Below are 46,602 nucleotides of genomic sequence, written 5' to 3'. Positions count from 1 at the left end.
CATTCCCAAACGCTTCATTTCTTGTGCTCCGGTACACATTATTAAGGTCTTTCCTGCACCTACTTCGTGGTCGCAGATAGCACCGTTGTTGAGCTTTATCATCCAAACGGCATCTTTTTGGCTCGAATACAAGTCTTCAATGTCTAATCCCTTACGGTCTAATCCCGGAAACTCCTGATGTGAACCGTCATAGTCCGGTCGGACAAAGCAGTTAAAGGTGTCGTTGTATTGGTCGGTCAGTCTTGTTTTGAACTCATCGTTCTGGGCGTGAAGCCAATCGGTAAAAGCAGTGCGGATTTCGTCAATCTTGGTATTCGCCATTTGTATGGCTTCCATATCCCGCATCTTGACATCTTTGCCATCTATGTGTACCGTTTTAGAAATATCGGGTGTGGTATTAACAAGGGCGTGTTTGAGCAGGGCAATCCCGTCATACGTCCGGCTTTGGGCTTTGACCGCATATTTATCCCAAATGTGTACGTTTTTCTGTTTGCACGTAACGGAAAAATCATCGGCACTATCGGCATAATGGATATTTACATCTGCCTCAAACAAGTACGAAGCAAATCGGGCGTAAATACCTGTGGGTATCCACCGTTCACCGAGATTAAAATCGAGTTCTTCAAATTCAATCCGTCTTTGTCTTGCTTCCTCTAATACAGTAAGGCTTTCTTTGGCTTCCGTATCATCGGGGTTACTTTCGAGATAGGTTTTGACCTCTTTGGCTTTCTCTACTACGTTACCCGCAACCCAACGTTCGGATATTTCATATTCCATTTCTAATGGATTGTAGTAGATACGACAGTGTAAAGCTTCTTTCAGCGTATCGGCAGGCATACCGCTGATTTCGGACATATAGCCCAAATCCACGCTTCCGTATTTGTTCAGCGAAGCCGATAAGGCTTCTTCGGGATTGTCCGTTGCTATGGTTGCAGTCGAAAAAGTTACAGGGCGGTTGAATATATCTGCCTTATGGATTACACCGCCAACGACCCGCTCCAAATAGGGCATTTCTTTACCTGCACTATCCGTTTTGATAAGTTCGATATTTTTAGCATCGTTGAGGTTTCCGTACCTTTTGACAAAAGCATCGTAAAGTTGGTTAAGGGTTTCCCGTTCTTCTTTGTGTTCAGTTTGTTGTTCCGCTTCTTTGATATAAAGTTGTTGGTAAATATCACGTACCGATATGTACGCTTCGGCTCTAGCTTTCTGTAAAGAGGGCAATTGCAAAGGGTGGAAAATAGCCGTACCGTTTGCGGCATCTACTTCTTGCAGATGACCGACCCAACCGTTATCCACGACAAGACAGTCGTTTCGGTAGAACGGTTGCAGTTCGCCACTGTACTGAGCCGATTCGGGAATGGTGTTGATTGTGATATTGGGAATAGCTGGCGTTTCTACATGGGCATTCCCATTTACCTGTGAAAACAAATCGCCAATGGCTTCCTGTTTTTTGCCATTTATTTGAGTTGTTCCGTTAGGTTTTGGCGGTGTATAAGGTTGTTGCATAGCACCGCCGAACAGATTTGTTGTACCTCTTCTTTTCTTTGCCGTTTGCCTTTTGGCTGGTATAATTCTTTTGGGTGGAGCGACTACCATTACAGGCTCGCCTACATTTTCAAACAGGTCAAAAATGCTCAACTGTTTCAGTTCCCGCGGACTTTCCAGATTAATTACCGGAGTTGGTACAGGTTGTGGCTTTTGCTGAATAATAACAGGCTCAACAATCGGAAGTGTTACTTTTAACTCATTTGTAATTTGGAGAACAGACTCATCGTGCATACCACCGTTGTACAAAGCCAAATTCAGGTTCTTTCCAAAATCTTCTGAAAGCATTTGCTTCAAACCTTTGGCAATTCCGGCAACACCGTCTTTGTGGGTATAGATAATTGCAGGTTTTCCATAAGGGTCGGTATCAATTTTTCGGTCGGTATGGATGACCCTTGAACCATTACGAAAAAATGCATTACTTGGAGTTCCGTATTTAGTCTGTTTGCTTTGGCAAAACAATTCTTCCGTTTCGGTCAGACCTTGTTTTGCCGTATTCTTTTGCAGGATTATCAAATCGCTCCCGACCTCCGTACCTGCATATTCCGTAAAGAGATTATTAGGCAACCGGACAACCGACACCAAATTGTTGTTCTCCATTAACGTCCTTCGTATCGGCTCATTCTTTGGGCTGTTCAGAACCCCTTGCGAAGTAATGAAGACCTGTAAACCACCCTCACGGAGCATATCATTTCCTTTCAGAAAGAAGTAATTATGAATGCTTCGGGCAGCTTGAACTTTTGCTGGATCTTTACTTCGTGAAAAAGATAAGTCAAATACGGAAGTATCGCCAAACGGAATATTGCTTGCAACAACATCATAGCTGTTTTGTTCCTTTTCGGGGATTTCCTCAAAACCGCTTATGCGGATAGTGCTTTCAGGGTATAGGTGTTTTAAAACCTTGCCCGTTAGCAAATCCTTTTCGTAGGCGGTAACCTTGAGTTGTTGGCTTTCAGAAAAAGATTGAATAAACGAGCCGATACCTGCGGAGGGTTCGAGGAATTTATCAATATTCAGACCGCTTTCACGCAAGGTTTCGGAAATTACATCTATTACCTGTGGTGGAGTATAAAAAGCCGTCAGTACCGAGCTTTTCATACTATCCACGTACCTACGGTATTGCTTATGATCTTCGGAGTTTTCTTTGAGCAGTTGGTGAAGTTCCTGTGTAATCGGGAATAAATCGTGGTCGTTTTTTCGCCAATGGTTGATGTCAATATCTTCTGCTATAGGGTTCAGAACGAATTTAAGACCGCCAAATCCGCTGTAACGCATCAATGACAGTCTTTCGCTTACGGAGGCTTGCCGTTTCTCCTTTTCCAATGTAAAAGCAATCCGCAGCGCATCAATATTCTGTTGGAGGTGTTGCTTTTTACTGAAGCCCATTTTCCTCTATCCATATTGCGATTATTCCGGTTATTTCGGTATAGAGCAGGTCAAACTCATAACCGTATGCGAAATCATCGGTTAGTGTATATCTTGAAAAAACAGGCTCACAAACAGGGAGCAATTTAAGGGCGAACGGTCGCAGTTCCTCGTCTGCCATCAGGGTATCAAACTCATTGCATACCACTTGGAAAACCGTATCAAATTTGGAGAAGTGCAAGCCCTCGAACAATATGTAATTGGCGATCTCGTTGCATTGTTCAATCGGGTTTCCCGAACGGAAAGCACCCTCATAGGCATTGGAAGCCCACGATGAACGTTGGTCAATAAATTTTTGGTTGTGTGCCTTTTCGGGGAAGCTACTGTTTAGTAGTTCTTGCAGTCGTAATCTGAAATACGACAAGTCTTTTTGCTGTGTACTCATACTATATTTTGTTTAGAATTTTACTGAAAGCCTAAAATTATAGCGGTAGATAAGTGCCTTTGAAGATGTGGCAGGGTTTGGCTTTGAGAGGCGGGATTTGGCGTAATACAGAATTAACCCGTAAGAATTTTGAAAACACCCGATAATATAGTGGGTATTTTCACTTTTTACTATTGTATATTCACTATATTTGACACTGTAAATTTAATTAGGCATTAAATGAACCGGATTAAAGAAGTATTAAAGGAAAAGGGAATTTCACAGGCATGGCTTGCAAAGAAATTGGACAAAAGCTACAATACGATAAATGAGTATGCCCGAAATGTGAGACAGCCTAGTATTGAAGACTTGTATAAAATTGCAAACATTCTTGGAGTTAGTGCCAAAGATTTATTAATAGAACAATGAGCAAAGAGAACCAAATTGAACTTAGCTTAATTGAGCAACTCAAAGGACTTAAGTATATCTATAGACCTGAAATTGTTGATAGGAAATCGTTGGAATCAAATTTCCGTCAGAAATTTGAGGAATTAAATCGTGTAAAATTAACAGATAACGAATTCTTGCGTTTACGGGAGGAAATAATAAATCCAGATGTTTTTGACGCTTCCAAACTATTACGTGAAAGACAGTATTTTCAACGCGAGGATGGAACTCCATTACATTATACTTTGGTAAATAATAAGCAATGGTGTAAGAATGATTTTGAGGTCATCAATCAGTTACGAGTTAATACCGAAAATAGCCATCAGCGATATGACATTATTTTACTCATTAATGGTTTACCAGTTGTTCAAATTGAACTAAAAAAAGGAGATATTTCCCACAGGAAAGCCATGCAGCAAATTGTTGATTATAAAAATGAACCCGGTAATGGATATAGTAACTCTCTGCTTTGTTACATGCAATTATTTATTGTTAGCAATGGAGGTAGAACGCTTTACTTTGCCAATAACAAAAACCAACACTTTGCATTTAACGCCGATGAACAGTTTCTACCGGTGTATGAGTTAGCTGATATCAATAATAAGAAGATTAATAATCTGTATGATTTCACTGAAAAGTTTCTCTCAAAATGTACGCTCGGTGAGATGATCAGTAAATATATGGTTTTGGTTGAGAGTGAGCAAAAATTGCTAGTGATGCGACCTTACCAAATTTATGCGGTAAAAGCAATTGTTGACTGTATTAAAGACAATAGAGGTAATGGCTATATATGGCACACAACTGGAAGTGGCAAAACCTTAACATCCTTCAAAGCATCGATTTTATTAAAAAGTAATCCTGACATCGAAAAGTGTTTGTTTGTGGTTGATCGTAAAGACCTTGATCGACAAACTCGTGAAGAATTTAATAAATTTCAAGAAGGAAGTGTTGAAGAGAATACCAATACCGAAACATTAGTAAAGCGATTACTTTCTTCCGACTATGCGGATAAAGTAATAGTCACTACCATACAGAAATTAGGATTGGCTCTTGATGGAACTAATAAGAAGAATTATAAAGAGCGATTAGAACCTTTACGCAATAAAAGAATGGTATTCATATTTGATGAATGTCACCGTTCTCAATTTGGCGATAACCATAAAGCGATAAAAGAATTTTTTCCAAATGCTCAATTATTTGGTTTTACAGGAACTCCTATTTTTGATGATAATGCAACGTACAATATTCGGGAAGGTGAATATGGTTCCTACAAAACTACCAAGGATATCTTTGAGAAGGAATTGCATGCTTATACCATTACCCATGCCATAGAAGACAAGAACGTCCTTCGTTTTCATATAGATTATTTCAAAGGTCAAGGTAGCCAAAATGCAAAGCCCGGAGAAGCTATAGCACAACAGGCAGTGGTAGAAGCTATTTTAGAAAAACATGAAGCTGCAACAAATAACAGAAAATTTAATGCTGTTTTGGCAACATCATCCATTAATAGTGCTATTGAGTATCATCGCTTATTTAAAGAAATTCAGGAGAAGAAATATTCAAATGATCCTAATTATTCATCTTTAAATATAGCTTGTGTATTTTCTCCTCCAGCACAATTGATTGCCAAAGAAGGTGACCAACAAAGTCAAAAGAATGCCGCGGACATCAAACAGCTTCAGGACGACCTAGCACAGGAAAAAGAAGACAACAAGCACAATCCTGAGGAAAAGAAAAAAGCATTGACTGATATCATATCCGATTACAATAAACAGTTTGGAACAAACCATACTATTAACGAATTTGATATTTACTATCAGGATGTTCAAAGGCGAATCAAAGATCAGAAATACAGTAATAAAGAATATGCCCATAAACATAAGATTGATATTACAATCGTGGTCGATATGCTACTTACTGGATTTGATTCGAAATATCTGAATACACTGTATGTAGATAAAAACCTCAAATATCACGGTCTTATTCAAGCTTTTTCAAGAACGAATCGAGTTTTGAATGATACCAAACCGTATGGCAATATTCTTGATTTTCGCTCACAACAGGATGAAGTAAATCAAGCAATTGCTTTATTTTCTGGTGAGAAAGTAAATAATCCAAGAGAAATATGGCTGATAGATCCCGCTCCGGTTGTAATGGATAAGTTTAAAGGGGCAATAGAGAAATTAAACAAGTTCATGGAAGACAATAGTCTTTCAATGAAACCTGATGATGTTTACAATTTAAAAGGCGATGCAGCAAAAATAGCATTTATCGAAAACTTTAAAGAAGTCCAACGTTTCAAATTACAGTTAGATCAATTTACGGATTTGAATGACGAGCAAAGAGTAGAAATTGAATCTCTTTTACCGAAAGAAACTTTTCAGGATTTCCGTAGCTCTTATATAGAAACTGCTAAGAAATTTCAAAAAAGACAGGAAAAAGAGGGAGATAACGCACCGGCAGAAATTCAACAATTGGATTTTGAGTTCGTTCTGTTTGCTTCTGCTGTGATTGATTATGACTATATCATGAATTTGATTGCTGATAGCACACAGAAGAAGTCCTCAAAGCAGAAAATGACAAAGGCACAGGTCATTAGTCTTTTAAGTGCTAACTCTAACCTAATGGAAGAGCAAATAGATTTGACTGAGTTTATCAGTGCTCTGGATTGGACTACTGGTCATACTGCCGAAGAGCTTAAGAAAATGTATGATCTGTTTAAGGATGAAAAATACAATCAAGAACTAGCAACTATAGCAGCGAAATATGGACTTCAAACCGCAGACTTGAAAGTGTTTGTGGATAAGATTGTTTCTCGAATGATTTTCGATGGTGAAAAACTAACGGATTTATTAGAACCATTACAGTTGAATTGGAAAGAACGTAGAGTGAGAGAATTGGCATTAATGGAAGATTTATTACCACAACTAAAGAAATTAGCCCAAGGGCGTGAAATAGCAGGATTAGCAGCTTATGAATAACGAAAATACTTTGATACCAGAATTGCGTTTTCCTGAATTTATTGATGATGGAGATTGGGAAAAACTTGTCGTAAGTCAAGTTGCAAGTTATGAAAATGGAAAAGCACACGAACAAAATATAATAGAAGACGGAGCTTATATTGTTGTAAACTCAAAATTTATTTCTTCGGACGGAAAAGTCAGAAAATACACAGACAATGCTAATTGTTTGGCCAATAAAGATGATGTTTTAATGGTGCTTAGCGATGTGCCAAATGGAAAAGCAATAGCGAAATGTTTTTATGTTGAAGAAAATAATAAGTTTACTGTTAATCAGAGGATATGTAAGCTAACAGCAACAAAAGTAAATAGTAAAATTTTATATTATGTACTAAATAGGAATTCTTACTTGCTTTCTTTCGATGATGGAGTTAAACAGACTAATCTTCGAAATGAAGATGTTCTAAATTGTCCAGTCTTGCTTCCAAAAAATCCAAAAGAACAGGCGAAAATATCTGAATTTGTTTCTTCTTTAGACGAAATTATTGAAGGTCACATTGAAAGGTTAGACTTATTAGAAGAACATAAAAAGGGATTGATGCAGAATCTATTTCCTCAAAAAGGAGAAAAAAAACCAAAGCATCGATTCCCAGAATTTGAAAATGATGTAGAATGGATTCAAACATCGTTAGGAAAAGTTTATAGGTTTTACATCACGAATTCATTTTCAAGAGATAATTTAAACTATGAAGCTGGAAATGTAAAGAATATACACTATGGAGATATTCATACGAAATTTTCCACTTTATTCGACATTACAAATGAATATGTTCCATTTATCAATGAAGATATATCAATAGATAAAATAAAAGAAGACAGTTATTGTATTGAAGGTGATATCGTTTTTGCAGACGCTTCGGAGGACTTGAATGACATCGGCAAAAGTATTGAGATTGTCAATCTTGATGGACAAAAACTAGTTTCAGGACTTCATACATTGCTGGCGAGGCAAAAGAAGAGCGAGTTAGCTATTGGTTTCGGAGGTTATTTATTTAAATCAGCTTGGATAAGAAGACAAATTCAGAGAGAGTCACAAGGAGCAAAAGTATTAGGAATTTCTGCCACAAGAATTTCAGAAATCTTGATTTCGTTTCCCAAAAATCAAAAAGAACAAAAAAAAATAGCTTCTTGCTTGTCTTCTTTAGATGAGCTAATTATTGCACAAACTAAAAAAATAGATCAATTGAGATTACATAAAAAAGGATTGATGCAATGTCTATTTCCAAAAATGAAAGATTAGGGCATGAGTAATAAAAACGAATTAATCAATTTTACAACCTTAGAAGAAGTTGCTCAGCATTTCAGAAAGGATTTAACGGGCGATCATCGCCCAATGAAAGATTTGGTTCTCTTTTTTGCCCACAACGGCACTGGAAAAACCCGACTTTCCATGGATTTTAAGCAGGCAGGTAAAGAGTTTGATGCAGAAGGAAATGTAACAAACAGAGATACTTTGTATTTTAATGCTTTTACAGAAGACTTATTTTCTTGGAATAACGATTTAGAGAACGACACCAATAGGGTATTAAATTTAAATGCGGATTCAGCTTTTTTTGACGGATTACACGAGTTAGAGTTTGATGCTAAAATCGAAGCATTTTTCAATAACTACGTAGATTTAAAATTCGATATTAATTATGATACTTCGACGGTGACTTTCTCCAGAAGTATCGTTGTTGAAGGAAATGAGCAGACTGTTGAAAATATTAAGATTTCAAGAGGAGAAGAAACGTTATTTATTTGGTGTTTCTTTCTTGCAATCTGCCAATTAGCAATTGATAAAGACCCCGCTTACAGCTGGGTAAAGTATATTTATATTGACGATCCAATTTCTTCACTCGATGAAAATAATGCTATAGCAGTAGCCTGCGATTTATGCAACCTGCTAACAACTGAAAGTAACGAAATCAAAACTGTAATTTCTACACACCATAGCTTATTTTTCAATGTTTTGTATAATGAATTTGGAAGAAAGGTAAAAAATAAACGATACTTTTTACATTGTAAAAAACCTAGCGGGTATGCTTTGCAAGACACCAGTGATACTCCATTTTTCCATCACATCGCAACACTTAGTGAGCTAAAGAAAATCGCTATATCCAACAAAATATATACTTATCATTTTAATTCGTTACGAAGTGTTTTAGAAAAAACTGCAACATTTTTTGGTTATGATAAAATCGATAAATGTATTGATGGAATGGAGGATGAAGTGCTTTTTGAAAGAGCATTGCAACTTTTTAGTCACGGAAAGTATTCAATCTTCGATCCCGTGGAAATGGGTGATGATAATAAAGACCTTTTTAAAAGAATTCTTAAAGCCTTTACTGATAAGTATGAATTTTATTTTCCATTAATCTTTGAAGAAGAAGTGGCAGCAGAATCTCCACAACCAGAAGTAGCACAAGCTGTGCCAACAGTATCAAATGAAGTGGTTCCAATTGTGGAACCTGATCAATCAAACAGTTAAAATGACACAAAAAGAGCAACAAAAATTGGGTAAAGCCCTTTGGGATATAGCAAACGAATTACGAGGTGCAATGAATGCGGATGATTTCCGTGATTATATGCTATCGTTCTTATTTCTAAGATACCTATCAAGTAATTATGAAGAAGCTGCTAAAAAAGAATTAGGCTCAGACTATCCTCAAACGGATTCAAATATCGTTTCAAAATTTGGTGTTACAACACCTCTTCAATTATGGTATGAGAGTAATAATGATGATATCGAGGAATTTGAGAAACAAATGAGAAGAAAGGTTCACTATGTGATAAAACCGCAATATTTGTGGAGTAATATCACTGAGATGGCAAGAACCCAAGATGATGAATTATTACCTACTTTAAATAAAGGTTTTAAATATATTCAAGATGAATCTTTTGACAGTGCTTTTCAAGGGTTATTCTCTGAAATTAACCTAAACTCTGATAAATTAGGAAAAACTAATACAGACAGGAATAAAACACTTTGCAATATCATTCAGAAAATTTCTGAAGGTATAGCTGACTTTTCTACTGATACAGATACCTTAGGAGATGCATATGAGTATTTGATTGGGCAGTTTGCAGCAGGCTCAGGTAAAAAAGCTGGTGAATTTTATACTCCACAGGAAATTTCAACCATTCTATCAGAAATTGTTACGCTTGATAGTCAAGATCCATCGTCTGGGAAAAAGGATAAGCTAGACAAAGTACTTGATTTTGCATGTGGTTCGGGATCCTTGTTATTGAATGTGAGAAACCAAATTAGAAATGCAAAGGGTACTGTCAATAAAATATATGGACAAGAGAAGAATATCACTACTTATAACCTTGCCCGAATGAATATGCTTTTACACGGCATGAAAGATACCGAGTTTGAAATATTTCACGGTGATACCTTACTAAATCATTGGGATCTGTTGAATGAAATGAACCCAAGTAAGAAAGTAGAATTTGATGCAATTGTTGCTAATCCGCCCTTTAGCTTACGTTGGGAGCCAAATGATGCTATGGCTGAAGATTTTCGCTTTAAAAGTCATGGACTAGCTCCCAAATCTGCTGCAGATTTTGCGTTTTTGTTACATGGCTTTCATTTCCTAAGTGATGAAGGTACTATGGCTATAATTTTACCGCATGGTGTTTTATTTCGTGGTGGAGCAGAAGAACGTATTAGAACTAAGCTGTTAAAAGATAATCATATAGATACAGTTATTGGATTACCTTCTAATCTATTCTATTCAACAGGTATTCCAGTTTGTATTTTGGTTTTAAAGAAGTGTAAAAAGCACGATGATATTTTATTTATTAATGCTTCCGAACAATATAAACCAGGAAAAAGACAAAATTCTTTAGAGCCAGAACATATTAAGAGAATCGTTGATACTTATCAATTTAGACCTAAAAATATTGAAAGGTATGCTCGTAGAGTTTCTATGGATGAAATTAAAAAGAATAATTTTAATCTCAATATTTCGAGATACGTTAGCACTGCAGAGGATGATGTTGAAATTGATTTGAACGATGTTAATAGCAAACTTGAAGCTATAAATGAAAAAATCAAAACAAGTACTGACAAACACAATAAATTTTTAAAAGAATTAGGTTTGAAAACTATTTAATTATGAAATACTATTTACCCCCTCCTATTAGGAGGGGGTGTTTTTTACTCAATATTTGGAGCATCTTACCAATCTCAACATCCATTCTGGAAAAGGCAAACCATTTCTTACCTAGGTCTTTTAGCGAGGCTCCAATATGGTAAAGTTCCGTACCGTCAATAATCAAAAAGCGGTCGTGAGCATCGGAGAAAACTTCTATTTCAATAGGCGGATATTGGCTGTTGTACCTTTGTAAATCCAACCGTAGTTGATTGCTGATATTTTTAGTGTAGATAGTAGCGGTTACATTGGGGTTGCGTTTCCCCAATAAAGTCAGCACGGTATCATCCACGTAATTATCCAGTAAGATAATAGAGTTTTTAGCATTTCGGATAATATCGGAAACAAAGGCGTAGGCATCAAATACCTGCCCGTTGTAAAAAATGCCTTTTTCGCTGTGGAGCTTGTCGCTTTCCAATGCCTTAAAAATCTCTTCAAATTTTTGGTCGGCTTCCAGTTGCTTTAACTCGATATTATCCAAACGATGAAACAAAGAAGCATTGCTGATAAGCATTTTTCGCATTTCTACAAAAGCTTCCATAATCTCAACACTGATTTTGATAGCTATATCTGAACGTAGAATAGCAGAAGCCATCGCGATTCCCATATCCGAAAAAACGTTGGGAAGATAACGTCTTCCACCATAATTTAAACTTGAGGTTCCAATTTGGAACCTCAAGTTTTCAAGCTCTTCTTTGTTCAGTTGAAAGCAGAAAGAAGCAGGAAACCTGTTGATATTCCGTTTTACGGCTTTATTAAGGTTCTTTGTTTCCACCTGATACAGCGTAGCGAGGTCGCTATCCAACATCACTTGTTTGCCACGTATGGTATAAATCAGATTTCTGATTTCTTGCGGTACAATAGTCGGTTTATTTTCCATTGCGTTTGTAGCTTTTGTTTTTCTCAAATTCAAAGGAACTTTCTGCTTGCTCATTCAAAACGATGTAAGCATCGAATTTCTTTCCGGCTTTGCTTTTCATTCCTTTGATAAGGGAAGTTTTGCCTTTATTGACAAGATTTTCAATATCGGCAATGCCGATTTGTACACCGCAGACATTACGGAACTGTACCCAATTACAAACCTCATCAGGACACTTCACTATTTTATCACGGATAATGAGTTGCTGGCTTTTGCATTTCGGACAAGCCAATTTAGGCAGGTTGTTTTGAGCAATGGAAGTTTGCAATAGTTCATCGGTAATGGATTTCGCATAGGTTTCCATTTCTCTTTGGAACACTCTTGCATCAATCTCGTTATTTTCTATTTTTTGTAAAGCCAATTCCCATTCGGCAGTCATTGCCACATCTGCAATTTTTCTGTCTTTTACCAATCCATATACCTGCAATCCTTTTTCGGTAGGGATTAGGGATTTCTTATCTCTTTGGATATAATTACGTGTAAACAGTGTTTCGATTATTGCGGCTCTTGTAGCCGGAGTTCCGATACCTATATTTTGCAGGGCTTTCCGTTCGTCTTCGTTTTCGATTTCCTTACCTGCGGTTTCCATTGCCGATAACAGTCCGGCTTCTGTATATAGCACAGGCGGTTTGGTTTTCTTTTCCAAAACTTCGGCTTCTTTGATTTTAAGTTCATCGCCTTTTTTCAGGTCGGGTAAATCCTGTATCGGCTCTGTGTCTTCGTCCGAAAAAGCACCTTTTATCGAACGCCAACCAGCTTCCAAAACCTTACAGCCTTTCAATGTGAAATCATAGTGTGATGCTTCCAATGCTATATCGGTTATCTCTTTGATACAGGCTTGCGAAATGGCTTCGAGCAGTCTGAACGCAATCATATTATAAACCTTTGTTTCGTCTGCATTGAGGGCAGACGGTATCTTGTCGGTAATCAACAATCCGTGGTGGTCTGTTACACGCAAATCGTTTACAATCCGCTTATTAAACCGACCCCATTTCAATTTGGATGTAGCTTGCTTGAAACTATCATTGTCCTGTAATGCCCTTACGAGATTGGGGATTTCAGCCCACATATCTTCGGGTATGTATTTGCTTCCGGTACGGGGGTAGGTAATAAATTTCTTTTCGTAAAGGCTTTGGGCAATATTGAGGGTTTGTTCGGCTAATAGGTTCAGCTTTTTGTTGGCTTCTTTTTGTAAGCCCGTGAGGTCAAAAAGCAGTGGAGGTTGCTCCGTTACATTCTTGCTTTCCACAGATACAACCGTAGCAGTGCCGTGTCTTTGGATTGAACGCAAGGTATCTTCTGTCAGCTTTTGTTCGTCCCATTTCTTTTTGGATATGCTTTTGAAATCAATATCCTCTTTATGGTGTAATAGCTGAATTTGCCAATACTTTTTAACCGAGAAATTCTTGTTTTCCAAATAGCGTTTGCAAATCAAAGCCAATGTAGGCGTTTGCACTCTGCCCAGCGAATAAATACCATTGCCTGCGGCTATGCTCAATGCCTGTGTAGCGTTGATACCCACGAGCCAATCGGCACGGCTTCTGCCTTGTGCCGCCTGATACAATCCGTCAAATTCTTTTCCGTCTTTCAGGCTGTCAAACCCTTGCTTAATGGCTTTTTCGGTAAGTGAGCTTATCCAAAGCCGTTCAAAGGGCTTACGGCATTTCAGATATTCATAAATGTATCTGAAAATAAGCTCTCCCTCACGACCTGCATCGGTCGCAACGATGATGCTGTCGCTTTTATTGAATAGTTCTTTGATTACTTTCAGTTGCTTCAATGCTCCTGTATCGGCTTGATAGTCTTTGTCCTTTTTGACCTTACGAACGGTCAAAACAAACGGGTTCGGGAGTATGGGCAATGAAGCCTTGTCAAACCCCGAAATCCCGTAGTCTTCGGGCATTCCCAAACCGATAAGATGACCGAATGCCCACGTAACAAAATAGCCGTTGCCTGTCAGGTAACCGTCCTTTTTTTCGGAAGCTCCCAACAAGCCCGCTATTTCCCTTGCTACGCTTGGTTTTTCTGCAATGATTGTTTTCATAGTTAGCTCACTTTTTTACCTTTTGATTTTGCAGGCTTGTTTTGTTGCTCCTGTTGTTTTTCATTTTTTGGTCTTTGTTGCCCCGACTTCAAAGGCTCTTTGATGTTTTTGGTCGCTTCGTTGGTTTTGCCCTGCGAATTGACGGCAGTTTGCGTTTTGTGGGCTTCGGTGGGCTGCATTCTTTCTTTATATTGATTAGGAAACTCAAAGCCTGTTTTTCCGGTGGCTTTGTCGAATGTAATATAGCCATTGTAGGTTTGTCCTTTCTTATCAACCAGACCTGCCATATACACGGTTTGACCCGCTTTGAAATCCTTGTACTGCTCATCGGTCAGTTCCTTGCCACGGAATGCTCTTGGAGCTTCCTGCGGTTGGCTTTGCTGATTGCTTTGTTGGTTATTTTGCTTTTGTCCGTTGGAGTTGCTACGGTCAAACAAAAATTCAGGATAGCGTTTTTCGGCATTGTACTGTACCGTTGCAGAGAACTCCGTTCCTTTTGTAGAAATCATACCCTCCAATTTGAGCGGTTTGCCCTCCATTAAGGTTTGCTTTTGTTCATCAGTCAGCTTCACACCCTTTATATCATCTTGAATTTTAATGAAATCCGTCCGTAGAGCAACAACATCATTGGTAAGCCTGTCAATACTGATAATAGACGGCATTAGTTCGCCTGTTTTAGAATTGATTAGATTAACCACACGCCCCATATTGCCTGTTTCGAGCAGGTTTTTCTTGTCCTCATCTGTAAACTTGTGTCCGAAGAACTCAAAGTGCAGATTAGGTTCTTTTTTGATACCGTGTATTGCCACGATAACATTTCCGTCTTCGCCTTGCTGTAAAGACAGACGGGCATCCGTGCGGAGAATTGTACTACCGAGATTAATACCAATCGGTAAAAGCTCATTAGTTTTGTAACCTCTTAATAAGGGGTCAAGCAGGTTTCTTTTTTCAAGATATTCTTTGCTCAATCCGAGATTTTTCATTGTGTCCCAATCAATCTGTTCCGGCTGGTAGCGGTATTCGCTTTTTTCCGGTGTTGTTTGTGTTGTTGCCATATCATTATTATTTTCTTGTTTATTATTCTCTTTTGTATCGGTTTTCACTTCGTGCTTTTTCATTTCCTTTTCGCCCTCGGGAGTAGGATTATCAACCTGTTTCTGCATTTCCTTTGCCTTTTCTACCGCTTCATCAGCAGATACTTTGAAAAATGAAAATTGGGTAGGGTCTTTTAACTGCCTCCAAAAATTGGAGAAGAAGTTGGAAAATAAATCGCCGTGTTTGTCCACACGCATAAACTCGCTTTGGTTCTTTTTCGTAGGGTCAACGGTTTCCATTTTTCCGTTTTCGTCAATACTCTTTACGGCTTGGATTTTCATTTTTTCTTTATCCAGCACCAATAATATGTCCGATAACTGTTCGGGCATTTCCTGTTTGTTCGTTGTTTCTTCGCTCATAATCTGAAAATTTTAAAGTTTTAGTGCCGAAAGTAAATGAAGTTGTTACTGTGTAACTTGAAGTGGCAGTCAAAGGCAGTGTTTGGCACTCATTGGCTTTCTATTTGTTAAAACTCTCTCTGATGAATTGATGTACATCGGATAGCTTGTAATACAGTTTTCCGCTTATCGTATAATAGGGTAGCTTTCCGATGGAGCGATACCGTTGCAGGGAACGGTTACTGATTTTCAGCATTTGCAGTAAATCCTGATTATCCAACAACTCTTCGCCGTCAATACTGTTACGCTTCTTTTTTAAATCGTCTATATGGTCGCTCAACATATCCAGCCTGTCGATTAGTCGTTCCATCCACGATATAAATTCCATTCTGTCAATATTCATAGCACTTACTTTTTGTCTGTTTTCAGCTTTCTGCCTTTTTCGATATAGCTTTTGCCTTTTGCCATAAGTTCCTGTACATATTCATCGCTACTTTGTACGGCATTGGCATTGAGCATATCCTTGATTGCTCCAATGGTGTAGAAGTATTGTCCGTAAATTTTGGAGTAGGCTATTTCGCCTTTGGTACGCATACGCCATAAAGTTTTTTCGCTGATGTGCAGGTATTGGCATACCTCGTGGTTATTGAGCCACAGGTCATCATAGCTGGTGTCTTCCTGTCTTTTCAGGTAGTCAGCAATGGCATTGATACGGCTGTTTAGCTGTTGCCACGCTTCTTCTTCAATAGTGATTATTTTCATCGCATTGCTTTTTAATGTTCACAATGCAAAATTGGTAAGGGTGGCAGAGTTTGTCCGCCAACCCTCGCCAATTGGTTGGGTGGTTTTTTGAAAATTTTTGCAATCGGGCAAAGCCCTTTTCAGACAAGTATTTTAAGGGATTTGGTATGTTTTGTATTCGGCTATTGGAAGTGTTCGCCCATTGGCGGATATTGGCATAAAAAAAGCAGTACACTTTTGATGTACCGCTTTGAACATATCTAATAATATAGCTAAAGGTCTTTGTCCATATATTCTTCGAGGGATATTTTAAGTTGGTCTAAAAATGCTGTTCTTGAACCAGCCCTTGTTTTCATTCGGTGGAAAGAATGATGAACGTCGTTTAGCGGAGTTCTGAACAACACTTGAAAAATTAAGGCTAATTTTCGGATGCCGATTTTTCCGTGTGCAATGGAATTTGAAGCATATAGGGCGTATATCAATTCGATAAGTGCATTTTGGGAATTTGTCCACGAAATATCTTTGTTTGCATCTCCATTTATTAAAATCGTATCAGGATTTTCTTCGGGGTTGATTTTGGTAAGCAGGTAAGTGTAGAGTAGTTCGTTGGCTATAATGTGGGCTATCTTGTTATCATAATAGGTAGAAAAGCTAAGGTCAATTTCAAATACGCCACTCTTTAATCCGTCGTGGTAATTGATTTGCCCGAGCCGAAAGTAAATATGGTCACGGTCAGTCCTGCCAGCCCGATAGTATCTGTAAAAATCCTCGTTGCAGATACTCTCTTTATATTCTGATTTGAGGGTTTTTAACAGGTTCTCGTAATAGCTTTGATGTATTTTACCATTACTCACGGGGCAGGTTGTTTCAATACGGAACACTTTATTATAATAAATGAGCTTCCCTAAAACCTGTGGCTTGATATTCTTGAAAAAGTCAATCTCCTGCTGTTCATCTACGAAATTATCCTGCGATACTTTTGCTTTTATACTTCCCAGCATTTCATTTAAGAACAAGGTCATTTGGTATGCCTCGTCTGCCGTTCGCATCATTTGAGAAGATAGGTTGTCTTCCTGATGTCTAATTTGCGATAATATTTTACTCAACACGATTTCCATAGCATAGTCTTTTTTGAAGTTATCACTATTTGTTTCGGAATTGCAACTATTGTTGTATGCCAAAATTTGGCAATAATATTGAAACCAATATCACAGGTTCTCCCCAGTGTGGGATTTTTTTTCAAAGATTTTTATATTAGGGAGGATGAAAAAAGGGTAAAGCAGTAATATACTTTACCCATTAATTTATTACATTTGCAGTAATGATTTACAAGGTAATCAAATGAAAGCAAGTGCAGTAAGCACCATTACTAAATCGTTACCGATAAGGTTTTCAATTCTTGTAAACTACTCTTTATAAACAACTTTGAACCTTATTAATCTTTTTATTTAAAAAAAACGCTTTTAAGATGCAAATTTCTTCGCTCTAAAAAGCATTTATTTAAAGTTAAAAATCAAAAAGATTACAGAATTTCGTCGCTTTCTTCCCAGTCAAATCGCTTTATCTGCAGACGTTGTATAAGATTTCTGTTTTCGGCTTGTAAGTGTCGAACTCTTTTTAACATATCATGGATAATCTCGATACCTTGTAGATTGACTTCTAGGTCGTAATGCCAATTCATAAATTTTTCAAAATCCGATAACTCATCATGGATAATGTAACGAATGCTGTTTTCGGTCTGTGGATGCAACAACTCGGAGTCGATAAGCGCGTTCACAAAACTATAATCAACTTTATATATTCTAATGATTTCTTCTATGGATATTCTTTCGTTCATCTTAGCTGTTTTTTAATTGTTCCACCAATTCTTTTTGTTTGTCATTAAACTCTTTCGGGAAGTCAACTTTATAAGTCACAAATAAATCTCCGAATTGTCCCTCTTTTTTGTAAACAGGAAATCCTTTGCCTTTCAAACGAACTCTTGTATTGGGTTGTGTCACCGATTTTACTTTAAGTTTAACCTGAGCATTAAGCGTCGGAATCATAACTTCGCCACCCAAAAGTGCCGTGTACAAATCGATAGCAACTTCCGTTTCTAAATCATCGCCATTTCTTTTGAATACTGAATCTGCTGCAATATTAAATGTGATAAATAAATCGCCATTTGGTCCGCCATTCATCCCTGCATTTCCGTGACCTTTCAATTTGATTTGTTGACCATCGTAAACACCAGCAGGAATAGTGATTCTTACTTTTTTACCATTAATTTCGAAAGTTTGTTGATGCGTTTCCGAAGCTTGTTTTAAAGTCAAACTAAGTTCTGCCGAAACATCTTGCCCTTTGAATTTTCCAGAAGAACTACCGCGACTGCTTCTTCCAAAACCGCCACCAGAACCTCCAAACATCGACTGAAAAAAATCTGAAAAATCTTCGCCTTCCCCAAAATCTGCACCAGAGAATCCTCCGCCACCACCGTAATTTTGAGAATATTGTCTTTGCTGCTGTTGCGCTTTCTCGTACTCTTCGCCATGTTTCCAATTTTCGCCGTATTTATCGTATTTAGCACGATTTTCGGTATTGGACAAAACTTCGTTAGCTTCATTTAATTCCTTAAATTTCCTTTCAGCTTCCTTATCATTAGGATTAAGGTCTGGATGAAGTTTTCGAGCGAGTTTTCGGTAAGCTTTTTTAATATCATCTTGGCTAGCTTTTTTGTCTACGCCAAGTATTTTATAGTAATCTATATAAGCCATAAATACATACTTTATTCAAATTTAAACAATATCCAAGAGACAGAAAAATCAAATTTTTGTTAAAATTAATTTTATTTTTATTTATTCTAAATAATAATTAACTTTGCCGAAAATTATTTATAATGAGAAATATCCATAGTGCCATTTACTATCTAAAAAACAGAGAGTACCTGACACCTAATTATATCCGATTAACTTTAGAAAATGACAATCTAGAAGCTATTCGAAATTCAACTCTTGGCGTTAATAACAAAATCTTTATCGCACCAAAAGCTATCGAAAAAGTCCATATACCAGAATTTGACTTCGAAAAAATGGAATGGACACCGATGCCTGAACATCTGAAACCTCATGTAAGAACATACACACATCGCGGTATCAATTTTGAAAAAAATGAAATTTATCTAGAATTTGTTGCTCATGGCGACGAAGGTCCTGCTTCGGATTTTGCTATCCATGCGCCAATTGGTTCAGAATTGGGAATCTCGATGCATGCCGAACCCAAATCATTATATCCAGAGGTGGAAGATTACCTCTTAGTAGGCGATGCCACAGCAATCCCAGTATTGGCTTGTATCTTGGAAAGCCTACCCGAAAATGCTAAAGTGCACGTTATTATCGAAGTTATTTCTGCCGAAGATGTGCAAAAAATTACGACCAAGGCACAAGCAACTTTTGAATGGTTGATTAATCCTACGCCAGGACAAAACTCATTTTTGGCAGCGAGAACCAAACTCTATGTCGACGATATGAATCCAAATTCTAGATTTGCCTATGTCGCTGCTGAATTTAGTTCAGTTAAAGAAATTAGAAATTATTTGAGAAAGGAAAAACAATGGACAAAAGATGAGCTTGACGCCTATTCTTATTGGAAATTCGGGAAATCTGAAACAGGCTCTGAAAACGAAAGAAGAGCTGAATTGGCAGAAAAAGAAATGTAGGTATTGCAACATTTAGTATTTTTACTTAACCTAAAACTTCTAAATGGAAACTTCACCAACTAGCTTTTGGGAAAGCTATTCTAACATTATCCTTTTGATTATCGGGATTACAGTCGGCAGTATTGTCGGAATTGCAATGCCCGATTATGTCCATTATCTGAAGCCATTAGGGGATGTTTTTCTCAATTTGTTATTTGTTACCGTAATACCTTTGGTGTTTTTTGCCATTGTTACCTCGGTTGCATCTATCGAGCAAAAAGGAAAATTGGGGAAAATACTCTTTGCGATGGGTATTACATTTTTGTGTTTTATCGTGTTGGCAGCAATTTTCACTCTAATTGCAGTTTACCTTTTTCCAACAACAAAACCAGATGTCAACCTCACCAGTCAAATACACGAAATGGGCAGCGATGGCGAAGGCTGGGGCGACAGAATGGTAAAATTCTTTACCGTAGGCGAATTTTACCAATTGCTATCAAGACAAAATATGTTGCCGCTTTTGATATTTTCTTTTTTACTTGGAATCTCGATTAGAAATGTTCCCGAAGAGAAAATAAGCACTTTCAAAAAATTTCTTGACGGCGCAAACGAAGCAATGAAAGCTTTATTAATTCTGCTAATGAAAGCCGCGCCAATCGGCTTAGGTGCTTACATAGCTTACCAAGTCGGCACCATTGGACCTCAGCTTTTTGGATTCTATGCTAAACCACTGGGCGTTTATTACGGCGTGGGAATTGTTTATTTTTTCACGTTTTACACGCTTTACGCATTTATCGGAAGAGGTCCAAAAGGAATTTCTTTGTTTTGGAAAAATAATATTTTGCCATCTTTTACCGCTGTGAGTACTTGTAGTAGTCTTGCAACAATGCCAGTTAACCTCGAAGCTGCTCGACGTATCGGAATTCCAGATTCGGTGGCCAATGTTGTCATTACCATTGGAACAACGATTCATAAAAACGGTTCTTCCATTTCCTCCATTGTTAAAATATATGTTGTATTCTTAATTATGGGATGGGATTTGTTCACCACACATAATTTGCTAATCGCAGTTGGCTTGACTGTTTTTGTCAGCATGGTCGAAGGCGGAATTCCTAATGGTGGCTATATTGGCGAAATGCTGATGATTTCCGCATATAACCTACCACAAGAAGCCATTCCCGCGGTTATGATTATTGGGACTCTGGTTGACCCTTTAGCTACAATCCTCAATGCGACTGGAAATACGGTTGCAGCGATGGTGGTAACAAGGCTTGTGGGCGAAAAGTACAATCCTCCAATTTCGTAAATTATGCAGATTGACGCTTCCAAAATAGAATTAAAAGAAAACATTCCGCTGACCTATCAGGAAAAAGAAGAATGTATGCATCAGGTAAAAAGCCTTAGAAAAGTGGCGCCTTTTGTTTCTGCATTTGCGGTTGGCACCATAATAGTCATGAGATTGTGGGCAGACGATTGGCGAATTTCCAAATACGAAACGAGTGACAACATTTTATTCTTTAGTGCAATGTTTCTAAGTTTCCTCGCATTGATAGGCATATTCTACCTCTACTCTATCTATTGGAAAAATAAGTTTTTGAAAGATTTTGAAAGCGGGAAGCAAATTCTAATAAGCTATATTATCGACAAGGACAAAACCGAAATGGAAACGATGTTAACTTTTGCTCTTCCAAACGACAAAAAAATTAGACTATCAGCAAGCATAAAGGATTATTCTAACTTTATGAAAGGCGATTACGTCCAAGTATCATTTTTGACACATGACAAATCAATCATAAAAATTTTCAGGTTAAACGAAAACTGCTAAACTATAGAAAGAAGTACAAAAACAAAAAAATTACGAATCTGCTTTTAATTCAAATATTAAATTGTCTTCGTTGCCATCATCTTTTCGTTCCTCATTTAATTTAAAATTAAATCTTTCCAACAAAGCAATAGACGACTTGTTTTTGAAACTTGTGAAAGCTTCAATTTGATTTAGTTTTAAAACATGAAAACCATAATCTAGCACCACTTTCATCGCCTCAGACATCAAGCCTTTTCCGTGCAATTCGTGTCTAAGGTCGTAGCCGATTTCCGCCGTTTTTCGATCTTCCGAAAACTTCCAAAGACAAATCGAACCCAACAATTCGCCGTTTTCTTCGTAGCGTAAGCCCCAAGTTATAGATTCATCTTTATCAAATAATTCGAGGATTAATTTAATAAAATCTTCTGCCTGCGATACATCTGTATAAGGCTCTCTTTTGATGTATTGCATCACATCAAAGCTAGAACGTTGGATAAAAACAACAGGAGCATCATCTAAAGTGTAAGGCGACATTATTAATCGCTCAGTTTTTAAAATAGGAAAGATTTTCATTATTAAATAAAATAGACTTCAAAAATACACTTTTGTTTAAAATAAAATACATTCTTTACAGACTTTGCAAATCCGCATTATATTCTTATCTTGAAAGCTTAAATGTATAAAAGAAAAGTCTATGAAAATCAACATGAAAATGACACTTGCTGCGTTATTACTTTCCACTCAGGTGGTGGTTGCGCAACAAAATAATGCAACGGAAAAACGTGACCCAATTGTTCAAAACATTGTTAACGAAACCAACAATAACTCGCAATTAGAAAAACTTGCATTCGAATTGTTAGATGTTATTGGACCGCGATTGGTAGGTTCGCCAGCAATGGAACAAGCCAATGATTGGACAATTGACAAATTCAAATCTTGGGGTATTGACGCAAAAAAGCAGCAGTTCGGCGAATGGGCTTCTTGGCAACGAGGCATTACCCAAGTCGAAATGACATCACCGCGTATCAAAAGTCTTGAAGCCATCCAGCTCGCTTGGTCACCCGCAACTAAAAAAGCTGTAGAAGCAGAAGTTGTTACACTTCCAGAAATTAAGAATCCCGAAGAATTTTCATCTTGGCTAAAAACGATAAAAGGCAAAATTGTTTTGATGGCGCAATACCAACGCACAGGTAGACCCGATTATCAAATAAAAGAATTTGCACTTCCCGAAAATTATGAAGCTTATAAAAAGCAAAAAGACCAAGATGCAGACGATTTCAAAACTTTAATAAAAAATACAGGTTATGACAACAATTCTCTTCCCGAAGCTTTAGAAAAAGCTGGTGCCACAGGTATTGTTATTTCTAACTGGACTGGCATTATGGGTGCTAACAGAATTTTTGGAGCAAAAACCAAAAACATTCCAATGATTGACATCGCTTTGGAAGATTACGGTATGCTTTACCGATTAGCAAAAAATGGAAAAACGCCGAAAATAAAAATCAATACCCAATCTCAAAATCTTGGAACTGCAAAATCATTCAACACGATTGCAACGATTCCTGGAAAAGAAAAACCAAATGAATATGTAATTCTTTCGGCGCATCTCGATTCTTGGGATGGTGCGCAAGGCGCAACGGACAACGGAACAGGAACGATTACCATGATGGAAGCTGCTCGTATTCTTAAAAAATATTATCCAAACAATAAGAGAACAATCATTATTGGACTTTGGGGAAGTGAAGAGCAAGGTCTTAATGGCTCGCGTGGCTTCGTCTATGACAATCCTGAGATTATCAAAAACACACAAGTTGCCTTTAACCAAGATAATGGTACTGGACGTATCATTAATATCCAAGGACAAGGATTTGTAGATTCTTATGACTATTTGACGAGATGGATGGCGGCACTTCCAAAGAATGTTTCCAAAAACATCGAAACAACTTTCCCAGGTATGCCTGGCGGCGGTGGATCAGATCACGCGTCTTTTGTAGCAGCTGGAATTCCTGGAATTTCGTTGAGTTCTCTCAATTGGGGATATTTTGGTTATACATGGCACACCAACAGAGACACCTACGACAAAATTATGTTTGATGAAGTTAAAAACAATGTCATTGCAGCTGCAGTTATGACGTATATGGCTTCGGAAGACTCGGAATTTGTAAGTCGCAAAAAACGAGTGCTTCCTGACGGTCAAAAATGGCCTGAAGTACAAGAGCCAAAGCGTAAAGGGACAAATTAAAATATTATAAAGCTTCGAGACAACTCGAAGCTTTTTTTGACTTACTCCGAGATTTTATTTACTAATAATTCTTTTGCTTCTTGCAGCATCAATTCTTGTTGCTCAGGTTTTAGATTTAACAAATTCAGGAACTTTGGATTCTCTACAAACTCTTTTACCAAGATACACCCACTTTCTAACAGCTTTGATTTTTCAACTTCGTTAATCGTTGTTAAACAAGTTACAGGATACAGAACATTGGCATCCACTAGATTTTTTAAACCTCTGTTTTGAGGATAATCCCAAGACAACATTTTTAGCTTATAATATTCTGCAAAAGTCGTCGAATCGCTAGTAAAATAGGCGTTGGTTACCAACCAACCATCAGTAAACTGTGTTGTCGCGCCAAATAACTTATAATCAATTCCCGAAATATCTTTGATTCTTGACAAAACGTACATTGGTGTTGTTACCGATATTTTGGCATCATCGGTATTTCGAAACTTACATTCCATCCAATACGTTCGGTCTCCTTTTTTAGCAATAACGTCTGCTTCATGTGTTACCGCGTGACCTTTGATATGTTGCCCAGTCATAGTTTGGTATCCAAGCGCTTGAAAAACGCGCGAAATCCATTGTTCAAAATAAAAACCAGCTGGTCCCAATTCTGACAAAGCTCTCTTTAAACTATAACGCGCAGCAACTGATCTAGAAAGCTCTTTCAAAGCTTCAAAAGCCATTTTATAAAGCTCTCTTGTCGTAATACCGTCGAAACATTTTGGTGTGATAAGTTCTAAAACTTTTTTAATACTTTCTGGTGCTGCTCCCGAGTTCCTAAGCGAGGATTCGAGTTTTGTAATATCAAATTCTACCAGCTCACCAAAATTATTTTTGATTTTCATTTTTAAATTTTAAACCTAAAGATAAGGATAATTGTAAATCCTTCGATAAAAGTCCAAGCATTATGTCATGCATTAATCTAAAAAATTCCTTAATTTGCATAGTCAAAAAAATAATAAAATGATTATCCAACCAAGAACAAGAGGTTTCATTTGTCTAACCGCACATCCAGATGGCGCGTTACAAAGTGTAAAAAACCAAATTCAATATGTAAAATCTAAAGGCGAACTAAAAAATGGTCCAAAGAAAGTTTTGGTAATCGGTGCTTCTACAGGATTCGGATTGTCATCTAGAATAGAAGCAGCTTTCGGATCTGGCGCGGCGACAATCGGTGTTTTCTTCGAAAAACCAGCATCAGAAGGAAAAATGGGAACTGCAGGTTGGTACAATTCGGCAGCTTTCGAGAAGGAGGCTACTGCAGCAGGAGTTTACGCAAAAAGTATCAATGGAGATGCTTTCTCTGATGATGTTAAAAAAGAAACCATCGAACTTATCAAAAAAGACTTAGGACAAGTTGACTTAGTGGTTTATAGTTTGGCGTCTCCAAGAAGAACGCATCCAAAAACAGGCGTGGCTTATGCATCAGTTCTTAAGCCAATTGGTGAGCCTTTCACTAACAAAACGGTGGATTTCCACACTGGTGTTGTTTCTGACATCAGCATTCAACCAGTGGACAAAGACGAAGATATCGACAATACCATTGCTGTTATGGGTGGCGAAGATTGGAAATTCTGGATGGAAGATCTTAAAAATGCTGGCGTATTAGCAGACGGTGTTAAAACGGTTGCTTATTCTTATATCGGCCCAGAATTGACATTCCCGATCTACAGAAATGGAACAATTGGTCAAGCTAAAAACGATTTGGAAGCAACGGTTCCAGTTCTTAATAATTTACTAAAAGATCTTAACGGAGTATCATATGTGTCGGTTAACAAAGCATTGGTAACACAGTCTAGCTCGGCAATCCCTGTGGTTCCGTTGTATATTTCTTTGCTTTATAAAGTGATGAAGGCAAAAGGAACACACGAAGGTACTATCGAACAAATGGAACGTCTTTTCTCAGAGAGATTGTACACGGCAGATGGCATTGTTCCATTGGATGACGCTGGTAGAATCCGTATCGACGACTGGGAAATGGCAGCAGATGTACAAGCTGAAGTTGCAAAGCAATGGAATCAGGTAACAACAGAAAACCTTGCTGACATCAGCGATATCGAAGGTTACAGAAAAGATTTCTTCAATCTTTTTGGTTTCGAAATTGCCGGAATTGATTATGAAAAAGATGCTAACGAGAATGTAAAAGTTCCGAGTATTGCAGAATAATTTATAAATCTAAATTATATAAAGTCCAATGTTTTCATTGGACTTTTTTCTTGTAGGAAGTCCCGTAGGGACGACCTGTTAATACAAGAGAATATCACAAAGCGAGCTCCGTCGGAGCGATCTGTTAATAGAAAGCGTTTGATTAGTGCGAAGGAGCTCCGTAGGAGCGACCTGTTAATCATTTTTGCAAAGTCATTACCGAAAATCTAATCGCCTAAAGCCAAATATCATTAATTAAAACCAAATTTTCTTATCTTTAACCAAAGTAAAACTTTTCAAAACTCCTTTTATGTCGACACTTTCGGAATTATTTATGTTTTATAATGTTGAAAATTTTTTTCCAGCTGAAAATATAAAACACGAAAAATCGACTTCTGGACTTTACAATTGGGACGATTACAAATATGGTCTCAAACTCCGAAAAATCAAAAATGTCTTTAATTGGATCAAAGAAGACTTTGGACAAATCCCCTCAATAATAGGACTTGCAGAAATTGGTGGCATTTCAGTTTTGGAAGATTTAAAGCAAGAAGATTCACCTTTGCTTAATCATCAATTTCTTTATAAAAAATCAAATGATTCCCGCGGATTGAGTGTTGCATTATTTTACAATGAAGAAAAGTTTAAACTTAAAAATTTTCAAAGTCTAAGTTTTAACATTTCTGAAAATTTGGTCGCGGACACCCGAGATATTTTGCACGCCGAATTTGAGTTTAATGATAAAACGCTTCACGCGTTTGTACTTCATCTACCCTCACAACGTCTTCAGGACGAGAAAAGGAATTTAAGAAACAAAATCATCGAAGCTTTCAAGAATATCTTAACAACAATTATAGAAAAGCAAGAGTCCATCATTATTATGGGCGATTTTAATGAAAATCCTAACGGCGAAAAAATCAAAGAATTATTGCTTGACAATTTTGGGCATAAGGTTTTTGTTAATCCGTTCGAAAACTTGTTTAACGACAATCAATACTCGTCTTATTATGGTAGTAAAGGACTTTTGTTCGATCAAATTTTGTATTCCAAAAATATTTTTAACAACTTAAATTACACAAATGAAAAAGCCTACATCTTCCGAAACGAAAAACTCCGAGCCAAAAACTCAAAACACCCCTTACGTACCTATTCTGGTTCTCGTTATCTTAGTGGTTTTAGTGACCATTTTCCTGTTCTTATAAAACTTGAAAAGTAGCAGCGACCTCAATGGACAAGAAGAAACAAAAGGAAATCAACGACCAAATTGCTGAAATAAAAGCAAAGTTAAAAAGCGATCTCAAGCAAAAAGCGCCACTTGAGAAAGGCGCAATTTTACAAATTATGTTGTTCATAATTTGGGGAATTGTAAACCTATATTTATTCAACACAAGATTTTGGGAAGTAAGTAATTTCTTCAATTTCTGGGTTGTATTTTTCCTTTTAATGATGAATATTCCTTTGTTTATTTTAAAAGACGAACAAACTTCAAAATCCAAAATTGCAGCTTTAGTATTTTTTGTTGCCTTTTCAATTTTTCTAGGATTTGGAATCGCTATCGCTTATAACCAAGCGATGTTATTCTCGATTGCAGCGTGGTTGCCCAATTATTTGCTTGTACTTTTCTATGGAAGAAAACAGGATCTCGATAACCTAAAAGGAAATACAGGCTGCTTTGTCGTATTTTGGATGGCAATCTTACTAGGAAGCGTAGCCATATCGATGACTGGCAATGCCGATTTTCTTGGCAAAAACAAGAATTACGCTTATCTCATCAATACAATATATTGCGGTTTTAGCGCAGTTGCTGTCTATTGTAGCAATCGTTATCGCAATGTGAAAAATGACTAAGACTAAATATCTTCTCTGATAAAAATATTGTGATAATCAAGAATCGTATCTAACTTTTGATTTCGATAAAGAAAAATTCTCAACGAATCTTTTTTCTTCACAATAGAATCACCAACTTCAAAAATTCCGTTTTCCCATTTTGGAGGAACAGTTGTGTAATCTTCCTTATTAATGCCTTTTAAAGTAACAGCATTATGCCCTCGATCATCTCTATATATCCTTTCAATTTTAAATTCGTAATGAAGTTCTCTTCGCATATCAAGATATATTTCCTTATTAGACCTTTTATCAGATATAGCAACAAAAAACCAATAACCAAAAAAGCAGGTCAATGGTAGAAACATCATCGTAAGTAAAAAAGCGACAGCTTTCTTGTTCATTGTAGTAATCTATGAGAGACTTTAAAGATTTTCAAACTTACGGTTTTCCGTAATACAAAGTCATAAAAAAACTCTACCTATGCGTAAACTTAAATTTAAGCTATGAAAAAATTACTACTATTACTTTCTATTTCTGTTTGTTCGTTAGGTATTGCTCAAAAGAAAAAGTCCAGCGCTCCAGCAAAAGCAAATAAGATTAATTGTTATTTACCGTCTGGAGATAAGTGTCCGAGTGATAAGGTGGGAATTAATATACTGGAGACAAATAAGTATTTTGCGCCTAAAGATCGTGCGTGGATGGGTTATTCAAAAAACAAAGATTATAGCGGTACGGTTGTTTTAAAATCACTTACTACAGATCCGTTATACGTTGTAGTTCACGACAACAAAGAAAAGACTCCAGAAGAGATTAAAAATTATATTGATAACGTAGATTTATCGTCTTACTTTGGTAGTTATAATTCTGGTTTAAAAATGGATCTAAAAAGAATGATTAAAGAAAAATCTTTAACAGATCTTTATTTGCTTGATACGCTCGGAAGTCCGTCTAAAACCTACGAAAGTTTTTACAATGGGAAAACGGTTTCAGTAATGGATTATAGTTTTAAAAGAATTAAAATCTATTTAGTAAATAGCGTTGCTGTTGGTTTTGATAGTTATTAAATCTAAAAACATTTTATAGCAAAAAAGATGAGGTTTCTAGGTAAATTTCCTATCCGTTAGAATTTCTTTGGAACATTAGGAAAACAAAAAACCCTAAACTATTTATTATCAATAGATTAGGGTTTATTACTGAGGTGCCTAGCGGATTCGAACCGCTGTAGATGGTGTTGCAGACCACTGCCTAGCCGCTCGGCCAAAGCACCCTTTATTTGGTTTGCAAATCTAGTAAAATATTCTTGATTTCAAAAGGCTTTTGTGTAATTTTTATCTCAAGCCCTGATTTTCAAGACGAAAACTTAATTTTTAAATTTTCACTCTTATTAAATTCGGCTATTAATGCTATAAATTTAAGAAAAATCCTTTCAATATCCTTATCTTTGCATAACCAAAAATTAAAAGTAAAAATGGAAAAATTCCAACTAAATACAATATCAGAAGCAATTGAAGATTTGCGTAATGGCAAAATGATTATCGTTGTTGATGACGAGAACCGTGAAAATGAAGGCGATCTATTGGCTGCAGCAGAACTTGTAACAACCGAGATTGTTAACTTTATGACCATCCATGCTAGAGGTCTTATCTGTATGCCACTTAGCGAAAAACGTTGCGACGAGCTAGAACTTCACTCAATGGTGAGCAATTCTACAGATCCAAAAGAAACGGCTTTCACTGTTTCTGTTGACCTTTTAGGAAAAGGCGCTACGACTGGAATTTCTGCTGGTGATAGAGCAAAAACCATTAAAGCAATTATGGATCCTACGACCAAACCTACAGATCTTATGCGTCCTGGACACATTTTCCCATTGCGTGCAAAAGAAGGTGGTGTTCTAAAAAGAGCTGGTCATACGGAAGCTGCTATTGATTTAACAAAATTGGCGGGTCTTAAAGAAGGTGGCGTTATCTGCGAAATCATGAACGACGACGGAAGTATGTCACGTCTTCCAGATTTGATTGAATTCGGTAAAAAACATGACTTAAAAATCGTGTCTATCGAAGACCTTATCCACTATAGATTAAGAAAAGGAACAATCGTTGAACGTATCGAAGAGCGCGATGTGAAGACACATTACGGCGATTTCAAATTCTTTGCGTTTGAGGAAAAACCAACAGAGCAAGTTCATTTTGCTTTAACTAAAGGAAGTTGGACGCCAGACGAACCTGTACTGATTAGAGTGCAGTCTTCAAGCTCTTATTTTGATGTGTTGAGCAGACTTACTAATGGTGAACAACCACTTTTAGAAAAAGTTACGGACATCATCAACAAAGAAGGAAAAGGTGCGATTGTCTTTATTAATAACGTTTCTAATACCGAAACAACACTTAGAAAGCTACAACAATTCTTGAATTTCCAAAACGGACAAGAAGATTTGCCAACCATTCCAGCGAATTTTAGAGACTACGGAATTGGAACTCAGATTTTGAAAGATTTAGGAATCAGCAAATTTAAAGTGATTTCTCAAAATCCAAACTTAAAGCCTATTATTGCAGGCTACGATGTTGAAGTAACCGAAATGGTACAACTATAAAAAACCAAAATGGCTTAGTAATCACTAAGCCATTTTTATTTGTTCGAAACTACGAAAACCATTTAAAAAATCTTTTAGAGGCATTCGTTTTTTACCTTGCAATTGCAATTCTTCGGGAAAGTAATAACCGTCTTTTGTAGCGATTTTAAACTCATTTTTAGAAATATGGATTGTCCCAGCTGTTTCGTTGTGATTATTTAATTCAAAATTTCCTTTAAAAAGCTTTAAGGATTTTTCTTCATTTTCAATATTTAAAACCGTAAAAGCTGTTGGGTAAGGCGACATACCACGAACAAAATTATGGATGATTTCGGAGTTTTGATTCCAATTAATTTTTAAATCATCTTTAAAAATCTTGTACGCTGTTTTTGGATTTTCTTTTTCGGGTTGAGGATGTTCGGTAAGATTTCCTAAAGCTAAACCGTCCAAAGTTTTAACAATTAATCCAGCGCCCATCACCATCAATTTATCATGAAGACTTCCGGCATTATCCTCTGGCAGCACATCAATCTCCTCTTGCAATAAAATGTTTCCCTCATCAATTTTTTCATTGATAAAAAAAGTAGTTGCTCCAGATTTGGTTTCACCGTTAATCACCGCAAAATTAATTGGCGCAGCACCACGATAATCTGGCAACAAAGAAGCATGCAAATTGAATGTTCCCATTGGTGGAATTGAAAACAACATTTGCGGCATCATTCTAAAAGCAACAACGACAAAAACATCCGCGTCTAGGGATTTTATCTCTTCTAAAAATTCGGCATTTCTTAATTTTTCTGGTTGAAATAATTTAAGACCTTGTTCTTCGGCATAGATTTTAACTGGCGAAGCATTTAATTTTTGCCCTCTCCCACTCGCTTTATCTGTTGCTGTTACCACTCCTACAACTTCGTGATGCGATTGATGAATAGCTTCCAAAGCCGTTTTTGCAAATTCTGGTGTTCCTAGAAACACAACTTTTAAACTTTTCATTTATGAATTTATCGTATAAGTTTTATAATTCAACATTTTGATTCTTCTTAAATCTAAAAGAAAAATCAAGATTTCTAAAATGGTCTCGCGCGAGTGAATTTTGAGAATCGCTACCAATTCGTTTAAGGTTCTTGGCTGATAAGTCAGCTGTAACAAGATGTCATTCGTTAAGCTATTGGACGACATTGGCGCTTTCTTTTGACAATAATCGCACTTACCACATTCGTCAGCATTTTTCTCACCAAAATAGCGTAAAATAAGCTTCATTCGGCAATAATCTTGCGTGGTCACATAGAATTTCATTTGTTTCCATTTTTGAAGTTTATTTTCCTGTATTTCCGAAAACAACTTCCAATAGTAACCAAATAATCTGTTTTCGTCACGAGGTTTCAAAAATCGAACAGCATGATTAGCACCATCGAAATATTGGATATATCCAGCCTTTTGTAATTCCACCAAACGCTCTTTGAACAACGTGTAATCAAAATGATTTTTCTCGCAAAAAGCTCTTTCGCTAAAATTAACTTTGCCAGACGCCAAACCTGCAATATTTCTAAACAACAACTCCAAGAAATAAGCGTCTTTTGATGGCAACAATTCAATATCTTGACCATTGACCAAAGACTCTATACTCGATGGACTCCATGTATTTTTATAATAAATAAGTTCTTGATTATGCAAAAAATTAAGAACATTGACAATCTTCGCTCGTGAAGCCTTACTAAGATTTTTAATTCGATCAAGCTTTAGTGTAAACATCGGCTCAGGCAAATCGTGTTCGGCAATTTGATAAATCGAATACAAATATCGAAGTATCGATTGGTATTCTTCCTTGGTTGGAATTTGATTTTTTAAGATAGCATCGAAATCATTAAGTTCTTGCTGATTCCAAAAAAGATAAGCAATGGATTCCTCTCCATCTCTACCAGCACGACCAATTTCTTGATAATAGTTTTCAATCGATGAAGAAGGCGAAAGATGCATAATAAACCTCACATTATCTTTGTCAATTCCCATTCCGAAAGCATTTGTCGAAACCAAAACACGAGAATGACTGTTTTGCCATTGTTTTTGAAGACGCTCTTTATCTTGTCGAGAAAGTCCTGCGTGATAAAAATTTACATTGTCAAATCCAGAGTTTTTAAGAAAATTACTTAAATCTTCAGCCTCTTTCCGCGTTCGTGTATAGATAATACCTGCCGTTTTATTTTGAATAAGAAAATCCTTTATTTTTTGGTACTTATCTGTAATATCTTGACAAATAATATTGAGATTTTTCCTTTGGAAGCTTTGTTTAAAAACATTAACGTTCTTTAAAGATAATTTATCCAAAATCTCTTCAACAACCTCTGGTGTTGCCGTTGCTGTTAAAGCTAACATTGGAACTTTCTTAAACTCTTCTCGAAAGAATTTTATATTCTGATAACTTGGACGAAAATCTTGACCCCACTCCGAGATACAATGTGCCTCGTCAACCGCAATAAAGGAAATATTGATTTCTGGAATCCTACGAAGAAACTCTTGGTTTTTAAGACGCTCAGGCGAAACGTACAGTACTTTTGTAAAACCATCAATACAACGATTGAAGACTTCTTCAACTTCTCTATCGTCTAATTCGGAGCTTAGAAAGTCCGCTTCGATACCAATATTTTCTAAAGCTGTAACTTGATCTTTTATTAAAGCTAAAAGCGGCGAAATCACCAAACAAGTCCCTTCCAAAACGATGGCTGGAAGCTGGTAACAAAGCGACTTACCACCACCTGTTGGCAATAATGCTAGTGCATCGTCACCATTAATAACTGATCTAATAATCGCTTCTTGATCATCACGAAATTCTGCAAAACCCCAAAATCTTTGAAGTTGCTCGTGTAAGAGTTGCGATAATTGGTTATCAGTTTTCATCTCGTAAAATTACACAAATACTAAAGTTTAAAAAAATAAAAACCGCTGAGATGTCTCAACGGTTTTTAATTTTATCTAAAAAGAAATTTATTTAGCTTCGAAATAAACTCTTCTGTTAGCTCTGTTTTTCCACTCTGGACATTTTGTCGCTGGGTTACATTCAGGGTAAAGAAGATCAGATTTTCCTCTACCAACAGCTTCTAATTTAGAAGCATTAGCACCATTCTTGATTAAGAAGTCTTTAACATTGTTAGCTCTTCTTTCAGAAAGCTTTTGGTTATAAGCTGCAGTACCTCTAGTATCGGTAGCACCAATAACTTTGAAAGAACTTCCTGAAGAGTTAAGGTTATCAATAGTATTTGTTAAGATAGATACATTACTTGGTAAGATTCTATCAGAGTTAAGATCAAACTCAATACCTTTGATTTCACCTGTTACTTCTGTAGCTTGACCTGGCGCTTTATCGTAAGGACAACCGTTATTCTCTGGTGGACCAGGAACAGTTACACACTTATCGTAAAGGTCAATTACACCATCTAAGTCAGCATCCAAAGCAACACCAGAACCATCAACTCTAGCTCCAGCAGGAGTATCAAGTTGTCTATCCCAATCGTCACAAACACCATCGTTATCAGCATCTCCTTTTTTACAAACTTCTACATCGTTAGATTTGTCAGCAAGGACATCTAACTTGTAATAGATCTCTTGTAATGGATCATGCCAGAATAAATGAGATTGATGTTTTCCGATGTTATAAGTAAGTCCCAAAGCACCAGTAACCATATTATCAGATACCTTGTTTGTTTTACTTTGGTTAATACCAATACTACCATCAAATGTGTTATCATTAGTAACCACATACATCACTCTTGCTTCAAGATCTAATGAATTGGTCATTCTATATTTAACAGCTGTACCAAACTGAGCGAATAAAGAACCTAATTTAAAAGGTTTAACTTCAGTAGCTAAGCTTTGGTTGTATGGCATACCAGCATTCTGGATATAAGCTTTGTAAGCAATAGTACCACCACCAACATAACCATGAAGAGCCCATCTAAAGTTAGATTTGTTATCAACTCTTCTTAATAAGTTAGAGATATTGAAATCTGCCAATAATGAAATGGCGTCAAACTGTGTTCTTGCTGCCTTCACATCATTTAGATGATCTTTAGTATTTGCATAACCTTGTCTAGTCTCTCCTTTATCATATTGAAGTTTAAGACCAAAAGCATGTGTTATCGCTTTATCAACACTAAAGTAAGCTGAATAACCGAACAAAGTTTTACCTGAACCATTGTTGATTGAAGTAATATTACCTGTCTGAATAAGCGCTGTACCACCACCAGCAGAAATCGCCCAATCATTGAATCTTTTAGAGTCTTGAGTAAACGGCTGATAAGCTGGAGTGCCTATAGAATCGCTTTTAGCTGTAGCTTCTTGCGCATAACTTAACGATGGCATCGCTAAACCCGCTAAAGCTATAATTGTTAATAAATTTTGTTTCATTTTATGTCGTTTTTCTTAATTATTATTTAGCATTGAAATATACACGTCTGTTAGCTTCATTTTTCCATTCAGGACACTTCGTTGCAGGGTCACATTCTGGGAATTTAAGATCTGACTTACCACGTCCTTCAGCTTCCAAAATACTTGAAGAAACTCCTTTTGTAACAAGATAAGCTTTTACAGCATTAGCACGTTCTTGAGATAATTTTTTATTATACTCTGCAGAACCTCTAGCATCAGTTGCACCAATAACTAAGAAACTTTTTTCATTATCTAAGCTCTTAATTACAGTAGCCGCTTGATCTAATACTTTATATGAAGTAGGTCTAATAACAGCTTTGTTTAATTCAAACTCAACAGATTTTAGATATTCATTAATTTCATTAACAATATTATTTTGGATAAGTGCTTTAGTTGGTGATTCAACTGGACAACCATTGTTTTCAATTGGTCCAGGAACCGTAACACACTTATCGTAAAGATCGATTACACCATCTAAATCTAAATCTAAAGCAACACCAGCTCCATCTACTCTAGCTCCAGCAGGTGTATCAAGTTGTCTATCCCAATCATCACAAACGCCATCATTATCATTATCACCTTTTTCGCAAACTACGAAATCTTTGATATCTGTTTCCAGCTTGTTAACTCTTGAGTATGCATTTTGAATAGGATCGAACCATTGCAAATGCGTCTGCTTGCTCTTACCTAACTTGAAGCTTACACCTAAGTTAACAGTAAAAGGATTATCTGATCTACTAGGATGTAGTTGCATGTAAGCTGCAGTACCATTTTCAGGATCATATGCACGACCACCTTGGATACCAGAACCATCGAATGCATCATCACCAGAGAAGACATACATTGCTCGTAATTCTAAATCAATCAATTTAGACACATTATACTTCAGACCAACCCCTGTTGTCCAAAACACAGAACCTTGATCAAGTTTTTGTTCAACATAAATTGGCCATTTGTTATAAATACCTTGATCTTGCAATCTTGTTTTATAACCCATGATTCCAGCTCCAGCATACGCATGGATTGCCCACTTGAATTCGGATTTGTTATCTACTCTTCTCATTAGATTGGATAGATTAACATCTCCTAAAATCGCCAATTGATTGTACTTCGTATTAGCCTCGGCAACACCCCATTCTGGTCTAGCCATAGCTTTTTGCTTGGTTTCACCTTTAGAGAAATTTAGACTAACACCAAAAGTGTGATTAATTTGCTTATCAATACTGATATAACCATTCCATCCCCAATTAACTTTACCATCATAAAAAGACGTAAGGTCAGCAGATTGCATGAAAGCCCCACCTCCACCTAACGAAATAGCCCAATCTTTGAAAAGACGACTTTCATTAGTGAATTTTTCGGTTTTTTCTGAACCTGAACCGTACGGATTTGAATTCTGAGCAAAAATTAAAGCTGGAAAGGCCGCAGCCAAAAGGATTAATTTTTTTTTCATATCGTGTTTTTGTTCTATTTATTTGCAAATTTCTGACAGTAACTCTTTAGAAAACTCACGTTCAAAAGCATGTTTGAAATGTGGGATTTTCAATTTATTACTAAGAAATGAAATATTATCATAAAATACAATGTCAATATCTATCTCTCTATCTCTATATTCACCAAAATATGCACTATCATGCACTCTTCCCATATCATGTTCAATCTGTTTCAGTGCCTCAAGTAACTTAATTGGTGATAAAAAAGTCTTGATTTCCAATGCAATATTACAAAAATTATTATAACTATCAAATTCTGTTGGCAATGTTTCCATGATTTTTGACATATTAACAATTGTACATCCAGAATTTATGATATTACTTATAGCTTTATCAATCTGCATTTTAGGATTATTTTTATTACTTCCTAGTAACAAAACAGCAACATGTTGCGACATATTTGTAAACATTAATTATTTATGAAATCTTTTTTCAAGTATGTATTGGCAAATATAGTTGCTTTTATCATTATTGTAGGAGTCTTCATCCTAGGATTTATCATCTTTGCGATTATGGGTACCTTTATGGATAACGGAACTTCTGTCAAGAAAAATTCAGTTTTAACCTTAGATTTAAAAACAAGACTTATTGAAAGTCCTACAGACGAGAAATTTTCAATTTTTGATCTTAATAAAGAAGGAAAAACAATTACCAGCCTAGATCTGTTAGAATCTATTAAGAATGCAAAAACAGATGACAATATTAAAGGTATTAGTTTGGAGTTGGATGACTTCAGTGCAGGAAATACTCAATTGGAGAGCATTCGTCAAGCTTTAATCGATTTTAAGAAAAGCGGAAAATTTGTTTATGCTTATGGAAATAATGTATCGCAAGGTGCTTATTATATCAGTTCTGTAGCAGACCAATTTTTTCTAAACCCTGCTGGCGGTATCGAGCTAAAAGGACTTTCTGCTGAAGTTGCTTTTTATAAAGATTTTGCTGATAAATATGGAATTAACATTCAAGTTATCCGTCATGGAAAATTCAAAGCGGCGGTTGAACCTTTTATGTTGAACAAAATTTCTCCAGAAAATCAAGAGCAGCTTTCAACGCTTCTTAATGATGTTTGGTCTAGAAGCTCTTCGCAAATTGCACTATCTAGAAAAATTTCGCCAGAAGAGTTCAAAACAATTACAGACAGCTTGTACAGCTTTATCCCAGAAAATAACATCAAATATAAGTTAGCGGATAAAATGCTTCAAAAATCGGAGTATGATAATGTTCTTCGTCAAAAAATTGGTGTTAAAAAAGAGGAAAAACTTAACAAAATTTCGTTCCCGAAATATTTTGCAAGCCTTGATCCAGATTCAGAAGACGATAAAGTCGCTGTATTATATGCAAGTGGGGAAATTAATTCTGGTAAAGGAAGTAATGGTATCTTCTCTGAAAGTTTGATAAAAGAAATTAAAAAAGTAAAAGATAACAAAAAGGTAAAGGCAGTTGTTTTAAGAATCAACTCACCTGGAGGAAGTGCTAATGCTTCTGACGAAATTCTTTTCGAACTAGAACAACTTAAAAAAGAAAAACCATTGGTCGTTTCTTTTGGAGATTATGCTGCTTCTGGCGGTTATTATATTGCGATGGCTGGAGACAAAATCTACTCGGAGCCTAATACGATTACAGGATCGATTGGTGTGTTTGGTCTTATGACTTACTACAAGGATATCGCCAACAAAAATGGAATCCGTAGCGACGTTGTCCAAACCAATGCAAACTCTAATATGTTTTCTGCATTACAAGGTGCAAGTCCAGGAACTATTGCAATGATGCAAAAAAGTGTTGAAGGTACTTACAAGCGTTTTGTACACTTTGTAACAATTAATAGAAAGAAATCTTTTGAACAAATCGACGAGATTGGTGGTGGACGTGTATGGTCTGGTACAAGAGCAAAAGAATTGGGCTTGGTAGACGAATTGGGTGGCATCAATGATGCGATAGCAGATGCGGCAAAACGAGCTAAACTTTCAAAGTATAGTGTTACTACTTTCCCGAACAAATCTAATCCTTTCGAAGATGTGTTTGGAAGTATGGACGAAGAAGAGATCTCTGCAAAAATGTTGAAAAGCAAACTTGGAGAATCTAACTACAAAATTTTCCAACAATTGACAGAGTCAAAATTGCAAAATGGTGTAATGATGAGAATGCCTTATGTTTTGGAAGTGAAATAGGACCTCGTAACTAAATTATATTGTAAAAAAAGCCTGACACTCGCACGAGTGTCAGGCTTTTGATTTATAGTTACAACAAGTGATTCAACGAAATACTTAAACCACAAAAGCTTACAAAGAAACGAAGTTTAACTACAAAAAGAATAAACAACTAAGAAACTAGTTTTCGGAAACTACACTAAGTTGTTAATAATTAAACTTTTGTGGTTTATTAAATTCTAAAACTTATAGGCAATATTCCAACTGAATCCAAATCCAAATTTCCCAGAACTACGTCCAAAACCTGGAACAATCATTGGGAAAACTTCTTCTTGCTTTGAGGTGTGCAACAAATACTTGGGTTGAACATTGACGTCGATATAGAAATTGGAATTAAACAACTCTACACGTCCACCAATAACAGCTTCTAGCCAATACGAAGATTGCGAAGATTCGGGTAAAGATTGTGTACCATCGGCACCACCACCTGTCGCACGAACAGGGATTGCAAAATATTCTTGTTTGTAAAAACTTCCTGCCAATTTTCCGCCAGCATAAAATCCATTGTATAAGTTTTCTTTATCCTGAGACAGCATATAATAACTTCCTAGCTTGAAGAAATTACCACTCGCTTTGGCGTCGTAACCATTCTTTTGATAGACATTTTTGTCATAGCCAACATCCGCAGACACGTGTAGCTTCTTGGTCAACCTAGACGATATCCCAGCTTGGAAAAGTTTGTGATCAGAGAAAGCACCTAAGCCAGCATTAAGCACATCAACACTAACAAAAAAATTAGGTTCGTACTTCCAAGGTTTTTTAATAGTATCAGCAGGCTTTTTTTGTCCAAAAGCAGCAAATGATAGACTAAAACAGAAGAAAGAAATGAGTTTTGTTTTCATCAACAATTTCGTTTTGGTTAGGTTGAACTCTTTTGACTGGATTTGGTTTTAGCAAGTCATATTTTACATCTTTATAACTCAACTTATAACCGCAAGCAGGAGAAACATAAGTGGAAGCCGTCTGATAACTGATATTAACAATCGAAGTATCGCCTTTTTTTCTTGTTTTAAAATACAACTTGGTTGCAGTGCTATTATCCACGCGCAACGGCACAAAAATAGAATCTACTTTGGAAGCCGTTGTTAAGTTTTTTATTTTGCCATTTCCGTAATCTACGCTGACATACAAAGTATCGACTGTTAACAATTTATCATTGCTATCCGTCTTGAATTTTATTTTAACACGTGGTGTCGCTTCACCGCTTACACAGATGTCATCGTCACCGCCGCAAGACAAAAGACTTAACGTGCATGCAATGGCTAATATTTTAAAATTTAATTTCATGATTTTGGATCTAAAGTTTTTTCAATTCTAAAAATCAAATCTTGATAATGGTATTTGCTCGCTTGGTCAGTTGCACTAACTTTCGAAGCCAGTTTTGTTTTAAGATCGGTAAGTCGCCCTCTTACAAAAGCCGAAATATCCGTCTGATCATTATTTCTATTATCGATTAACTTGGACAAAGTCGCTACATAATTTCTTTGCAAATTACGACTATAAATATCATCATTATTTTTGAAAACAGCATTTTCTAAATCCGAAAGATAATCGATCATCGCATAATTGTTTCCGCCAACAGCTTCCATCTGATACATATTTTGCAAAACCATTGGGCTCAAAATTCTGTTAAATACAGTATTCTGCAAATCTTCTATCGTTTTGACAGGTGTCTTTCCAGTCTTGTCGTAGATGGATTTTTTCAGCAACCAATTTGGTGTTTGGAAAACATTTTTATCTAAAAAGCTAAGTGCTTCTTTTTGATCTTTTTTGGCAACGGTTTCATAGACAACGCCAATTTGCTCTGTAGTTTTTGGAGTCACATAACGCCCTCCAATATATTTAGAAACATGTCCAATATAACGTTTGAACTGCACAACAACTTGGTCGTACATCATTCCTAGATTTGTGAAATCTTCATTAGGTGTTGCTGTCCATTTATCCAAATTATCAACGATTCTTTTAAGATTTTTAAGACCATAATCACTCGCCAACATCGCATTATCACCTAAAGCTTCACTTTGTAATCTAGGATCAAAAGCGTCGGACTCGGTTCCAAATAATAATCTTGGATTTTTAGTTTTGTCAATAACCCATTGGTTAAGTTTTGACTTTTCGGAATCTGGTGTTTTTAAATCAAAAAATCTTCTGTAGCCCCACTCGATTGCCCAATTATCATAATCGCCAATTCGTGGGTAGATACCTTTTTCTGAAATATTATCTTCAGGTTGTGCAACATAATTGAATCGCGCATAATCCATAATCGAAGGCGTATGTCCATTGGCTTCCACCCATTTTTTATCTCTAAGTTTTTCTACAGGCACTGTCGCACTCGATATAAAATTATGACGAAGTCCCAAAGTATGTCCAACTTCATGTGAAGACACAAATCGAATAAGATCGCCCATCAGCTTATCATCAAATTCCATTTTTTGAGCTTTTGGATCGATGGGTGAAGCTTGGATAAAGTACCAATTTCTCAACAACAACATCACGTTATGATACCAATTGATATGACTTTCCAAAATCTCCCCAGTCCTTGGATCCGCAATTGACGGTCCAGAAGCGTTGGGAACATCCGAGGGTTTATAAACAATCGCTGAATAACGCGCATCTTCGAGGCTCCATTCGGGATCATTTTTCGGATCTGGAATTTTGGCTACGATTGCATTTTTAAAACCAGCTTTCTCAAAAGCCACTTGCCAATCGTTAACACCTTGCATCAAATAAGACACCCATTTGGATGGCGTTGCAGGATCAATGTAAAAAACAATCGGTTTCGCAGGCTCAACCAATTCGCCTCTTTTATATTTTTCAACATCTTGCGGTTTGGGTTCTAGACGCCATCTTTTAATAAGGTTAACACGTTTTACACCTTGCGGATCGATATCAAAATCGGTATAACCAACAGTGAAGTAACCAACACGTTGATCAAAATATCGCGCTTGCATTTTATTTTCTGGCAAAAGCACAAAAGACGAATTAATCTCTACAGTGTAATTTCCACTAACTTTTGGAACAATAGCACCAGGAACTGGTGTTGCCGAACGACCATTGGTTTTAGAAAAAGTTTTAGTAGTGTTAATTTCTAGATTCGTAGGAAAAGATTTAACATAGTTAACAAACGACATCCCTTTTTGAAACGCACCAACTTTGAAATCATCTTTCGCTGCTGCTGCAAAAGATACCATATCGTTATCTGCATTAAGGACATCCGTCACATCAATAACAGACGACTTTTTGTTTTTTCCATAGGCTTTAACATCAAAAGACATCATAATCTCTTGGACATTATTCCTAACAACAGATTGATACATTTGCGATGTAGAATCTGCAGCATAATCAACATAAGAAATCGATCTCAAAAGGATTTTGTCCTTAGGCCCTTTTTCGAAACGAATAACTTTTTGACCAATTTGATCGCCTGCATAACCAGACATACCCGAACGCATACCAGCAGCAGCTTTTGTAAGACGTGTCACCATCAAAAACTCTTTGTTAAGAATATCATCAGGCAATTCGAAAAAGTATTTATCATCAATTTTATGAACATCAATCACACCAGTATCTGTCACCGCTTTGTCCGTGATAACATCTTTGTAAGGTTTTACCGTTACCTTTTTGTCCTTGTCTGCATCCAGTTTTGCTTTAGCAGCAGGTGTTTCTTTTTTTACCGCTGTGGAATCCGTCTGTGCAGTTCCCGTCTGATAAAAAAATAAAATAGCGGTCGAAATAATTAATGTTCTAAAATTCTTCATATACAATCTTCGTTTTAATTAAGAGCCTATTTAAAATATTAAACCACAAAAGTATAGTCTTTAACAACAACTGATAAAGTTCAAAAATACTAAAGTTTACACTTTGTAATTTTTGCTCTTTTAAAATTGCGCCTTACTTTCCTTTTGTGGTCAAATGATTAATTATAAAATTAAACAGTCTCTAGTAATCTTATTTAATGTCAGTTCGTGATAAAAAGCCAATCCTTTATGACGCGTCACTTCGAGTAAAAATCTGAAAGATTTTGTATCGAGAAGTTTTAATGATAAGTTCTCGATACGATTTCTGCGAAATCTACTCGAACTGACGTTAATTTCCTTATCCCGAACTCAGGGTTATTTAAAATTATTTTTTCTTCTTCGTCAATAGTGCAATGTTCTCCACATGATGTGTTTGCGGGAACATATCGACAGGTAAGATTTTTACCAAATCATAATCTTCCTTCATCAAAGCTATATCTCTTGCTTGTGTCGCCGAATTACAACTAACATACACCACTTTCTCTGGCGAAAGTTTTAGAATTTGTTCTACAACCTTTGGATGCATTCCGTCGCGCGGTGGATCTGTCACCAAAACATCAGCTTTTGAATGCTGCGCCAAAAACTCTTCGGTGAAAACCTCCTTCATATCACCGCAATAGAATGTGCAATTGTCAAGTCCATTAAGTGCTGCATGCTCTTCAGCTGCATCGATGGCTTCTTGCACAGCTTCGATTCCGATAACATGTTTTGCAGTTCTAGCAATGTATTGTGCAATCGTTCCTGTACCTGTATAAAGGTCGTATACCACTTCGTCTCCCGTTAATCCAGCAAATTCCAAAGTTTTACGGTAGAGATTTAAAGCTTGTTTATAATTGGTTTGGAAAAATGATTTTGGACCAATCTTAAATTTAAGTCCATCCATTTCTTCATATAAAAATCCATCACCATAATAGGTCTGAATATCCAAATCGTAAACGCTGTCATTTCCTTTCGAATTAATCGCGAAAAGCAAAGTTTTAATTTGTGGAAACTTTTCCAAAACAGCATCAAGAAGCAATTTTCTTTTGTCTTCATCTTCTTTAAACAATTGGAACAATAACATCCATTCGCCTTTAGAATTTTGACGAAGCATAAAGGTTCTCAAGAATCCTTCTTGGTTTCTAACATCAAAAAAGTCTAATCCATTTTCAACGGCAAAGTTTTTAACAAACAATCGCATTTCGTTTGATGGATCTTCTTGTAAGAAACACTCGCTAAGATCAAGGATTTTGCTCCATTGTCCAGGAATATGGAAGCCTAAAGCATCTTTGCTATTAAGCTCAGCATCGCTTTTTATTTCTTCGGGAGTCAACCAACGAGCATTCGAAAACGAAAACTCCATTTTGTTACGATACAAGAATTGTTCATCTGCACCCAAAATTGGTTCGCAAACGAAATCTTTAAAGCCTCCAATTCTTTTAATATTGTTCAAGACTTCGTCTTGCTTGTAATACAGTTGCTTATCATAAGACATATTCTGCCATTTGCAGCCACCGCAATATCCGAAGTGTACACATTTTGGCTCGACACGATCAGGCGACAATTCCAAGACCTCAATCGCTTGACCTTCGTAATAACTACTTTTTGATTTTTTAACTTGTACATTAACAAGATCTCCTGGGATGGCACCGCTTACAAAAATCGTTTTGCCATCCTCTGCTTTAGCAACAGAAACTCCTTTCGCACCGGCAGAAAGGAGTCTGATATTTTCTAAAATTAAATTCTTTTTTTTCTTCATTAAGAATAAATTTCTATCTATTTAGTTTTTGGTTGTGCAGCTTCTGGCTGAGGCGCAGGTGCTGGCGCAGCTTGTTCTCCGTTCCATTCTGGTGTAACCTGAGCTTCTGGCGCAGCTGGTGCTTTAATACCTGTCAACTTACTCAACTCATCGATGAATTTTGCTTCACCTAAATTGTAATAAGTTGGACCAGTTACTTTAGCATCTTTATCAAGAATTGTAAATCCAGGAATCTTGAATCCATACACAGAATAGTCTTTAGCAAATTTTGAAGTTAAACCTCCTTCTGCATATACATTTTCTCCAGGAATTCCTTTTAACAAACTCTTATATGTTTTGTCGAACTGCTCTTTCGTGTCATCTAGATTAACAAAGACAACATTCATTTTCGCTTTATAATAGTTAACAACCTCCTTAAGAACTGGGATCGTATTTTGCGCGATATAAGGATTCCAAGAAGCATAAGTCATCACCAAAGTTGGCTTCCCTTTGAAGTCTGCTAAAGTTGTAGACTTACCATCAGCCTTTACAAGTGGTGAAGCTGGTGCCTCAGTACCTTTCTTCAATCCATAAACTGCGTCAAAAGCACGTTGAAGATCGCTTTTAACCTCAGGATTTTTAATATTATCGTTAGCAAGTTTTACAATCGCATCCGTATTATCAGCAAAAGGATTAAGGTCAAATTTAGCGATAACAAAAGCTAACAAATAATCTTTTGTATCTTGAGAATAATCTTTTTTAGTATTCAAATATTTAGCAAAAATAGAAGACATCGACGCTGTATTCTTGTCACCTTGCGTTAATGCAAATTTTTGGAAATCATCTCCAATTTTGTTCAACAAGTAGTTACGGTACAACGGCAAAGTTTTAATCATTCTCTCGCTATCTGTCTCCATAGATTTTTGATAATCTTTAAAAGCACCAGAAACCTTGAAATTTGCTTGCTGGATAGCTTCACCATGGTTTAGTTCGTACTGACTAAGGAAAGTTAAGATATGCGTTTTAAGTTCGTCCTTCTTCAAAGTAACAACTTCCGAATCCGCTTTAGTCTTAGAAGCGGTATCATCAATATTCTTAGTTAGATCAGTATTAATTTTTTTAACTTGCTCTAAGAATGACTTTTCATCTTTAGAAATGATACTAGCATCCAATTTACCAAGATATTGCTCCATAAACGCTTGCGTCTCTTTTATGAAATCATTATTCGCCTTAGCATCACCAGTAACATTGAAAAGACCTGGGAAAGACATCGCATCACCAGAAACATTAAGTGTCTGTCCAGCTTTTAGATATACAAATGCCATTTGACCACCATAAGTCATCGCATACATTCCGTTTTTAGGCGCCTCAAACTCACCCTTAAAATTTCCCTTGCTATCAACACCCAAATTAATTAGTGGCAATGTTGCAACACCAGATGCATCTATAAATTCTACACGTTCTAATGGCGAACCATTTTTGATAACACCGTTAACTTTCACTTTCTTAGAACAAGAAACTGCCAACAATGCAATCATACATAAGAACAAAATTCTTTTCATAACTTGATTAAAATATTTGCTTGCAAAAATATGCTTATTTAAAGGAAAAAAAAATAAAAATGCTGATTTTCACAAACATTAACAACATTTACCACAAAAAACAAGACAGTAAGCAAAACAAAATTGAGTAATACAAAAACTACAAAACCAAGAATTAAATTTATTAGGAGCTTATTCCCGCTTTCACTACTCGCTTTTTTGCGCCAAACTATTTCCAATGGCATACAAAAAGAGCTTGAACATGCCGTTCAATCGGGGCTAGCTTTTTAATTATAGGCTTTTAGCTTGTAGCCAATAGCTACTTGCTATAAGCTATTAGCTGCTTCCTAATCCCTTGTACCTTTTGTTATCTTATATGTATAATATTGAATAAAGCTACCATTAAATATACAACCGTAGTATTTCTTTTTACAGATATGAGCAGGACGCTCTCAACAACAAAAGTTATTTTGTTTAGAATCGAACGAGCAAGACGCTCGCACGAGCGAATGATTTCAGTTTTTAACTTTTGTTTTTATTTTTTAATAAGAACTTAAAGAGTTGCGCTAATAGCTAATAGCTAATAGCTAATAGCTAATTGTTTATAGCAGCTACCTACCACCTTCTACCTAATACCTACATCCTATAGTTCTAAAACAAAAAAAGCTCATCAACAATGTTGATGAGCTTTTAAAAAAAACTGGCGGCGACCTACTCTCCCGAGTTAGCAGTACCATCGGCGCTAGAGGGCTTAACTTCTGTGTTCGGAATGGGAACAGGTGAGCCCCTCTGCTATAACCACCCTAAAGGCTGTATATTGCTTTCGGCTATTAGCTATAAGCTATTAGCCATTGGCTTTTTTTAATCGGTATTTTTAACATCACAAAGGCATAACCTTTATCGCACTCCCTTTATACTAAAGTGATTTTGTTTGTTTCTAGTTGAACGTTTAAACTTTCAACATTAAACTTTAAACCTACATTTAGGCTATAAATCTACGGGTAATTAGTACTACTCGGCTATGACATTACTGCCTTTACACCTGTAGC

General features: G+C 36.5%; 38 protein-coding genes, 1 tRNA gene and 1 rRNA gene. 15 read left to right on the top strand and 25 right to left on the bottom strand.

Annotation, left to right across the window (positions count from 1 at the left end; genetic code table 11):
- Together Q1V95_RS01445 and Q1V95_RS01440 are read right to left on the bottom strand one after the other, a co-directional pair.
- Positions 1–2,934: N-6 DNA methylase (locus tag Q1V95_RS01445; RefSeq protein ID WP_300669477.1), on the bottom strand; the 2,934-nt coding region annotated here is incomplete at its 3' end.
- Positions 2,921–3,358 carry a DUF1896 domain-containing protein gene (locus Q1V95_RS01440; RefSeq protein WP_300669475.1) on the bottom strand — a complete coding sequence of 146 codons (438 nt, stop codon included), beginning with the start codon at positions 3,356–3,358 and terminating at the stop codon, positions 2,921–2,923. The genes Q1V95_RS01440 and Q1V95_RS01445, both read right to left, overlap by 14 nt.
- Before the next feature lie 219 nt (positions 3,359–3,577).
- On the opposite strand from Q1V95_RS01440, the gene Q1V95_RS01435 reads away from it, so the two are divergent.
- From Q1V95_RS01435 to Q1V95_RS01415, 5 genes are read left to right on the top strand one after another with little or no spacing between them, the layout of a single operon-like run.
- Positions 3,578–3,766, top strand: a complete 189-nt coding sequence (locus Q1V95_RS01435) for a helix-turn-helix transcriptional regulator (RefSeq protein ID WP_032131829.1) — start codon at positions 3,578–3,580, stop codon at positions 3,764–3,766.
- Positions 3,763–6,765: a type I restriction endonuclease subunit R gene (locus Q1V95_RS01430; RefSeq protein WP_300669471.1), complete on the top strand. Its 3,003-nt coding sequence runs from the start codon at positions 3,763–3,765 to the stop codon at positions 6,763–6,765. The genes Q1V95_RS01435 and Q1V95_RS01430 overlap by 4 nt, the downstream gene beginning before the upstream one ends.
- Positions 6,758–8,044 (top strand): restriction endonuclease subunit S, encoded by a 1,287-nt coding sequence (locus tag Q1V95_RS01425; RefSeq protein ID WP_300669470.1) that lies wholly within the window; start codon positions 6,758–6,760, stop codon positions 8,042–8,044. The genes Q1V95_RS01430 and Q1V95_RS01425 overlap by 8 nt, the downstream gene beginning before the upstream one ends.
- Positions 8,045–8,047: 3 nt before the next feature.
- A complete protein-coding gene (locus Q1V95_RS01420) occupies positions 8,048–9,274 on the top strand; it encodes an AAA family ATPase (protein WP_300669467.1) in 1,227 nt (408 codons plus the stop codon).
- 1 nt (position 9,275) lies between these two features.
- Entirely contained in the window at positions 9,276–10,904 is a 1,629-nt protein-coding gene (locus tag Q1V95_RS01415; RefSeq protein ID WP_300669465.1) for a type I restriction-modification system subunit M, read from the top strand.
- A gap of 10 nt (positions 10,905–10,914) precedes the next feature.
- Here Q1V95_RS01415 and Q1V95_RS01410 read toward each other — a convergent pair whose 3' ends face one another.
- The 8 genes from Q1V95_RS01410 to Q1V95_RS01375 all read right to left on the bottom strand — a co-directional run bounded on the left by Q1V95_RS01410 (position 10,915) and on the right by Q1V95_RS01375 (position 18,833).
- Positions 10,915–11,823, bottom strand: coding sequence for an ORF6N domain-containing protein (locus tag Q1V95_RS01410; RefSeq protein ID WP_300669482.1), 909 nt, complete (start codon positions 11,821–11,823; stop codon positions 10,915–10,917).
- Complete coding sequence (locus tag Q1V95_RS01405) at positions 11,813–13,906, bottom strand: type IA DNA topoisomerase (RefSeq protein WP_300669463.1); 2,094 nt, start codon at positions 13,904–13,906, stop codon at positions 11,813–11,815. The genes Q1V95_RS01410 and Q1V95_RS01405 overlap by 11 nt, the downstream gene beginning before the upstream one ends.
- Before the next feature lie 2 nt (positions 13,907–13,908).
- On the bottom strand, positions 13,909–15,360 hold the full coding sequence (locus tag Q1V95_RS01400; RefSeq protein ID WP_300669461.1) for a DUF3945 domain-containing protein: 1,452 nt from the start codon (positions 15,358–15,360) through the stop codon (positions 13,909–13,911).
- A gap of 100 nt (positions 15,361–15,460) precedes the next feature.
- On the bottom strand, positions 15,461–15,742 hold the full coding sequence (locus tag Q1V95_RS01395; protein ID WP_299183161.1) for a helix-turn-helix domain-containing protein: 282 nt from the start codon (positions 15,740–15,742) through the stop codon (positions 15,461–15,463).
- Between the two features lie 5 nt (positions 15,743–15,747).
- Positions 15,748–16,101: a helix-turn-helix domain-containing protein gene (locus Q1V95_RS01390; RefSeq protein WP_300669458.1), complete on the bottom strand. Its 354-nt coding sequence runs from the start codon at positions 16,099–16,101 to the stop codon at positions 15,748–15,750.
- 251 nt (positions 16,102–16,352) lie between these two features.
- Positions 16,353–17,198, bottom strand: coding sequence for an RteC domain-containing protein (locus Q1V95_RS01385; RefSeq protein WP_300669479.1), 846 nt, complete (start codon positions 17,196–17,198; stop codon positions 16,353–16,355).
- 404 nt (positions 17,199–17,602) lie between these two features.
- Positions 17,603–17,917 carry a chaperone modulator CbpM gene (locus tag Q1V95_RS01380; protein ID WP_300669456.1) on the bottom strand — a complete coding sequence of 105 codons (315 nt, stop codon included), beginning with the start codon at positions 17,915–17,917 and terminating at the stop codon, positions 17,603–17,605.
- 1 nt (position 17,918) lies between these two features.
- Entirely contained in the window at positions 17,919–18,833 is a 915-nt protein-coding gene (locus Q1V95_RS01375; RefSeq protein WP_300669453.1) for a J domain-containing protein, read from the bottom strand.
- 122 nt (positions 18,834–18,955) lie between these two features.
- On the opposite strand from Q1V95_RS01375, the gene Q1V95_RS01370 reads away from it, so the two are divergent.
- From Q1V95_RS01370 to Q1V95_RS01360, 3 genes are read left to right on the top strand one after another with little or no spacing between them, the layout of a single operon-like run.
- Complete coding sequence (locus Q1V95_RS01370; RefSeq protein ID WP_300669450.1) at positions 18,956–19,774, top strand: siderophore-interacting protein; 819 nt, start codon at positions 18,956–18,958, stop codon at positions 19,772–19,774.
- Between the two features lie 43 nt (positions 19,775–19,817).
- Positions 19,818–21,059, top strand: a complete 1,242-nt coding sequence (locus Q1V95_RS01365) for a dicarboxylate/amino acid:cation symporter (protein ID WP_300669447.1) — start codon at positions 19,818–19,820, stop codon at positions 21,057–21,059.
- Positions 21,060–21,062: 3 nt separating this feature from the next.
- Entirely contained in the window at positions 21,063–21,578 is a 516-nt protein-coding gene (locus Q1V95_RS01360; protein ID WP_300669445.1) for a hypothetical protein, read from the top strand.
- 30 nt (positions 21,579–21,608) lie between these two features.
- Here the strand turns inward: Q1V95_RS01360 and Q1V95_RS01355 are convergent, their stop codons facing one another.
- A complete protein-coding gene (locus Q1V95_RS01355; RefSeq protein ID WP_300669442.1) occupies positions 21,609–22,130 on the bottom strand; it encodes a GNAT family N-acetyltransferase in 522 nt (173 codons plus the stop codon).
- 121 nt (positions 22,131–22,251) lie between these two features.
- Here Q1V95_RS01355 and Q1V95_RS01350 point away from each other — a divergent pair, with 121 nt between their 5' ends.
- Entirely contained in the window at positions 22,252–23,799 is a 1,548-nt protein-coding gene (locus Q1V95_RS01350; protein ID WP_300669439.1) for a M28 family peptidase, read from the top strand.
- 41 nt (positions 23,800–23,840) lie between these two features.
- On the opposite strand, the gene Q1V95_RS01345 is transcribed toward Q1V95_RS01350, so the two are convergent.
- Positions 23,841–24,680 carry a restriction endonuclease gene (locus Q1V95_RS01345; protein WP_300669437.1) on the bottom strand — a complete coding sequence of 280 codons (840 nt, stop codon included), beginning with the start codon at positions 24,678–24,680 and terminating at the stop codon, positions 23,841–23,843.
- Between the two features lie 118 nt (positions 24,681–24,798).
- On the opposite strand from Q1V95_RS01345, the gene fabV reads away from it, so the two are divergent.
- The 3 genes from fabV (at position 24,799) to Q1V95_RS01330 (ending at position 27,828) form a co-directional block, all read left to right on the top strand.
- On the top strand, positions 24,799–26,001 hold the full coding sequence (gene fabV, locus Q1V95_RS01340; RefSeq protein ID WP_300669434.1) for an enoyl-ACP reductase FabV: 1,203 nt from the start codon (positions 24,799–24,801) through the stop codon (positions 25,999–26,001).
- Positions 26,002–26,290: 289 nt separating this feature from the next.
- Positions 26,291–27,196 carry a hypothetical protein gene (locus Q1V95_RS01335; protein ID WP_300669431.1) on the top strand — a complete coding sequence of 302 codons (906 nt, stop codon included), beginning with the start codon at positions 26,291–26,293 and terminating at the stop codon, positions 27,194–27,196.
- Between the two features lie 11 nt (positions 27,197–27,207).
- On the top strand, positions 27,208–27,828 hold the full coding sequence (locus Q1V95_RS01330; protein ID WP_300669428.1) for a hypothetical protein: 621 nt from the start codon (positions 27,208–27,210) through the stop codon (positions 27,826–27,828).
- 2 nt (positions 27,829–27,830) lie between these two features.
- On the opposite strand, the gene Q1V95_RS01325 is transcribed toward Q1V95_RS01330, so the two are convergent.
- Positions 27,831–28,208, bottom strand: coding sequence for a hypothetical protein (locus tag Q1V95_RS01325; protein ID WP_300669425.1), 378 nt, complete (start codon positions 28,206–28,208; stop codon positions 27,831–27,833).
- A gap of 102 nt (positions 28,209–28,310) precedes the next feature.
- On the opposite strand from Q1V95_RS01325, the gene Q1V95_RS01320 reads away from it, so the two are divergent.
- On the top strand, positions 28,311–28,871 hold the full coding sequence (locus tag Q1V95_RS01320; protein WP_300669424.1) for a hypothetical protein: 561 nt from the start codon (positions 28,311–28,313) through the stop codon (positions 28,869–28,871).
- Positions 28,872–29,003: 132 nt separating this feature from the next.
- On the opposite strand, the gene Q1V95_RS01315 is transcribed toward Q1V95_RS01320, so the two are convergent.
- A tRNA-Cys gene (locus Q1V95_RS01315) sits at positions 29,004–29,074 on the bottom strand.
- A gap of 201 nt (positions 29,075–29,275) precedes the next feature.
- On the opposite strand from Q1V95_RS01315, the gene ribB reads away from it, so the two are divergent.
- A complete protein-coding gene (gene ribB, locus Q1V95_RS01310) occupies positions 29,276–30,397 on the top strand; it encodes a 3,4-dihydroxy-2-butanone-4-phosphate synthase (RefSeq protein ID WP_300669422.1) in 1,122 nt (373 codons plus the stop codon).
- A gap of 24 nt (positions 30,398–30,421) precedes the next feature.
- Here the strand turns inward: ribB and fmt are convergent, their stop codons facing one another.
- From fmt to folK, 5 genes are all read right to left on the bottom strand, one after another.
- Positions 30,422–31,369, bottom strand: a complete 948-nt coding sequence (gene fmt, locus Q1V95_RS01305; protein WP_300669419.1) for a methionyl-tRNA formyltransferase — start codon at positions 31,367–31,369, stop codon at positions 30,422–30,424.
- Entirely contained in the window at positions 31,370–33,271 is a 1,902-nt protein-coding gene (locus Q1V95_RS01300) for a RecQ family ATP-dependent DNA helicase (protein ID WP_300669417.1), read from the bottom strand.
- 87 nt (positions 33,272–33,358) lie between these two features.
- Positions 33,359–34,777 (bottom strand): OmpA family protein, encoded by a 1,419-nt coding sequence (locus tag Q1V95_RS01295; protein WP_300669414.1) that lies wholly within the window; start codon positions 34,775–34,777, stop codon positions 33,359–33,361.
- 22 nt (positions 34,778–34,799) lie between these two features.
- Positions 34,800–36,251: an OmpA family protein gene (locus Q1V95_RS01290; protein WP_300669411.1), complete on the bottom strand. Its 1,452-nt coding sequence runs from the start codon at positions 36,249–36,251 to the stop codon at positions 34,800–34,802.
- A gap of 18 nt (positions 36,252–36,269) precedes the next feature.
- Positions 36,270–36,689, bottom strand: coding sequence for a 2-amino-4-hydroxy-6-hydroxymethyldihydropteridine diphosphokinase (gene folK / locus Q1V95_RS01285; RefSeq protein ID WP_300669409.1), 420 nt, complete (start codon positions 36,687–36,689; stop codon positions 36,270–36,272).
- A 21-nt stretch (positions 36,690–36,710) separates the two neighbouring features.
- On the opposite strand from folK, the gene sppA reads away from it, so the two are divergent.
- Positions 36,711–38,459 carry a signal peptide peptidase SppA gene (gene sppA / locus Q1V95_RS01280; RefSeq protein ID WP_300669406.1) on the top strand — a complete coding sequence of 583 codons (1,749 nt, stop codon included), beginning with the start codon at positions 36,711–36,713 and terminating at the stop codon, positions 38,457–38,459.
- A 218-nt stretch (positions 38,460–38,677) separates the two neighbouring features.
- Here the strand turns inward: sppA and Q1V95_RS01275 are convergent, their stop codons facing one another.
- The 6 genes from Q1V95_RS01275 to rrf form a co-directional block, all read right to left on the bottom strand.
- Complete coding sequence (locus Q1V95_RS01275; protein ID WP_300669405.1) at positions 38,678–39,340, bottom strand: DUF6048 family protein; 663 nt, start codon at positions 39,338–39,340, stop codon at positions 38,678–38,680.
- Complete coding sequence (locus Q1V95_RS01270; protein WP_300669403.1) at positions 39,306–39,785, bottom strand: DUF6452 family protein; 480 nt, start codon at positions 39,783–39,785, stop codon at positions 39,306–39,308. The genes Q1V95_RS01275 and Q1V95_RS01270 overlap by 35 nt, the downstream gene beginning before the upstream one ends.
- Positions 39,782–42,256 carry a zinc-dependent metalloprotease gene (locus Q1V95_RS01265; RefSeq protein WP_300669402.1) on the bottom strand — a complete coding sequence of 825 codons (2,475 nt, stop codon included), beginning with the start codon at positions 42,254–42,256 and terminating at the stop codon, positions 39,782–39,784. Before Q1V95_RS01265 ends, Q1V95_RS01270 begins: the two co-directional genes overlap by 4 nt.
- 364 nt (positions 42,257–42,620) lie before the next feature.
- A complete protein-coding gene (rlmD, locus tag Q1V95_RS01260) occupies positions 42,621–44,033 on the bottom strand; it encodes a 23S rRNA (uracil(1939)-C(5))-methyltransferase RlmD (protein WP_300669399.1) in 1,413 nt (470 codons plus the stop codon).
- Positions 44,034–44,050: 17 nt separating this feature from the next.
- On the bottom strand, positions 44,051–45,574 hold the full coding sequence (locus Q1V95_RS01255; protein ID WP_300669397.1) for a thioredoxin-like domain-containing protein: 1,524 nt from the start codon (positions 45,572–45,574) through the stop codon (positions 44,051–44,053).
- Between the two features lie 677 nt (positions 45,575–46,251).
- Positions 46,252–46,359: ribosomal RNA gene (gene rrf, locus Q1V95_RS01250) — 5S ribosomal RNA — on the bottom strand.
- Positions 46,360–46,602 lie beyond the last annotated feature (243 nt).

Source organism: Soonwooa sp. (assembly GCF_030151385.1).
Taxonomy (GTDB): domain Bacteria; phylum Bacteroidota; class Bacteroidia; order Flavobacteriales; family Weeksellaceae; genus Soonwooa.
The sequence above is the reverse complement of the archived record's forward strand: the minus strand, read 5'-3'. Positions and strand labels throughout refer to the sequence as shown.

Coding starts and splice junctions, on each gene's coding strand:
- Q1V95_RS01440 (WP_300669475.1), bottom strand. CDS start 3,358: ATGAGTACACAGCAAAAAGACTTGTCGTATTTCAGATTACGACTGCAA.
- Q1V95_RS01435 (WP_032131829.1), top strand. CDS start 3,578: ATGAACCGGATTAAAGAAGTATTAAAGGAAAAGGGAATTTCACAGGCA.
- Q1V95_RS01430 (WP_300669471.1), top strand. CDS start 3,763: ATGAGCAAAGAGAACCAAATTGAACTTAGCTTAATTGAGCAACTCAAA.
- Q1V95_RS01425 (WP_300669470.1), top strand. CDS start 6,758: ATGAATAACGAAAATACTTTGATACCAGAATTGCGTTTTCCTGAATTT.
- Q1V95_RS01420 (WP_300669467.1), top strand. CDS start 8,048: ATGAGTAATAAAAACGAATTAATCAATTTTACAACCTTAGAAGAAGTT.
- Q1V95_RS01415 (WP_300669465.1), top strand. CDS start 9,276: ATGACACAAAAAGAGCAACAAAAATTGGGTAAAGCCCTTTGGGATATA.
- Q1V95_RS01410 (WP_300669482.1), bottom strand. CDS start 11,823: ATGGAAAATAAACCGACTATTGTACCGCAAGAAATCAGAAATCTGATT.
- Q1V95_RS01405 (WP_300669463.1), bottom strand. CDS start 13,906: ATGAAAACAATCATTGCAGAAAAACCAAGCGTAGCAAGGGAAATAGCG.
- Q1V95_RS01400 (WP_300669461.1), bottom strand. CDS start 15,360: ATGAGCGAAGAAACAACGAACAAACAGGAAATGCCCGAACAGTTATCG.
- Q1V95_RS01395 (WP_299183161.1), bottom strand. CDS start 15,742: ATGAATATTGACAGAATGGAATTTATATCGTGGATGGAACGACTAATC.
- Q1V95_RS01390 (WP_300669458.1), bottom strand. CDS start 16,101: ATGAAAATAATCACTATTGAAGAAGAAGCGTGGCAACAGCTAAACAGC.
- Q1V95_RS01385 (WP_300669479.1), bottom strand. CDS start 17,198: ATGGAAATCGTGTTGAGTAAAATATTATCGCAAATTAGACATCAGGAA.
- Q1V95_RS01380 (WP_300669456.1), bottom strand. CDS start 17,917: ATGAACGAAAGAATATCCATAGAAGAAATCATTAGAATATATAAAGTT.
- Q1V95_RS01375 (WP_300669453.1), bottom strand. CDS start 18,833: ATGGCTTATATAGATTACTATAAAATACTTGGCGTAGACAAAAAAGCT.
- Q1V95_RS01370 (WP_300669450.1), top strand. CDS start 18,956: ATGAGAAATATCCATAGTGCCATTTACTATCTAAAAAACAGAGAGTAC.
- Q1V95_RS01365 (WP_300669447.1), top strand. CDS start 19,818: ATGGAAACTTCACCAACTAGCTTTTGGGAAAGCTATTCTAACATTATC.
- Q1V95_RS01360 (WP_300669445.1), top strand. CDS start 21,063: ATGCAGATTGACGCTTCCAAAATAGAATTAAAAGAAAACATTCCGCTG.
- Q1V95_RS01355 (WP_300669442.1), bottom strand. CDS start 22,130: ATGAAAATCTTTCCTATTTTAAAAACTGAGCGATTAATAATGTCGCCT.
- Q1V95_RS01350 (WP_300669439.1), top strand. CDS start 22,252: ATGAAAATCAACATGAAAATGACACTTGCTGCGTTATTACTTTCCACT.
- Q1V95_RS01345 (WP_300669437.1), bottom strand. CDS start 24,680: ATGAAAATCAAAAATAATTTTGGTGAGCTGGTAGAATTTGATATTACA.
- fabV (WP_300669434.1), top strand. CDS start 24,799: ATGATTATCCAACCAAGAACAAGAGGTTTCATTTGTCTAACCGCACAT.
- Q1V95_RS01335 (WP_300669431.1), top strand. CDS start 26,291: ATGTCGACACTTTCGGAATTATTTATGTTTTATAATGTTGAAAATTTT.
- Q1V95_RS01330 (WP_300669428.1), top strand. CDS start 27,208: ATGGACAAGAAGAAACAAAAGGAAATCAACGACCAAATTGCTGAAATA.
- Q1V95_RS01325 (WP_300669425.1), bottom strand. CDS start 28,208: ATGAACAAGAAAGCTGTCGCTTTTTTACTTACGATGATGTTTCTACCA.
- Q1V95_RS01320 (WP_300669424.1), top strand. CDS start 28,311: ATGAAAAAATTACTACTATTACTTTCTATTTCTGTTTGTTCGTTAGGT.
- ribB (WP_300669422.1), top strand. CDS start 29,276: ATGGAAAAATTCCAACTAAATACAATATCAGAAGCAATTGAAGATTTG.
- fmt (WP_300669419.1), bottom strand. CDS start 31,369: ATGAAAAGTTTAAAAGTTGTGTTTCTAGGAACACCAGAATTTGCAAAA.
- Q1V95_RS01300 (WP_300669417.1), bottom strand. CDS start 33,271: ATGAAAACTGATAACCAATTATCGCAACTCTTACACGAGCAACTTCAA.
- Q1V95_RS01295 (WP_300669414.1), bottom strand. CDS start 34,777: ATGAAACAAAATTTATTAACAATTATAGCTTTAGCGGGTTTAGCGATG.
- Q1V95_RS01290 (WP_300669411.1), bottom strand. CDS start 36,251: ATGAAAAAAAAATTAATCCTTTTGGCTGCGGCCTTTCCAGCTTTAATT.
- folK (WP_300669409.1), bottom strand. CDS start 36,689: ATGTCGCAACATGTTGCTGTTTTGTTACTAGGAAGTAATAAAAATAAT.
- sppA (WP_300669406.1), top strand. CDS start 36,711: ATGAAATCTTTTTTCAAGTATGTATTGGCAAATATAGTTGCTTTTATC.
- Q1V95_RS01275 (WP_300669405.1), bottom strand. CDS start 39,340: ATGAAAACAAAACTCATTTCTTTCTTCTGTTTTAGTCTATCATTTGCT.
- Q1V95_RS01270 (WP_300669403.1), bottom strand. CDS start 39,785: ATGAAATTAAATTTTAAAATATTAGCCATTGCATGCACGTTAAGTCTT.
- Q1V95_RS01265 (WP_300669402.1), bottom strand. CDS start 42,256: ATGAAGAATTTTAGAACATTAATTATTTCGACCGCTATTTTATTTTTT.
- rlmD (WP_300669399.1), bottom strand. CDS start 44,033: ATGAAGAAAAAAAAGAATTTAATTTTAGAAAATATCAGACTCCTTTCT.
- Q1V95_RS01255 (WP_300669397.1), bottom strand. CDS start 45,574: ATGAAAAGAATTTTGTTCTTATGTATGATTGCATTGTTGGCAGTTTCT.